The sequence below is a fragment of the Acidovorax sp. SUPP2825 genome, from assembly GCF_030158995.1.
Lineage (GTDB): Bacteria > Pseudomonadota > Gammaproteobacteria > Burkholderiales > Burkholderiaceae_C > Paracidovorax.
Genome location: NZ_BQXK01000026.1, coordinates 1 through 56,302, shown reverse-complemented (window position 1 = coordinate 56,302; position 56,302 = coordinate 1). Strand labels below are relative to the sequence as shown.

Genomic DNA, 56,302 nt, shown 5'->3' with positions numbered 1-56,302 from the left:
GCTGCGCATCAAACAGGCCCGTGTCGTAGATGAAAACGCTTTCGATGCCTTCGGCCCGATCTGTGAAATCCAGGCTCAGATCGAAGTGCGCATGGCCTGCGGTCATGGCCTGAATGCGCACGTGCAACCCGGCGACGCTGCGCTCGCGCTCCATCGCGTCCTGTTGCGTGCACTTGACCTGAAACAACGGATGCACGCCCGGCTGGCGCTCCGGCGCAAGCGCCTCGACCAACATGTCAAACGGCAGGTCGGCATGTTGCTGCGCGTCGAGCACAGCATGCCGCACCTGCTCCAGCAGCTCGCCAAAGCCCATCTGTGGCGCGACATCGACCTGCACCACTTGGAGGTTGAGCAGATAACCGATCAGCCCATGGGTCTCGGCCTTGCCCCGGTTGGCGATGGGCGTCCCCACGCGGATGCGGCGCTGGCCGCTCAGGCGGTACAGCAACAGGTCGAGCAAGGCCGTCATCACCATGAACAGCGAGGCACCACGCGCTCGCGCCATGGCACGCACCGCATCGGACAATTCAATGGGCCAGACGAAACGGTGGCGACCCTCGGCCGCATCCGTTACCGCGCCGCGTACATGGCTCAGGGGCAGTTCCAGCGGCTCATGCGCGCTGCCCAGGCGATCGCGCCAGTAGCGCAGTTGTCGTTCGCGCTCGCCGCCGTCCAGGCGCTGGCGTTCCCAGGCCGCGTAGTCGGTGAACTGTATGGGCAGCGGCGCCAGCGCATGCGGCCGGGCGCCGAGCCTGGCGGCGTAGCACTGGAAAAGCTCGTCCACGAGAATGCGCAACGACCACCCATCCGCCGCAATATGGTGCAGGGACAGCGCCAGCACATGGTGCTGTTCGCCCAGGCGGTACAGGCAGGCGCGCAGCGGCACCTCCCGGTCAAGGGCAAAGGGCGTCTGCGCGAAGTCGGCCAGCGCGTCTGCCAACGCGTCTTCGATCCTGGCCTGCTCGCGCAGATCGACCACTGGAAGTTGCAGCGGCACACCCGCCTGCGGCTGCACGGCCTGCAGCGCCTGACCGTCGCCACCGATCGTGATCAGCGTGCGCAGGATGTCGTGCCGCGCCACCAGGTCACCCAGCGCTGCGCTCAGCGCCGACGCGTCGAGGGGGCCGTCCATTTCCAGACTGCCTGCCAGGTTGTAGGCCGGGCTCTCGGGCGCAAGCTGCCAGGTCAACCAAAGGCTGCGTTGCGCATGGGAAAGCAGCGCGGGGGTGGCCGGGTCCCGGCGCGGAATGTCCTGACCACCACGTGGCGCTGCGCGACCACCGCCGCGCAGGCGGGCATCGAGTTGGGCGCGCTGCTCGGGGCTGAGCCGGGCGCGCAGGGACTGTATATCTTGCGGTGCTGTCATGGCAATCTTACGAATAGAGCGGCGAGGCGGTTGTCGGACTGGGCTCGGCTTCGGCGTCCAGAAACTGGATTTCCTCGATCAACCGGGTTTCAACGAATTCGGCCAGCCGCCGCACCGTAGGCGTGCGCAGCAAGGCCGCAGGATGGATTTCGACGCCATAGGCCTGGCGCACGCGCGCCAGCAGTTGGATCGCCATGAGGGAGTCGCCGCCGAGCTCGAACAGGTTGTCCTCGGCGCCCACAGGAGCCACGCCAAGGAACCCGCTCCAGAGCGCGGCCAGCCCGGTCTCCAGCTCGCCCTCGGGTGCTACGAAGCCGGCCAAACCACCGGGCCGCGCCTGGACGCATGGCGACTCGGCCGCCACTGCCGAGGCCACAGGCAGTGCCTGAGCCAGCAACGCGGCGAGGTCGGCATGGCGGCGCGCTTCGAGGTCTGTGGTGGATACGCAGACATGGGACCGCACCGGGCTGGCCAGGATGTGCTCGAACAGGCGCACGCCCTGCTGCGGCCCGATGCCTACGCCCTCGGGCATGGACGTCTCCGCAGCCATGCCCACACCGCGCCACCCGTCCCAGCCCACAGAAATCAGCGGCCAGCGGGCCCCGCGGCCATGCGCGACGGCCAGGGCATCCAAACAGGCATTCGCAGCCGCGTAGTCGATGCGGCCAAGGCCACCCGCCACGGCGGCCAGCGAAGAGCACAGCAGCATGAAGTCCAGCGGCTGCCCGTCAAGGGCCGCCAGCAAGGCCCGCGTTCCCTGGAGCTTGGGTGCGAGCACCTGCATCACGGCGGGTGCCAGCTTGTCTGCAAGCATGCCTTCGCCAGCCAGACCGGCCGCGTGAATGACGCCATGGATTTCGCCGAACGCGCACCGCACCTGAGCGAACGCGGCGCGCAATTGGGATTCTTCGCCCACATCGGCTTCCACCAGGCAAAGCTCCGCGCTCAGGCCTTCGATGTCCAGCAATTGCTGCAGCCGGGCGCGCAGCGCGGGTGCCGTCTGCGCATCCTGCACCAGCGCCTGCCACTGGCTACGCGCAGGCAGCGGCGAGCGGCCCAGCAACACCAGCCTGGCCTGCCAGTGCTCCGCCAGGTGCCGGGCCAACGCAAGCCCCATGCCGCCCAGGCCACCAGTGATCACATAGCAGCCGCCACGGCGCAGGCGTGGCGCGGGCGTGGAGGAGGTCTGCATCGCGATTCGCTCGTAGCGCTTGGCCCAGCGGTGTGGGCCGCGCAAGGCCACGCAGGCCTGTGCGGGCTCGTTGAACTCCGCGAGAATGCGATGCGCCAGCGCAGTGGCTTCATCAGCCGCACACTCCTGCGCAGGCAACACATCCACGATGCGGCAGGCCATGCCCGGCAGTTCCTGCGGAATCACGAGGCAGGGGCCATGAAGCATGGCCTTGGCAGGCTGCAAGGCCTCGGTGCCTGTCACGTCCTCCAGCCCGTCCGTGACCAGCAGCATCTGCAGCCCATTGGCTGCATGCACCGCAGGAAGGGAGTCCAACGCCTGGGCCAGGGCCAGCGGGGCCAGCAGGCAGCGCTCGGCAGCCTGTGCGTCATCGAACGGGCCCAGGCTCCAAAGGTGGCAGATGCGTGCCACGGGGCCGACCTCGGCCGCAATCTGCTCCAGCGCGCTCATCCAGTCGCCACGCTCGGCCATGCGCAGCGCATGGTGCCCAGCGCCCAGACGCTCGTGGCGCAGGCCGGGCTCGATGCGCACCAGCGGGGCGGACTGGGTGACGGACCAGACTTGCGCCAAGGACTCAGCCAGCGCCGATCCGGACTCGGCCAGCAGCAGCAAGCAGCCACCAGCCTGTGCGACCGCGGCTTGGAAGTTAGGCAAGGCGCGTTGCCAGACCGGGGCATACAGCCAGTCGAGGGGATCGCGTCGGGTCTCCGCCATGGAAGACATCGGGGACGCCGTTGTCTCGTGGCCTCGTCCTGCGGCGGCAACCCAGTGCGATTCACGCTCGAACGGATAGCCAGGCAAAGGCACGCGACGCGCACCCTGCGCGCTGCGCAGGAGTGGCGCCTGGGCCGCTTCCAGGCCCGCTGTCCAGAGCTGGGCCAGGCAGCGCGCTGGCTGGTCGGACTGGAGCTCCTCGCGATTGACTCCGGCCTGCGAGGCCAGCACGGGACGCGCGCCGGCCTGGGGATGGCGCCGGGCCAGGCTGGTGAGACTTTGGCCGGGGCCGACTTCCAGCAGGATGCGGTCGCTTTTTTCCAGCAGCGTGTCCAGCCCCTGGGCGAAGCGCACCGTGCCACGCAGGTGTCGCAACCAATAGCGCGGGTCCTGGGCCTCTTCATCACCGATCCAGCGGCCGCTGAGATTGGAGACGAAGGGAATGGCGGGCCGGCTGAACGCAACCCGGGCCAGCTTCTGAGCGAAGGCGTCAAGCGCGGGATCGAGCAGCGAAGAATGGAAGGCGTGTGACACCTGCAACCTGCGCAGCAGCACGCCTGTGCCTGCCAGTGCCTGCTCGGCTGCCGCAATGGCTTCGGGCCGACCCGAGAGCACGCACAGATCGTCCGCATTGACGGCGGCGAGATCGCAGCCTCGACCCAGCCAGTCCTGCAAGGCAGACTCGGGCAGGCCGACCGCCAGCATGGCGCCAGGCGGCGTGGACTGCAGGATGCGGCCGCGCGCAACGACCAGATCCAGCGCATCGCCGAGCGTGAAAACCCCCGCAATGCAGGCCGCCACGTATTCGCCAATGCTGTGACCCAGCATGGCCTCGGGCTGCAGGCCCCAGGACATCCACAACCGCGCCATGGCGTATTCGACGATGAACAGCGCGGGCTGCGTGGCTTCGGTCCGGGCCAGCGCCCGCGCTGCCTGCTCGTCGGACGCATGCGCCAGCAGCCAGGGCCGCAGGTCCATGCCGGTCTGTCCCCTCACCGTGTCACAGCAGCGGTCCACGATGTCGCGGAACACGGGCTCCTGCGCGTGCAGGCAGCGCGCCATGCCCGCATGCTGTGCACCCTGGCCCGGGAACAGAAAAGCCACGCCGGGCTGCGGCGAAAGCACGCTGCCCTTGAAATGCACCGGGGCCGGCGGACGGCCCAGTGCCTCGATGGCCTGAGGCACGTCCGGAGCCAGCACGGCCAGTCGATGCGCATGGCGCTTGCGGCCCACACGCAGCGTGTGCGCCACATCGGCCAGGGCCAACCCCGGGTGCTGCTCCAGATGCCGGGCCAGTTGGCTGACCGAAGCCTGCAACGCCTGGGGTGTTCGGGCCGATAGCAGCAGCAATTGAGGGGCCTGTTCGACTGCCCCAGGTGGAGAGGCTTGCAGCGTTGCGGGGGCCTCCTCCAGCACCACATGCGCATTGGTACCGCCCATGCCGAAGGAGCTCACGCCTGCACGCCGGGGCAACGGGCCGGCAGGCCAATCCTGCGCCTCGGTCTGGACGCGGAAAGGGCTGGTGGCGAAGTCCACGCGCGGATTGGGTGTAGCGAAGTTCAGACTGGGTGGCAGCGTGCGGTGGCGCAGCGCCATCACGGCCTTGATCAGGCCGGTCACGCCGGCCGCTGCGTCCAGATGACCGACATTGGTCTTGACCGACCCCAGGGCACAGTGGCCAGGCGCGCGCCCTGTCTCGCCAAAGGCTTGAGTCAGGGCTGCGACCTCGATGGGATCGCCCAGCGTCGTGCCCGTGCCATGGGCCTCGATGTAGCCCACGGAAGCCGCATCGACCCCGGCCATGGCCTGGGCCGCGCGTATGGCCTCGGCCTGGCCGTCCACGCTGGGCGCGTTGTAGCCGATCTTGCGTGCGCCGTCGTTGTTCACGGCACTGCCACGGATCACGGCATGGACGGTATCTCCGTCGCGCAGCGCGTCGTCCAGCCGCTTGAGCACGACCACGCCCGCACCGCTGCCCAGCATGGTGCCATCGGCGCGCGCGTCGAAGGCACGGCAGCGGCCGTCCGAGGAAAGGATGGCGCCCGCCTGGTGCAGGTAGCCCGCGCCTTGCAGCAAGTTGAGCCAGACACCGCCGGCCAGGGCCATGTCGCACTCGAAGCCCAGCAGCGACTGGCAGGCCATGTGCACGGCCACCAGCGAGGTGGAGCAGGCCGTCTGCACCGTCACTGCCGGGCCGCGCAGGTTGAGCTTGTAGGCCACGCGCGTGCACAGCGCATCGGCCGCATTGCCGTTGAGCAAGGCGATCAGTTCGGCAATGCCGCCGCTCCACTGTGCACGCCCCAGCAGATGTCGCATGAGGTAGAGATTGGCGCCCGCACCCGCGAACACGCCGGCCGCCACATCCAGCCGCTCGGCGTCGTAGCCCGCGTTCTCCAGGGCCTGCCAGGCGCTCTCGAGGAAGACGCGCTGCTGGGGATCGATCTGACCCGCCTCGCGCGGCGTGTAGCCAAAGAATCCGGCATCGAACCAGTCCATTCCCTCGAAAACCACGCCTGCCTTCACGCAGGCCGGATCGTCCAGCAAGGCCTGGTCCGCTCCATGGGCCCGCAACGCTTCATCGCTGAAAGCGGTCACGGATTCGCGGCCTTCGCGGATATTGCGCCAGAGCGCGTCCACACCGTCCGCACCCGGAAACCGCCCGCCCATGCCGATGATGGCGACTTCCACGCCACTGTAGCTCGCATCCTGAGCACGCATCAATTCACCTCCTCGGTCAGGCCGCGGCGGCCCAGCAATGCCGCGCGACGGCGCTGGGCGCGTTCGTCGGCCTGCAGGTCCTGCGCAGCGCCAGACACAGATCCGACACCGGCGCCACGTTGCGCTTCGATGCGACGCGCCAGCGTGGCCACGGTTGGGTACTGGAACATGTCGATCACCGAGAGACCGCTACCCAACGCATCCTCGATCAGCCGGTGCGCGCGGATCAGCAGCAGCGAATGCCCGCCCAGGTCGAAGAAGCTTTCGTTGGCGCCTACGCGTTCGATTTGCAACAGCTCGCGCCAGATGGCTGCAATGGTTTTGGCCACGCCACCTTCGGGCGCCTCGAACGGCCGCGTGCCGTCGCCATGTGCAAACGTGGGCACCGGCAGCGCCTTGCGGTCCACCTTGCCGTTGCTGTTGAGCGGCAACGTGTCCAGACGCACGAAGAGGGCCGGCACCATGTAGTCGGGCAGGCTGCGTACCAGCTGCGCCTTGAGCGTGCCCGGGTCCTGCAGCGCAGCGCCCTCGCCGGTCAGATAAGCCACAAGCCGACTGCCACCTTCGGTCGGCGCCGCAACCACCACCGCCTCGCGCAGACCTTCGACGGCCAGCAGGGCGGCCTCGATCTCGCCCAGCTCGACACGGAAGCCGCGGATCTTGACCTGGTGGTCCAGGCGGCCCAGGTACTCGATCTCGCCCTGCCCGTTCCAGCGCACCAGGTCCCCCGTGCGGTAGGCACGCTCGCCGGCCTCGGCCGAGGGGCTGGCCACGAAGCGCTCGGCCGTGAGCGCGGGCCGGCCCCAGTAGCCCTGTGCCAGCGCCAGACCGCCCAGCAGCAACTCGCCGGCCACGCCACGCGGCACGGCGTGGAAGCTGGCGTCGACAACGTGCACCTGCACATGGTCCAGCGGCCGTCCGATGGGCACTGCCTGAGGGCCGGGCTCGCGGCAATCGTGGTAGGTGACTTCGATGGCGGCTTCAGTGGGCCCGTAGAGGTTGAGCAGGCGGGCGCCGGGCAGCATGGCCAGCGCACGGTCACGCAGCTCGGCCGGCAGCGCCTCTCCGCTGCAGACGATGTGCCGCAGCCCCGAGCAGGCCTGGGCATGGCCGCTGGACAGAAAGGCCTGCAGCATGGAAGGCACGAAGTGAATGCAGCTGACGGCGTGGCATTCGACCAGGGCCGCAATGCGCGCAGGATCGCGGTGCTCCCCAGGCCCTGCCAGCGCCAGGCGGGCGCCCGTGGACAGCGGCCAGAAGAACTCCCAGAACGAGATGTCGAAGCTGAACGGCGTCTTCTGCAGTACGGTGTCTTGTGCATCCAGCGGGTGGTGTCGCTGGCCCCAGGCCAGGCGGTTGCACAGCGCACGGTGGCGGTTCCCCGCGCCCTTGGGCCGCCCCGTGGAGCCCGAGGTATAGATGACATAGACCAGGTTCTCGCCCTGCATGGCGACCGCAGGGTCATGGGCTGGCTGAGTGGACAGGTCGAGAGCATCCACGGCCAGGCACAGGGGCTGCAACTCACGCGGCAGCCGCACCATCAGGCCCGACTGGATCAACAGCACGCCGATGCCGCTGTCCTCGGCCATGTAGCGCAGGCGCTCGGCCGGGTGCTCGGGGTCCATGGGCACATAAGCGCCACCGGCCTTCATGATCGCCAGCAGGCCGACGACCATCTCCAGCGAGCGCTCCATTGCGATGCCGACCTGGACTTCGGGGCGCACGCCGAGCGCAATCAGGTGGTGTGCCAAACGGTTGGCGCGCGCATTGAGTTCGCCATAGCTCCAGGCGCCGTCCCCGAAGACCAGGGCCGTTGCATCTGGGTCGCGGCGCACCTGCTGCTCGAACTGAGCGTGTACCAGCTCGGGCACGGCATGGCCGCCCTGTCCCGTCTGCCAGGAAACGAGCTGGGCACGTTCTGCATCCGATAGCAAGTCCACCTCGCCCACGGCAACCTCCGGGCCAGAGGCCAAGGCCTCCAGCATGCGCACATAGTGCTGGCCCAGGCGCTCCATGGTGGCGGGAAGAAACAGCTCGGCCGCATAGTCCATGCAGATTCGCACGGCACCGCCCGCGCGCTCGCGGACTTCCAGAGAGAGCTCGAACTGCGCGGCGCCTCCAGGCACTGCGACCGCCTCAGTCACGCAGCCCGTCATGCGCTCGAAGCCGCGCAGATCCTCATGCACATGGTTGAACAGCAGCTGGAACAGCGGCGGGTGCGACAGACTGCGCTGAAGCTGCAGGTCTTCCACCAATTGATCGAAAGGCAGGTCCTGGTGGGCCTGGGCCTCCAGCGTGGCGCGCCGGGCTGCGGCGAGCACCTGGGCCAGCGGGGTACGGCCGTCGATCTCGGCTTGCAGCACCAAGGTGTTGACGAAAAAGCCGATCAAGCCCTGTGTGCCCGCATGCTGGCGGCCCGCCACGGGCACGCCCAACCGCAGCACCGGCTGGCCCGTGTAGCGGTGCAGCACAGCCTGGAACCCTGCAAGCAGCACCATGAACAGGCTGGCGCCAGACTCGGCGGCGCGCATGCGCAGCGCATCCACCAGCGGTGCACGCAGCGCAAAGCCATGCTGGGCGGCCGAGTAGCTGGCCACTGCGGCGCGCGGCCGGTCGCTGGGCAGGGCCAGCACAGGATGATCGCGGCCCAGTTGCCGGCGCCAGTAGGCCAGTTGCCGCTCTCGCACCCCGCCATCCAGCCAGGCCGCATGCCAGGCCGCGTAGTCGGCGTACTGCAATGCAGGGGCCGCAGGCTCGGCGGCGGCCGCAGGATCTCCCAGATGGAGATACTGCTGCGCGAGTTCGTCCAGCAGGTTCTGCATGGACACGCCGTCGGACACGATGTGGTGCATGACTAGCACGAGGCGGTGGTCATGCGGCCCAAGCCGCATCAGCAGCGCGCGCAACAGCGGGCCAAGGCCCAGGTCGAAGGGCCTGGCACGCAGGCGGAGCGCCTCGTCGTCAGCGCGCTGTGGATCGGCGCCCAGGTCCAGCAGGTTGAATTCCAGGCCGCCCGCGTCAAGCACATGCTGTTCGGCAGAGCCATCGGCCGCAGGCCGGAACACAGTGCGCAACGCGTCATGGCGCGCCACCAGGCGCTCCAGGGCCGCGTGCAGCCGTTGCGCATGCAGCAGGCCGCCCAACCGCAGTTCCACCGCCACGTGGTAAGCCGTGCCCGCAGGATCCAGATGCCAGAGAAACCACTGCCGCTGCTGGGCATGGGAGAGGGGCTGCGCCTCGCCGCGGTCGCGCGCCACGGGGCCTGGGCGTGGGTGTGGGTGTGGGCCTGACGTGGTGGTGCGATTGGCGTGGGCAGTCGCCTGATGCAACTCGCGCAATGCAGCCGCGCATTCTGAGAAGCGGGGCCGGTCAAAGAGCAGGCCGGGCGCGAAGTCCACACCCCAATGCGCCGATACGCATGCGGCCAGTTGCGCGGCCGAAAGGGAGTTGCCGCCCAGCAGGAAAAAATGGGGATCGCCCTCAGGCAACTCGGCGCAGCGCAGGGTCTCGCACCAGATCGCTGCCAGAGCAGTCTCGGTTTCGTCGCGCGGCGCGGTGGAGGCCGTTCCGGACGCGTCCGCATCGCCATTCGCATTCGTCGCGGAATCCACTGCCTCCACGAAGGCCCCGTGCTCCCAGACCGCATAGGCGTCCAGGCTGCGCTGCGCCCAACCCTTCTTGCAGGCCTGGCGCTGGAGCTTGCCGCTCGATGTTCTGGGCAGGGCGCCGGGTTCGAGCAGGACCACGACGGCCGGCGCCTCGCCAAAGGCCGTGGCCACGGCTACGGCCAGTGCATCGACCAGGGCCTGACGTGGCACCAGTTTTTGCAAGCCGCGTGAAATCTCGGCCGCCACACCTATGCCCTCACCCGCAGGTCCATCCACCGAAAAGGCCGCCACGCGTCCCTTGCGCACGGCTTCCACCTCGGCCTCGACCACGCGCTCTATGTCCTGCGGATAGAGGTTGTGGCCGCGCACGATGATCAGGTCCTTGATGCGACCTGCCACATGGACCTGGCCGCCGTGCACAAAGCCCAGGTCGCCCGTGCGCAGCCAGCGCTGGCCGGCATGTTCGACAAAGGCCTGTTGCGTCTCCTGCGGCTTGCCCCAGTAGCCCTGGCTGATGCTGGGGCCGCGCGCCCAGATTTCACCCACGCGGCCGGATTCCAGAACCTTCAGGCTGTCGGGGTCGACAATTTCCACGGCATGGCCGGGAACGGCAGGGCCGCAGCCCACGAGCAAGGTCTGGGAAGACTCGGGACCCTCAGCAGCGTTGCCGGCAGGCTCCGCCTTGCCCAGGCCCAGGGCGTCGGTATCGAAGGCCGTGACGGCAGCGCCCGCGCCCCGTGCGCCGCCCGTGATGAACAGGGTGGCTTCGGCCAAGCCGTAGCAGGCATAGGCCGCGTCGGGCCGCAGGCCGCAGGGGGAAAAGCGCTGCGCAAAGGCCGAGACCGTGTCTGCGCGCACGGGCTCGGCGCCCGTATAGGCCAGTCGCCAGCTCGACAGGTCCAGTTGCGCCAGCTGCGATGGCTTGATGCGCTCCAGGCACATCCGGTAGGCGAAGTCGGGGCCGCCGCTGATGGTGGCGCGGTGGCGCGAGATCAGCTCCAGCCAGCGCACCGGGCTTTCAAGAAAGAGGCGCGGCGAAGTCAGCACCAGCGGCAGCCCGCTGTACAGGGGCTGCAGCAGGCCGCCGATCAAGCCCATGTCGTGGTAGAGCGGCGCCCATGAGACAAAGCGATCACCCGCGCCTATTTCCATGCGCTGCTGTATGGCAGCCTCGTTGGCGATCAGGTTGCCGTGGCTGACCATCACGCCCTTGGGCGCCGAGGTCGAGCCCGAGGTGTATTGCAGGAAGGCGATGTCGGCGCCGGTGGGTGCATGGGGGACCCATGCGGGGGCATCAGCGGGGTCTATGCGATCGGCGGCCATGGCGGCGATGCCGGCAAAGCGCGCATCGGCCCCGGGCAGGGCTTCAATGACTTCGGCCGTGCTGATCACGCAGGCGGCGCCAGCGTCGCCGACGATGCCCAAAAGCCGTTCCAGATGCTGTGCGCGCAGTGATTCCAGCGGCGGTACCGGCACGGCAATGACGCCGGCGTAGAAGCAGGCGAGCATGCTGGCGGCATAGTGCTCGTCGTTGTCCATCATCACCAAGGCACGCGCGCCCGCAGGACAACGGTGCTGCAAATGGGCGGCCAGCGCTCGCACGCGGCGCTCGAAGTCGCCATAGCTGTGGTGGCGCTCGACCAGGTGGCCGTCCTGCATGGCGGCCACGGTGAGCCAGATGTCATCGGGCCGCTGTTGCGCCAGCCCCCTCAGATGCTCGACCAGGCTGGCCGGCGCCTGCCCCTCTGCTGCGATTGCACTTTGTCCACTCAGCATGTCAGCTGCCTCCCGGGTTCTCAGAAACGATCCAGATTGCTGCGCGGCTCGGCCATGGCGACGATGACCTTGCGCGGTCCCTTGAAGGGCGAACGCGCATGGGCCACGAGCATGTTGTCCAGCATCAGTACGTCGCCCTGCTCCCAGGGGAAGCTGACGGTCTCGGCGTCGAGTGCGGTGCGCACCTCGGCAAAGATGTCGTCGCTGATCGTCGATCCGTCGGCAAAGAAGGTGTTGCGCGGCAGGTTCTCGATGCCGTAGATTTCTTCCAGCACCTCGCGCTCTTCGGGCTCGCGCGCCGAGATGTGGAACAGGTGCGCCTGGTTGAACCACACCATCTCGCCCGTCACGGGATGGCTTTCCATGGCCTGGCAAAGCTGGCGCGTTCGCAGGCCGTCGTCTTCCTTCCACTCCCAGTCCATGCGCGCATGGCGGCAGAAAGCCTCGACCTCGGCGCGACTTTCGGTGTTGAAGACCTTCTGCCAGGGCACGTCCATTTCGCCGAAATTGCGCACGTAGAGAATGCCGGGCTCGAACAGCTCTCGGATATGCGCCGGAATGCGCCGGTAGACCGCGCGGCTGTCGGCAATCGGCGTCTCTCCGCCCTCGGGCGACGCGGTGACGCAGTGAAACCAGATCTTCATGGGCCACTCGCGCGTATAGGCCTGCTCGTTGTGCAGGGGGATGCTCTGGTGGGCCGGGTACTCGGTGGAGGTGTAGACGCCCGCGCCGCTGGATGCCTCGACCGCGCTGCGTGGCGTGGAGGCAAATTCGTATTTCAGCAACGGATGGCCGAAGGCGGAAGCAAAGCGCTGGAAGGTCTCCACATCGGGCACGGAAAAACCGCGCAACAACACGCCGCCCGTGGTCAGCAGCGCTTCGTCGATGTCGCGGCGCAGCGACTGCAGCGCGGCAAGCAGGTCCTGGCCTCGGTGGGCCGGCGTCATGAGCAGAGGAAGAAGAGATCCGGCGGGTGCCTTGCGCTCGAAGCGCTGAAGGGTTTCGTTCATGTCGATTCCTTGGTACGCCACGCAAGAGCTGCCGCGTAGCCCGGCGGCGCTGGCAGCGCCATTGCTTGAAAACCATTCCACTCGGGGACTTCGCTGGCAATCGCCAGCCGCCCATCCGCTTGGGGACTGATGTCGATGGAGCACAGGTGCTCGGCCACACCGATGCCGATGGCCTTGAGCACGGCCTCCTTGCCCACCCAGCGCTGGTAAAAAGCCGAGAGCACGTCGGGGGCGCGGCGCACGCTGTCGCGCTCCTGAGCCGTGCACACGACGTCCAGCATCACATCCGCATCGAGATCGCTGCGCTGCTGCTCAATGTCCACACCCAAGTGCATGACGCCGCAGGGATCAGCCAGAGCAATCAATGCGTGGTCTCCCGAATGCGAGACGTTGAACACCGGTGCGCACTGCGGCGCCTCATCCACGAAAGGCTTGCCATGGGGCCCCATGGACAGCGGTACTTCGGAAGGACAGCAGCCCAGCCGCCGCCCCAACAGGCAACGCACGGCATTGCGGGTTTGCGCGAAGCGCACCCGGTCGGCCCGCCGCACGTAGCGCCGGGCGCGGCTGCGCTCCTCGGGTGTCAGGTGCTGCAGTGCCTGTTGCGCGTCGGCCTGCAGATCGAGATCCAGGCGAAAGATCTCGATGCCCGCCGGCAGCGCATCAGGCATGGGCGCGAGATGCATGGCTTTCTCCTGCCACCGACCATGCCAAGCGTTGCTGCAGTGCGGACAGCACCCTGGCTTCATGCTGCTTGATGAAGAAATGGCCGCCATCAAACCAGTCGAGCGAGAAGCCCGTTGCCGTCTCGGCGGACCAGGCGTCCATGCGCTCGGCCGCGATGTCATCCTCACGCCCCGCAAAAACATGCAGCGGCATGGGCAGCGGTGGCTCGGCCGCATAGGCAAAGCTTTCGCAGACACGGTAATCGGCCCCGAGCACGTCCAGCGTGATGCGCATGAGCTCCGGACTGGCGAAGACGTCTTCGGGTGTGCCGCCCTGCTTGCGCAGATCGGCGATCAATGCCTCATCGTCGCCCTTGCGCGCAAAGCGCTCCGGATCGCGGCGTGAGGGCGCGGAACTGCCAGAAGCGACCACGGCCAGTGGCAGTTCGCGCCCCGTGGCACGCAGATGGCGCGCCATGCCGAAGGCCAAGAGCGCGCCCATGCTGTGCCCGAACAGGACGAAGCGTCCTTGGATGGCACTGCGCTGCTCGCGGCAAACCAACGCCACCATCTGTGCGAAGTCCTCGACGGCCGGCTCGCCCAAACGACCTCCGCGCCCAGGCAACTCCACGGGAACCAGATGCATCCACTGCGGCAGTTGCCGGCGCCAGCGCAAATACATCGTGGCACTGGCGCCGGCGCAGGGCAGGCACAGCAGGTTCAGGGAGGCAGCCATGCCGGTCAACCGGCAGCAGAATCAGACGTCTCCAGCCGGAGGGAGCCGGCATCCGAGCGAGCACGCTCCTGCTCTTGCATCCATACCCGCAAGGACTTGGGACGCATGTCAGTCCAGGTCCGGTCTACATACTCAAGCACCGTCTTTTTGTCGCCCTTGACACCCTCCACCGCGGTCCAGCCGCCCGGGACGGCTTTCCAATGGGGCCAGATGGAATATTGCTCTTCATGGTTGACCAGCACGATGAAGGTTTCGTCTTCGCGGTCGAAGCAGCTTGTAGACATGAGATCGTCCTTATGCAGTTAAACAGTGATGGAGTCGGCAAGGCCAACGCTTGTCTAACGAGACGATCGGAGATTGCTTTTGTTCATGCCGAGTCAGGCGTCCAAGGCTGACCGGCCTTGTCGCGCTGGAAAATGACCACGCTGCCGGTCGGGCTGTAGCGGGCGCAATTGCGCGTCCCGTCCTCGTCGACCACACCGGGGTGAGGGCTTCTTCGGGGCCTCCCCAGCGACCTTCCTGTCTCTCGGTGGGGAACAGGCATTGACAACCGCGACTCACAAGACCTCATCTGCCCGGCCATCGATGCTGCGAAGGACGGGTTCGGCGTGCAGGCGGTGAGGAACGCATCAGGCTCCCCCGAGCCACCTATCCAAAGAGTTCTCACACCCGCTCATGCACGATGCGGCCGTGTTCACGCATGGCACTCAAACGGCAAGCGACTCCCGCAAACGATCCCCCGCGTAGGCCTGCGCCAGCCGCGCCTTCTCCAGCACCGCGGCCGCACCGAAGAACTCGTGCGCCACGCCTTCGTATTCCCGGCGCTCCACGGGCGTGCCGGCCTTTTGCAGGGCGTCTTCCAGCTTCGCTCCATCGCTGCGCAACGGGTCCACGCGGGCGTTGATGATGGTCACGGGCGGCAAGCCGCGCAGGTCGGCGTCGATGAGGGACAGGCGGGGGTCGGCCAGATCGTCCTCCGTGCGCACCAGGTGGTCGACGAACCACTTCACCATCGCGCGATTCAATGGCTTGGCGATGGCGTTTTCGAGGTACGACTCGGTGTTGAGGCTGGTCTGCGCCACGGGGTACACGCTCAGCACGTGCCGGGGCAACGGCAGGCCGGCGTCCCTGGCCGCAATGGCGGTGGCCACGGCCAGGTTGCCGCCGGCGCTCTCGCCGGCCAGGGCCAGGCGGCGGGCGTCGCCCCCGATGCGGGAGGCAAACTGAGTGAGCCAGCGGTAGCTGGCCAGGGCGTCGTCCCAGGCGGCGGGGAACTTGTGCTCCGGTGCCTGGCGGTAGTCCACCGACACGACGATGGCGTGCGCCTGCTTGGCCAGGCCCCGGGCACCGCCGTCATAGACCTCCTTGTCGGCGATGACCCAGCCGCCACCATGAAAGAACAGCACCACGGGCAGCTCGGCACCCTGGCCGGTGGCGTCTTCCGGTGCATAGACAGTGGCCTGCAGTGGGCCGTGGTCGGTGTCGATGGACAGGGGCGTGGCGCGCACGCCGGGCACCAGCGAGGTGGGGTCGGTGGCGCGGCCCTGCTGGGTCAGCAGGTGTTTCACGGCATCCGCCACGGTGGGCTGGCTGCGGGCTTCCTGCACGCTGAGTTTCTCGATGGCCTTGGGGTGAAGGGCTTCGTGGGCCTTGGCCAGTTCAAGCTGGTCATCGTCGGCACGGATCGCGGCGATGGTGTTGGACAGTGCGTTGACGATAGGGTTGGGCTCGCCGTGCTTTTCGTCGCTCATGGGACATTCCTTCGAGACAGTGAATGGATGAGCGGCCACTCTATGGAGGGCTTGGGCAGTGCCGCGTCAGACGCCACGCCGGGGCAGCGTGCGGCGCACAGTAGGCGCGTTCGACGGCAAGTTTTACGGCAAGGGAAGAGCCACGCGCCGTGCGCCCGGTCACGGGGCGTAGGCAGATCACGCCCGTCACGCGAAGGAATGCGTGAAAAAGAAAGGATCAGTGGACTTGGCTCGTGCCTGCCCCGCCGGCCTCAGCGGAACCCGCCCCGTGTCGGGTCGTGTGGTAACCGCGTGGCGCGCGGGCCTCCTTCCACCCGGTCGGGAGCCACGCGTTGGCGTTGCTCGGCCAGGGCCGTGCGCGCGAGATGCAGGCGCTCGGCCGCCTGGTGCAGGGATTGCCGCAGGGCCACCGCGGCCGATCGAAGCCGGCGCGCACGCTGGATGGGGTCTTCGTCGTCTTGCGTGGACATGCCGATGCCCTGGCAAACGGTGTTCCCGCGGGTGGCGGGGTGGCGTCCGGCAAAAAGTCCGTGGGGCCTGCATGGCCTTCGCTTGCACGCCGATCGGTTCGGACTGCTCCAGGCGACGCGGCTACCCAGGCGGCACCATCCCCTTCAGCCACGACATGAAGCCGGCCGTCCGGTTGCAGTCGCCCCCTCTTTTTGCATGGGATACGGTAAATGACATCGATATTCAGCTTCAACAAGCTGCGGACCGCCATGGGTTCAGCAGGCGCTTCGACCGAACCGGCACCTTCTGCCACACCCGGCACGCCGAGCGGCAAAAGCAAGTCCTCGGGCGGTTTCAACGGGCTGCAGGGCCGCGAGAACCCGGCGCAGAGCGGTGGCATGGCCCCGCGCGGCCGCTCGCCGATGATGCAGGCGTTTTCCAACGCCGCGATGCACGCCCACGGGGCCGTGCACCAGGCATCGCAGGGCATGCAGAACGACGTGCAGAAGCTCAAGAACGGCTATTCGGCGTTCCGCGCCGAGTCCCATGCCGCGTCTCGTCCGAACTTCAGCTATCCGCAACTGGCGGGGGAACATCGCCTGGCACAGGCCGACCATCGGCAACGCGCGCAGGCGGCCTATTCCCAGGCGGCAGGCCATGCCCGCGCGTTTTTCGGGGAAACGGCCCATGGCATGTCGCAAGGAGCGCGCCAGGCGGCGTCCTCCCTGGCATCGACGATGGAACGGTTCGATCCACGCCGGCTGGCCCATCAAGCCAAGCGGTATGGCAACGCAGCCCTGCACCAGGCGACCCAGGTGGCCATGGTGGGCGTGGGCGGCGCGCTGCTCGCAGGCGCGGCCGTGGCCTATGGCGTGGATTTGGCACGGTACAAGGTGGGACAGGTCGCGCAGAGGGTGGACCACGCGGTCCAGTCGGCGGCGTACCGGGTGGACCACGCCATGTACCGAGCGGATCAGGCCATCCAGTCCGGCCTGGACCGTGTGGGCAACGCCCTGCACCGGGCGGAACACAAGATCCACACCATAGGGCCTCGCATCGACCATGCGTTGCAGTCGGCCGCCTATCGGGCTGAGCAAATGGCACAAAGCGCTCTCAACCAGGCGGCCTACCCGTTCCGTGCGGCAGCGCACACCTACCAGTCACTCGCGCATGCGGCATCGGTGTTCAAGCACGACATGGCGAATTTCGACCCTTACCGCATGTCGCACCAATACCAGCGACTCCATTCGTTCAACTCCTGGTGACGATCGCCCTTCGCGCCCTCGCACCTGATCGCCGCCTCGGCCACCTCTTCTCGCAAGACCTGCCATGACCACCGAATACCTCGCCGAAACCCCCGTGACCTCTGACGCATCGCCCCTTGAAACCGCTGGCGACGCACCACCGCCCCCGTTCGACGAACGGGCCCTGCTGGCGCACTATGTGCTGCGCGATTTCGAGCAAGCCGTGGCCAACGTGGAACAGCAGCTGTATGAATCCGAGCCCGCTCCCGATGCGTCGTCGGAGTCTCCTCCCACGCAGGAGGCCCTGGAAGCCTTGGCCGAGGAGCGCAGGGCGCTGGCGCGCGACATCGTGGTCGGCGCATGGCTCAACCGCAACAACCCGGATTGGGACCCGGCGCGGCCGGAAACCCATCGGCCCGATCCGAACGATCCGCTGTTGGCGATTCTTCAATCCGTGCAGGAGCCCGCACCCGCGGACTGACGGCATGGCAGCGTGAAGCCACGCTGCCCGACAGTCGCCGTGCTGCGGATGGCCCGCCATTCAAGCGGCGCACGGCCCGGGGCCGCCATGGCCCTCAGCGCGCAGTGGGCGGCACGGCCTTTTTTCGCAACGCCGCCGCACTGTCGATCTCCCGCAGCAGCCGCACCCCCACCAGCGTGTAGCGCGTGTCCGGGCTGTTCCAGTTGCGGTACGAGCACCGCGCATACAGCGGCCAGGTGTGCCAGGAGCCGCCGCGGCGCACGCGCACGTTGCCCTGCGCGGGGCCCTGCGGATCGTCGCGCGCCGACTCGGCATAGGCAGTGTCGCCGTGCCAGTCTGAAACCCATTCCCACGCATTGCCCACCATGTCGTGCAGGCCGAAGGCGTTGGCGGGGTAGCTGGCCACCGGCGCGGTGAAGGCATGGCCGTCGTGGCCTTGGAGCGCCCGGGCCTGCCAGCGGGGCCAGTAGGGCACGGCGTCCTGGTCGAACGTGTTGGCGTGGCGCACCAGGCCTTCAGGATCGTCGCCGTGCGGATAGCGGGTGCGCGTGCCGGCGCGGCAGGCGTATTCCCACTCAGCCTCGGTCGGCAGGCGGTAGCGGTGGCCTTCGGTGCTGCTGAGCCATGCCGCCAGCGCGTGCGCGTCGTGCCAGGTGATGTTGACCACGGGATGGTCGTCGCCCTGCGCAAAGCCGGGGTTGCGCCAGGAGTAGCGCCGGTCGCGCCCCTCGAAGGCGTCGCCGCGCGCGGTGCTGGCCGGGTCGTAGCCGGGGTTGTAGCCATAGCCGCCCGTGCCGTCTGCGTCGGATTCGGCGCGGTAGCCCGATGCCTCGATGAAGCGGCGGAACTGGCCCACGGTCACCTCAGTCTGGCCCAGGTAGAACGCGCGGCGGATGCGCACGATGTGCACGGGCGCCTCGTCCGCCAGCAGGGTGAAGCGCTGTCGCTCCATGAGCGGGTAGGACGCTGCCAGGGCCTCGGGGGATTCGTCGCTGCCCATGCGAAAGCGGCCGGCCGGGATGCGCACGAAGGGCATGCCGATCGAATTGGTCCAGACCGTGGCGGCGGGCGGCTGCGCACGCGCGAAGGTCGGAACCGCCAGCCCCAGCACCGCCGACAGGGAAGACAGAACACGGAGGGTGGAAGGGCGCATGGCGATTCCCTGAAGGGTCCCGGAGACCGGAAGGGATCAGTGTATGCGGGCGGGGGTGGCCTGCGAAGGGTTCAAGCCAAATTGGCTTCCACGGCATATATCACTATGGCATATTGCTACAAAAATAGTAGCAAATTTTCATCGACTCACCGTGCCCGCTGCCCTTCCACCCCGCCCCGCCCTGCCTGGGCCACGCCACCTGCCTGGCCACCACGCGGTCGGCCAGGTGGACGTCGCGGTTGTCGCGGGAGATGACGTCCAGCAGGTGACCGCCCGAGCCCAGTTCGGTGTAGAAAAGGCGGCGAAAGGTGAGGTCTCGGTCGTCCACCCATCCGTCGGGGATCATCATCGGGGCCCCCTCCACGGCGAGACAGGCACCAGCGCCAGCCGCTTGCACTGCCCGTCCATTCCCATGGTGTGCACCGGCCCGTTCATGCCCTGAAGGCAGCGAGCTGCGGGCGGATGCGGTAGACCTCGGCCTTCTAAACGGGAGCCGGCAGCTTGCTGCGCCATGCCAGCGCCGCCACATAGCCCGGCGGTGCCGCGAGCGCCATGGCCTCCAGCCCGGACCATTGCGGCACGGTGCTTTCAACCGACCACCGGCCGTCCCGGCCGGGATGAATGCCCACGCAACGCAGGTGTTCGGCAATGCCCACGCCGATGGCCTTGAGCACCGCTTCCTTGCCCACCCAGCACTGGTACAGGGCGCGCTGCGGATCGGTCGCCCGGGCCACCGCGACGCGCTCCCGATCGGTCAGAACGGTCTGCGCCAGGGAGTCGATGTCCAGTCCTCCGCGGCACTGCTCGATGTCGATGCCCACAACGCTGACAGCGCCCGGTTCTGCCACGGCGATCAGGGCATGGCCTCCGGAATGCGACACGTTGAACAGCGGCACTTCGCCACTCCTGTCGACAAACGGTTTTCCATGGGCATCCTGCGCCAGCGGCACCTCGGCGGGCCCGCAGTCCAGGCGGTCGGCCAGCAAGCGCCGGGTGGCCGCGCGGGTTTCGGCAAAGCGCCGGCGATCCGCCGCCCGCAGGAACCGGCTGGTGCGCGCCCGCTCTGCCGGACTCAGAACGTCCAGGGGCAATGCGCCATCGCTTTCCAGATCGAAGTCGAGGCAATAGCCCTCGATGCCCGTCGGCAACGGCTCAAGCAAGCGCTGCAGCGGCACGCGCACCCCCCGCTGTGGTCTGCGCCAGGCGGCACACGAACGACGCCAGAAAGGGGCTTTCCTGTGGTCGCGAAGAGAAGTGCCCGCCGTCTAGCCAGCCGCGCGTGCACGCCGCGCTCGACTCTGCCGACCAGGCCTGCATGCTCGACGGATCGATGCGGTCCTGCCGCCCGGCCAACACGTGCCACCGCACGGGTAAAGCGCCTGGCTCGGTGTGGCGAAAGCTCTGGCACACCCGGTAAGCCACCGCGAGCGCATCCAGCGTGAGGCGCAACAGCCCGGCGCTTTTCCAGGCCCCCTCCGGCGTACCGCCTGGATCCCGCAAGTCGGCGATCAGCGCGGCATTGTTGCCTTTGTCCACGAACCGATTCGGTTCACGCATCGAGGAAAGTCTCGTCGTCGCAGTCGAGGCCGCTGGTTGACATGGATACGTCCTTGGGCGGTGGAGAGGAAATGGCCGCACGACGCCGGCAGCCAGACAGACGGATCAGTCCTGCGCCTTGGGCAGGGCTGGCGCCGGGGTGCTCTCCTCCAGGTCGCCCATGGGTGCCGTCAGACCGGCCAGCAGCCAGAGCCGCGCCGCCTTGTCGTACGCCTTGCGGTGCGCCTCGTCGGCCGCCAGCCAATGCATCATCGCCTCGCGGGCAGCCGGGTCGAAATTCTCGCGGTCGTACTCGCGCTGCACCCAATCCCACGCCACGGCCCAATGGGGGTCGGCTTGTGTCATGCCTCAAACTCGCTCGCGCCGCGGCGCATCGGTGGACCAACCGACCGGATGCGGATGCACCGGCCCTGGCTGACGGCCACCTTACCGCAAGTAGGCCTCGCGGGGCAAAGCGCTTTTTCGGAAAGTGCGGAGTTCGATGGCGCCGTGGCGAACGGCTCAATCGTCCGTGAGCAGGTGGTGCAAGGCGGCAATGGCCTGGGTGGCTTCGGCGATCAGCCGGTTGACCAGCCCCAGGGCGCAGCCCAACGAGATGGCGATGTCGCGCTGCGTCATGCCGTCGAGCCGGTACAGCTGGAATGCCACGCGGGTTCTCGTGGGCAGGTCCGCCAGCGCCTTTTCGATCAGGCCCACCAGCTGCCGATCGCGCATCAGGCGGTCGGGCGACCCGGGCCCGGCCACCTCCGGGGCTTCGACATCCATGCCGGAGGCAACGCAGTTGCGCTCCACGGCCTGCCGCCGGCAATGGTCGAGCGCCAGATTGCGCACCACCTGGCAGCAGTAGCCGATGGGCTGGTCGATCTTGCGTTCGCTCGCACCGCCGACGATGCGCAGATAGGCGTCCTGCACGATGTCGTCCGCCAGATCCATCGTGCGAACGATTTTGTGCGCCACGCGCAAGAGCTGCGCCCGGTTGGCCACGAACACCTCTCCGAGCGATGGCCCGGACGAATGCAAAGACATGTACAGCACCTCCCAGTGAACTGAATAAATCGCCATGGTCCGGGGCGGCTGACTGCATTGCCCCTGGCCCGGCGGGTCGCCCGCCTACCGCCCCGTTGCCATCCTGCGCCAAAAGAGCAAGCGGTTATTTCATGAACTATTTCATCGATCATCCATGAAATGTTAATGAGAATGAGAATTATTATTAATTGGTGACAGAAAGAAACCGCGAATCCGCGGTGACTGACCTTACCCATGAAGACGTGCGAGCGCGGAAGATGAAGACAGGGGGGAAGGCGCCGACGCACGCGTCCTGCTGCATGGCCTCGGTCAGAAAATGCTGAGAACCGCCACAGCGGCGCGGGGATCGCCTCCGATCCCCGGCCGTCGGAAGGCGGACGACGCCTTCCGCAGAGCCAGGGCCGGGAGCGCTCATCTCAAATATTTGCTACTGAATTCATAGCAACAACGGCAAACAATCCGCCGGCATGAGCGGCTTTTGACTGCCATGACTGCCAATGGCAGCCAGCGGACCTTCTCCGCCGCTTCGGCCTACCCCTGCGCGCCCTCGTCGTCCCCTTCGTCGTCCGGGGCGGCACGCCGCTCGTGCACGGCCTTCACGGCCGGGCGTGCCAGCACCTCCACATAGAAGGCATCCGCCCCGTCCGCCGCCGCAGCGCCCACGCGATCGATCAGGTCGGCCAGCGGCACGGTTTCCGCAGACTCCTTCGTCAGGCCGAAGCGGCAATCGAAGTCCCAGTAGTTCGATCCGGCGGGCAGTTCGCGCTTGCGTTCGCGGCGCAGGTATTGGCGGATTTCATGCTTGACGCCATCCAGAACACGCTCGCGCTGCTTGTTGGGGGAAATAAGGGTGAAGTTTTTTCGCATGGGCGATGGTAGCCCCAGTGGGCCGCCCGCCATGCCGTGCCACCGCATGGCCGCTATGGCAAAGAAACTTGAATCCGTTGCAGCACCAGCCCCGTACCCCACCACAGGAACACGGCGGAGGCGATCCATGGCATGCAGTGCCGGGCATCGGCCGGCCCCGCTTTCCTGCCTCTCCGGCAACGGCTCCCTGCCGCTGGACCGACATGTGACCTTCGTGCTTCGCACACCACCAGGAACCACCATGATCGACATCCCTGCATCGCCCCTTGAAATCCTGCAACGCCGCTCCGACAAGCTCAAAGAGCGTCGCATGTTCTTTCGCAAGACCGGGGGCTTTGCCGCCGGCATGGCGGGAGGCGCCATCCTCACCGCGTGCGGCGGCGGATCGGGCCCGGCCGTCGGCGCCGACGCGCCCACCGACCCGGAGATTCTCAACTTCGCGCTGAACCTGGAGTACCTGGAGGCGCAGTTCTACCTCTACGCCACGACCGGCGCCGGCCTGCCCGATGCGCAGACCACCGGCACGGGCACGCGCGGCACCGTGATCGGCGGCACCAAGGTGCCCTTCTCCGACCCGGTGGTGGCGGCCTACGCCAAGGAGATCGCCGCCGACGAACTGGCCCATGTGAACTTCCTGCGGGCCGCCCTGGGATCGTCCGCCGTCGCCATGCCGTCGATCGACGTGGGCGGCACCGACCCGAACGGTGCCTTCTCCAAGGCGGCGCAGGCCTCGGGGCTGATCCCGGCCGGGACGGCCTTCAATCCCTACAAGGACGATCTGAGCTTTCTGTTGGGCGCATTCATCTTCGAGGACGTGGGCGTCACGGCCTACAAGGGCGCCGCGCCGCTGATCCAGAACAAGACCTACCTGGAGGCCGCTGCCGGCATCCTGGCCGCAGAGGCCTACCACGCGGGCCTGGTGCGCACGGTGCTGTATTCGAAGGGCATCGATGCCCAGGCGGCGGCGGGCAAGATTTCCGACGCGCGCGACACCCTGGACAACTCCAAGGACCTGGACCAGGGGATCGCGCCCGACGCCAGCGGGGCATCGAACATCGTTCCGCTGGACGCCAACGGCATCGCCTACAGCCGCTCTCCGGACGACGTGCTCAACATCGTCTATCTCACGCCCAACGCGGCCAGCCAGGGCGGGTTCTTCCCGGCCGGTGTGAATGGCAGCCTGCGGCTGAGCAGCGTGTACATGTAGCCGCCCGAAGGCACCGCCGCGGCGTCGTGCCGCCGTGGTCTCGCCCACCCCGCTCATCCTTGCAGGAGTCCTTGCCATGCCATTGCATTCCCATGATCCGGCAAGCCACGCCGAAGTGCCCGCGCATCACACCCTGTCCTGGCGCCAATGGCTGGGGCTGGGCATCGTGGCCGCGGGCCTGGCCATCCTCTCGGCACAGGCCATGGGTGGCCTGGTCAGCGGAGACGACCGGCTGCGCGGCGCCCTGCTGGGCGGGCTGATGGCGGCTGCAGCAACGGCGCTGGGCACGCTGCCCGTGCTGCTGTCGCAGAAGTTCTCGCAACGCACGCACGACACCATGCTCGGCTTCGGCGCCGGTGTCATGCTCGCGGCCAGCGCTTTCTCCCTCGTCATTCCCGCCCTGGCCGCGGCGAAGTCCCAGGGCGCCGGACCGTGGGGGGCAGGCGGCATCGTGGGCGCGGGCATCCTGGGCGGGGCCCTGTTGTTGCTGCTGATCGATCGCGCCGTGCCGCACGAGCATTTCGTGAAAGGGCTGGAAGGCCCGCAGGCCCGCGCCATCAAGCGCGCCTGGCTCTTCGTGCTCGCCATCACGCTGCACAACCTGCCCGAGGGCCTGGCCATCGGGGTCGCCTTCGCCGGCTCGGACGGCGTGGGTGCCAAGGCGCTGGCTGCGGGCATCTCCATCCAGGACGTACCCGAGGGCATGGTGGTGGCGCTGGCCCTGCGCGGCGTGGGCTACGGCCGCTGGATGTCCGCGGGCCTGGGCGTGGTGTCCGGCCTGATCGAGCCGGTGGCGGCCGTCATGGGCGTAGCACTGATCGGCCTGTCGGCCAGCCTGCTTCCCTGGGGGCTCGCTGCGGCCGCAGGCGCCATGCTGTACGTCATCAGCCACGAGATCATTCCGGAATCCCACCGCAAGGGGCACGAGGCCTTCGCCACGGGAGGACTGATGCTGGGCTTCGTGGTGATGATGCTGCTCGATACCGCCCTGGGATGAACGGCCCATCCCGGCCTTGCAACGCTTTCCATCGATGAATCGACCCTGATGTACTTATTGAATTTTCAGTAAATCCTGAAAACTCAGTAAACCTGAAGCACAATCGCGGCATGACACAGATCAAGCCGCTCCCCTCCCTGAATCGACAATTCGTGGCCCATTTCGGCGAAATGGGCAGCCGCTGGGGCATCAACCGCACCGTCGGGCAGATCTACGCCCTGCTCTACCTCTCGCCGCGCCCTGTCAATGCGGATGAAATCGCCGAGACGCTGGAGTTTTCTCGCTCGAACGTGAGCATGGGCCTGAAGGAACTGCAGGCCTGGCGGCTTGTCCAGTTGCGCCACCAGCCAGGTGACCGGCGCGAGTACTTCGAAGCGCTGCAGGACGTGTGGCAGATCTTCCGCACCCTGGCCGAAGAGCGCCGGCGCCGCGAGATCGAGCCCACGCTGTCCATGCTGCGCATGGCCCTGCTGGAAGAGCCCGCGTCCGAGGACGAACGCCATGCGCAGCAGCGCATGCAGGACATGCACGACCTCATCGACCGCCTGATGACCTGGTTCGATGACGTGCAGCGCCTCGCCCCGGAGACCGCGATGCAGCTCATGGGCATGGGCACCGCCGTCACGCGGGTGCTGGAGTTCAAGGACCGGCTCACCGGCAAGGGCGGCACCGGCAAGCAGGGCGGAAAGGACCGGTAGATCGCCATGGACACCTTCATGCTCTCGCGGATCCAGTTCGCGGCCAACATCAGCTTTCACATCCTGTTTCCCACCATCAACATCGCGCTGTGCTGGTTCCTGGTGTACTTCCGGCTGCGCCACCGGGCCGCCGCCGGCACACCGGCCGCGCAGGGCTGGGAGCAGGCCTACTACTTCTGGACCAAGGTCTTCGCGCTGACCTTCGCCCTCGGCGTGGTGTCGGGGGTGACCATGAGCTTTCAGTTCGGCACCAACTGGCCCGGCTTCATGGAGCGGGCCGGCAACATCGCAGGCCCACTGCTGGGCTACGAGGTGTTCACCGCGTTCTTCCTGGAGGCGACGTTCCTGGGCATCATGCTGTTCGGCCGCCAGCACGTGAGCGACCGCGTGCACCTGATCGCCACCCTGCTCGTGGCCGGCGGCACCACCCTGTCGGCCTTCTGGATCCTGAGCCTCAACTCCTGGATGCAGACGCCTGCGGGCTTCGAGATCATCGACGGCAAGTTCCACGCGGTGGACTGGCTGGCCATCGTCTTCAACCCCTCTTTCCCCTACCGCCTGGGCCACAAGCTGCTGGCGTCCACGCTGACCGCCGGTTTCCTGCTGGCCGGCGTGAGCGCCTGGCAGCTGATCCGCGGCACGGCCACGCTCGGCACGCCCTTGGCGCTGCGCGCCGCCCTCGTCGCGGTGGCCGTGGCCATCCCCGCGCAGATCCTGATGGGCGACATGCATGGCCTCAACACCTTGCAGCACCAGCCCGCCAAGATCGCCGCGATCGAAGGCATCTGGCACACCGAGAAGGGCGCACCGCTCACGCTGTTCGGCTGGCCCAACGAGAAGGAGGGCCGCACCGACTACGCCGTGCAGATCCCCAAGGCCGCCAGCCTGATCCTGGCGCACGACAGCGAGGCCGAGCTCAAAGGCCTCGACGAATTCCAAGGCGAGCATCCGCCCGTCGCGCCCGTGTTCTGGAGCTTTCGGGTGATGGTCGGCATGGGCATGCTCATGCTGGCGGTGGCATGGTGGGGCGCTTTCGCGCTGTGGCGCCGCCGCAAGGAGGCCTCGCCCGTGGCATCGCTCCCGCGCGCCCTGCTGTTCACCCTAGTGGCCATGACCTTCTCGGGCTGGGTGGCCACGCTGGCCGGCTGGTATGTGACCGAGATCGGACGCCAACCCTACCTGGTGTACGGCCTGCTGCGCGCCGCCGACACGGTGGCGCAGCACCCACCCTCCACCGTGGCGATGTCGCTCACCGCCTATCTGGCGGTGTATGTCACGCTGCTGGTGAGCTATGTCGCCGTCATCAAGTACATGGCCGAACACGCGGCCATGCCCACGCCGGCAGTCCGCCCGCCGGCGCCGCAAGCCGTTTGAGGTGCCCGCCATGGAAATGACCCTTGCCAATGTTCTGCCCCTCGCCTTCATGGCGGTCATGGGCCTGGCCCTGCTGGCGTACGTGGTGCTGGACGGCTACGACCTGGGGGTGGGCATGCTGCTGCCCTTCGCCACCGATGCCGAAAAAGACACCATGGTCTCCAGCATCGGACCTTTCTGGGATGCCAACGAAACCTGGCTGGTGCTGGGCGTGGGCGTGCTGCTGGTGTGCTTTCCGATGGCCCACGGCGTGGTGCTTTCAGCGCTCTATGCGCCGGCCACCGTGATGCTGCTGGGCCTCATCCTGCGCGGCGTGGCGTTCGACTTCCGAGTGAAGGCGCGCGATGCCCACAAGACCGCCTGGAACCGCACCTTCGCCGCCGGCTCGCTGGTGACCACGCTCGCGCAGGGCTGGATGCTGGGCGCCTACGTGACCGGCTTTGCGGGAGGCCTGTGGCCCACGCTGTTCGCCGCCGGCATTGCCGCCACGCTGCCCGCGGCCTACTGCATGCTGGGTGCCGGCTGGCTGCTCATGAAGACCGAGGGCGACCTGCAGCGCAAGGCGTTGGCGTGGGGCCGCGCGGTGCTGTGGCCCATGGCCCTGGCCTTGGGCGCCATTTCGCTGGCGACGCCCCTGGTCAGCCACACGGTGTTCGAGAAATGGTTCGCGCTGCCTCAGCTCTTCGTGCTGCTGCCCATTCCCCTGGCCTGCGCCGCGGCGCTGTTTGCCATCCACCACGTGCTGCACACCCCGCGCATCGTGAACGCGGGCTACGGCTGGATCGTGTTCGTCGCCACCGTCGCAGTGTTCCTCCTCGCGTTCTTCGGGCTGGCATACAGCCTCTATCCCTACATCGTCATCGACCGCATCACGGTTTGGCAGGCGGCGAGCGCGACCGAGTCGCTCGCAGTGGTGGCCGTCGGCGTGGGCATCGCCCTGCCGGCCATCGTCGCCTACACCATCTTCATGTACCGGGTGTTCTGGGGCAAGGCGAAAGCGCTGACGTACGGGCTTTGAGATCGCTGCCCGGGCACGCCATGCCATGGCAATCAGGGCCATGGCGGCGTGTGCACCTACACCGGCCGGGCAGATTTGGCCGGCCGTTGCGAAGGCGATTGCATTAGCATTCCCGCAACATGAGCAGCAGCGAAAAGCCCCCTGTACCCGGCCCGTGGCAAGCCTACGTGGCCGAAGGCGCCCCCGGCGAAGTGTCCGACCACAAGGACGACATTTTCTTTGCGGCCATCGAAACCACCCGCATGCCCATGCTGGTGACCGATCCTCGACAGCCCGACAACCCCATCGTGTTCTGCAATCGGGCTTTCGTGGCGATGACGGGCTACTCCGTCCAGGAGATCATGGGGCACAACTGCCGATTCCTGCAGGGCCCGGCGACCGACCGCAACACCATTGCCGCCATCCGCGAAGCCATCGAGCAGCGGCGCGAGATTTCGCTGGAACTGCTCAACTACCGCAAGGACGGCTCCTCGTTCTGGAATGCCCTCTTCATCTCCCCGGTCTACAACAGCCGGCGCGAGCTGGTCTATTTCTTCGCCTCGCAGCTGGACGTGAGCCGGCGCCGCGATGCGGAGGAAGCCCTCTCGCAGGCGCAGAAGATGGAGGCCCTGGGCCAGCTCACCGGCGGCATCTCCCACGACTTCAACAACCTGCTTCAAGTGATGTCCGGGCACCTGGACGTCATGCGCGTCAAGAACCGCAACAACCGCCTGGGGCCGCAGGACATCGACCGCTCCATCGACAGCATTCGCAGTGCGGTATCCAAGGCATCGACGCTGACCCAGCAGCTGCTGGCTTTCTCGCGCAAGCAAAAGCTCAAGGGACGGGTGGTCAATCTCAACAGCCTCGTCCGGGGCATGGCCACGCTGGCCGAACGCACGCTGGGCGAAGCCATCGAGATGGAATACGTGCTCGGCGAAGACCTGCCGAACTGCGAGCTGGACACGACGCAGCTCGAAGTGGCTGTGCTCAATCTGTTGCTGAACTCCCGCGATGCCATGCCCAACGGAGGCCGCATCCGCGTGGAGACCCAGGGCATCTACCTGGATGCGCAGGATGGCGACACCTTCTCCGGACTGCAGTCCGGCCACTACGCCACCATCTCCGTGACGGACACCGGCGCCGGCATCCCGCCCGAAGTGGTGTCGCGCGTGATGGACCCCTTCTTCACCACCAAGGAAGAAGGCAAGGGCACGGGCCTGGGCCTGTCGATGGTGTATGGCTTTGCCAAGCAGTCGGGCGGCGCCGTCACCATCTATTCGGAAGTGGGCCTGGGCACCACGGTGCGCATGTATTTCCCTGCAGTGCACGGCCGTCCCCACCCCGACCTGGCCGAATCGCTGGTCCCGAAGAATCGCGGAGGCAATGAAACCATCCTCGTGGTGGACGACCGGGTCGAAGTGGCCGAACTGGCCCAGGCCATGCTGGAGGGGCTGGGCTACACCGTGCACGTGGCGCACAGCGCCCATGCCGCGCTGAAACTGGTGCGGGAGTTGCCGCAGGACGCGCTGCCGGACCTGCTCTTCACCGACGTGGTGATGCCCGGGGGATTGAACGGCTACGAACTCGCGCGGGAGATGCGCAAGACCGTGGCGGGCATCCACATCCTGCTCACCACGGGGTTCGACCGCGACATGGGCAGCCTGGCCAACGTGGCGCCCACGGAGTTCGAGATCCTGAAAAAACCCTATCGGTTGGCGGACCTGGCACGCAGCGTGCGCATGGTGCTGGACGGCGCCACCGGCACCCGGACCTGAAGGCATGAAACCGGGCGCGCGATGCAGTGAAATTTCGCGCCGCCAGCAATCCAACGGCCACAGGCCTGCGTACAGGAAGCAGGCCGCACATTCCGACGCGGCATTCCAGGAGCCGCACATGCCGACAAGCACCGCCAATGCCATTCGATGGGCCGAGCAAGGCATCGTGCCCGACCAGATGGTGCGGTACGGCATTCGCCGGCTTCTGAAAGAACGCCTTCAGGAAATGCGCAGCGGCGATGCCGGAGCCACGGCAGAGCAGACGCAGGCCTTCGTGGATGCCATGCGCAAGGCAGAGCTGGCACCGCTGCCCGACAAGGCCAACGAGCAGCACTACGAGGTGCCGGCCGAATTCTTCGGCGCGGTGCTCGGCCCGCATCGCAAGTACAGCAGCGGCTACTGGGGCGACGGAGCCTCCACCCTGGCGCAGGCGGAAGAAGCCGCGCTCCTGCGAACGTGCGAGCACGCCGGACTGGCCGACGGGCAGCGCATTCTGGAGTTGGGGTGCGGCTGGGGGTCCCTCACGCTGTGGATGGCGCAGCGCTACCCTGCCAGCCGCATCACTGCCGTCTCCAATTCGCACTCGCAGCGCGCCTACATCGATGCAGAGGCGGCCAGGCGCGGTCTGTCCAACGTAAAGGTGGTCACCTGCGATTTCAACCGATTCGACATTGCGGCCCGCTTCGACCGCATCGTTTCGGTGGAGATGTTCGAGCACCTTCGCAACTGGCCGCAGGCCTTCGCCAACGTATCGCGCTGGCTCGCACCCAGGGGCCGGTTCTTCATGCACGTGTTCGCCCACCGTGAGGCGCCCTATCCGTTCGAGGAGCGCGATGCGAGCGACTGGATGAGCAAGCATTTCTTCTCCGGTGGCATGATGCCCAGCGACGATCTGGCCCTGCACTGCCAGGACGATCTGCAGTTGCGGCGGCGCTGGCGCTGGGACGGCACGCACTACGAACGTACGGCCCGCGCCTGGCTGGACAACATGGATCTGCAACACGATGCGCTCATGCCACTGTTCCGCCGCACCTACGGAGAGGACGCCCCGGCATGGTGGAGCCGGTGGCGCCTGTTTTTCCTGTCGGTGGAAGAACTCTTCGGCTTTGACGGCGGGCAGCAGTGGTGGGTGAGCCACTACCTGTTCGACCGACGCGACTGATCGGAACGGCATGAATGCATCGGCTGCCGTCACCTGGGCCCTGTACGGCCTCGCCTGGGCCCTGTCCGCTTCCGTTGCCACATGGCTGGTGAGCCTGGCCCGCAGGGACGCCAGCCTTGCCGACCGCGCGTGGCCCGTGCTCATCGCCGGCTGCGGCGCCGTGTACGGGGCCTTGGCCCCGAGCCTCGGGGCCCGAGGCGTTGCGTTGCTGCTGCTGTCGGGGATCTGGGGACTGCGGCTGTGCGCCTACATCACCGCACGCAATTGGGGGCACGGCGAAGACCACCGCTACCGCGCGATGCGCGAACGCAACCGCCCGAACTTCGCCTTCAAGAGCCTGTACCTCGTGTTCGGCCTGCAGGGCGTGCTGGCCTGGATCGTCTCGGCGCCCTTGCTGGCAGGCCTGGCGGCATCGCCCCGCCCACTGGGCACGATCGATGCGATCGGCATCGCCCTGGCCGGATTCGGCATCTTGTTCGAAGCGGTGGGCGATGCGCAGATGGCGCGCTTCAAATCCGATCCCGCCCATGCGGGGCAGGTCATGGACCGGGGACTGTGGCGGTTCACGCGCCACCCCAACTATTTCGGTGAGGCCTGCGTCTGGTGGGGCCTCTGGCTCTTGGCGCTCGCAGGCACGGGCTGGGCGGGCGTGTGGACCATCGTGTCACCCGCGCTCATGACGGTCCTGCTGCTGCGCGTGTCGGGCGTGGCGCTGCTGGAAAAAGACATCGCCGAGCGGCGCCCGGCCTACCGCGAGTACATGCTGCGCACCAATGCCTTCATTCCGGGACCACCGCGCACCGGAGGCCCCCGATGACCGGCCGCCTTGCATCCTGCGGCCGGCAAACCGCCTGGTGCGTTGCCGCCGCCTTGCTGTGGACCGCCACGGCCATGCCTGCGGCCGCAGCGATGCCGGCGGCAAACGAGTGGAATTTCCAGGTGGCCCTGGATGGCACGCCGATCGGCGAACACCGCTTTCGACTGTCGGCGCCTGCGGCCCAGGAGCGTGTGCTGACCAGCGAAGCACGCTTTGCCGTCAAGCTGCTCGGCCTGGTGGTCTATCGCTACCGGCACGATGCCCGTGAACTTTGGCGAGATGGATGCCTTGAATCCATCACCGCGGAGACGCAGGACGACGGCAAGGTCAACAAAGTGGACCTGCGCTTTCCCGCACCGGGCAGCACCACTCCGCCCGCCGAAGGCATGCCCGCGTGTACCTTGAGTTTTGCCTACTGGAACCCGGCCATCCGCAGCCAGACGCAGTTGCTCAATGCCCAGACCGGCAAGATCGATGCCGTGCAAGTGGTGCGGCAGGGCGAAGGCACACTCGACGTGCGGGGCGAAACCGTGGCGGCAGTGCGCTGGCGCATCACCGGGCTGCCGCACCCGATTGACCTCTGGTATGCCGCCGACGGCGCGTGGATCGGCCTCGATTCCACCGTGGGCAGCGGCCGCCGACTCAGCTACCGATTGAAATAACCGCCCCCCAGGAGAACACCCATGATGATCCGCCCCCTTGCCGTCGCCTATGCCTCCACGGCCCTGGTCTTCCTGGCGCTCGACGCCGTATGGCTCTCCACCATGGCTGACCGCCTTTACCGCCCCGCCATCGGGCACCTCATGCAGGACAAGTTTTCGGTGGCGCCCGCGGCGTTGTTCTATCTGATCTACGTCGCCGGCGTGGTCGTGATGGCGGTGTTGCCTGCGGTAGAACAGCGCAGCTGGGCATCGGCCCTGGGCATGGGCGCCCTGCTGGGGCTGATCGCCTATGCCACCTACGACCTGACCAACCAGGCCACCCTGAAAGACTGGCCGTGGAGCGTGACGATCGCCGACATGTGCTGGGGCGCGTTCGTCACGGGCGCAGCCGCCACGGCAGCGTGCCTGGCCACCCTGCGCTGGGGCGGTCCGCTGCGCTGATTGGTTGTCGCCACGCGCCCTTCGACAAGGGCGTGCATCCGGCTCACATGCCGGCGAGCGCGCCGACCCATCGCGCGATGGCGCCATCGAAAACCACCCGGCCCTCGATACCTGCCAGGCAGATGCATTCGCCGCCCGGCTCCACCACCGGCTGATGGTGCACCTGCCCATCGGCGCCGTCGAAATCTCCCGGCCCGAACCGCGCACGCCCATCGTGGAAGGCGCCATGCAGCACCTGGGTCCATTCCACCTCGCTGTGCGTATGCTGCGGCAAACGCTTGCCCGCACCGATGCGCAGGAGCAGCACGTTGGCCTGGGCATCGTCCGGCAGGGTCACGCGGCTCCAGCGCATGCCGGGGCCCAGCCAGCGCCAGGGGGAGACCTGGCAGGCATCGAGCGCATCGGGCCAGAAGGCGCCTTCCGGCCAGGACGCCGGGCGTGTCGATGACCGCCGGCCAGGGACAGGGCGATGTGCAGCGCCGTCGATGGCGGCCAGGGTGCGCGCCAGGGCATCGGGCTGCAACGTGGCCGGGGCGATGCCGTCCAGCATGGCACCGCCGACCATTTCGAGTGTGCACAAGCGCTCGCGGCAGTGCGGGCACATGGCCACATGCGCCTGGATCAGCAGCGAGGCGGCCGCGGGCAGGTGCCCGGCGGCCTGGGCCAGCAGCACGTCGTCGGCAGGATGGTGTTGGATCGTCATGGCTCAAGGTGGCCGAGCAAGCGGCGCAAATGGTTCATCGCCAGGCGGACCCGCGATTTCACGGTGCCCAGCGGAATGCCCAGATCCTGCGCGATCCGGGCGTGGGGATGCTCTTCGAAGAAAGACAGCCGTAGCACTTGAGCCTGCTCAGGCGCCAGCTGCTGCAGGGCATGCCGCACGTCGCTCTCCTGTTGCGCGGCGTAGCAGTGTTCTTCAGGCGCAGGCGCCGTGTCGGGCAGCTGCTCGCCCTGGCCTTCGTCCTGTTCCAGCGCCAGATTGGATCGGCGCCGAAAGTGGTCCACCCGCAGGTTGCGCGCAATCGTGAACACCCAGGTGGAAACTCCGGCATGCGCCGGGTCGAACAGGTGCGCCTTACGCCAGACACTGACCAGTGCCTCCTGAGCCAGGTCCTCCGCCACGCTCTCCGGGGTTCCGAGGCGCATGAGGTAAGCCTTCACGCGCGGAGCGAAGTGCTTGAACAGCGCCGCGAACGCCTGCCGGTCGCCCTGGGCGGCCACCGCCTGGACCAGGGCGCTCAACGCGTCTCCCGTCGGATGGGCTCCATGGGTGGGTGGCTGGGTCACGATCGACAAATAAGGAGGCCAGGATTTTCGAGGCCTGGAAGGCCGCTCTGCGGGCTGGCGGACGGTGGTCATGCTGCTCATACGCAACACCCGGCGGATTAGATCACGCCCATCTGGTGGAATCCAAACGCGTGGTCACTGCGTATACCGACACAATACTCCGCGAGGAGACTTCGAGGATGGACGCAATGACAATCCACGCGGCGCCTGCGCCCGCATCGCCCGCCAAGGCCGCCCCGACGGGGCGGCCGCTGGACGTGGCCGTGATCGGCAGCGGCATTTCCGGCCTGTCGGCCGCGTGGCTGCTCGCCCAACGGCACCAGGTCACGCTGTTCGAGGCCGACCAGCGGCCCGGCGGCCACAGCCACACCGTCCACGTGCCCGGGCCGGAGGGCGACATCGCCGTGGACACGGGGTTCATCGTCTACAACGAATCGGCCTATCCCAACCTGACGGCGCTGTTCGCGCACCTGCAGGTGGCCACGCTGGCCACCGACATGTCCTTCGGCGTGAGCCTGGAAGGCGGCGCACTCGAATACAGCGGCACCGGCTTCGGCGGCGTGTTCGCCCAGCGCAGCAATCTGCTGAGCCCCCGTTTCTGGTCGATGCTGCGCGATCTGGTGCGCTTTTACCGCCGGGCGCCCACCGATGTCCGCCAACTGGGCGACCTCTCGCTCGATGCCTACCTCGACCAGCACGGCTATGGCCGGGCGTTCCGCGAGGACCACCTCTATCCCATGGCCGCCGCCATCTGGTCCACGCCCGCGGCGCGCATCGGCGAGTACCCCGTCCAGGCATTCGTGCGCTTTTGCGAAAACCACCACCTGCTGAACCTCGGGCACCGCCCGGCCTGGCGCACCGTGCAAGGCGGCAGCCAGCGCTACGTGCAGAAGATCACGGAGGTTCTCGGGCAGGGGCTGCGGCTGGACAGCGCGGCCATCGAAGTGCGGCGCACCACCGAGGGCGCCTACGTGCGCACGGGCGATGCGCAGGAATCGCGGCGTTTCGACCAGGTGGTCATCGCCACCCATGCCGACCAGGCCCTGCGCCTGCTGCCGGATGCGAGCCAGGCAGAGACCGACCTGCTCGGCGCCTTCGGCTACAGCCGCAACCGGGCCGTGCTGCACAACGACCCGGCCCTCATGCCCCGGCGCCGCGCGGTGTGGTCCAGCTGGAACTACGCCGCCGAGCGCGAACGCAGCGAGGCCCTGAGCGTGACCTACTGGATGAACCGCCTGCAGCACATTCCGGACGCCACCCCGCTGTTCCTCACGCTCAACCCCACGCAGGAGCCGCACCCCCGCCACCTGCTGCACACGCAGACCTACGAGCACCCGATCTTCAACGGCGCCGCCATGCAGGCCCAGCGATCGCTCTGGTCGCTGCAGGGCCAGCGGCGCACCTGGTTCTGCGGTGCCTACTTCGGCTCCGGCTTCCACGAAGACGGGCTGCAGGCCGGCCTTGCCGTGGCGGAGGCCCTGGGCGGCGTGCGCCGACCCTGGAGCGTGGACGACGAATCCGGCCGCATCCACCTGCCCGCGGCCTCTGCGCACGCAGCGGCACGCCCGGGAGCCGCGCGGTGACGGGCCAGTCAGCGCTCTATACCGGCCGCGTGATGCACCAGCGGCTCAGCCCGGCGCGGCACCGGCTGCAGTACCGCGTCTTTTCGCTGCTGATCGATCTGGACGAACTGGCAGGGCTCGACCGCCGCCTGCGGTTGTTCTCCGTCAACCGCTTCAACCTGTTCAGCCTGCACGAGAAGGACTACGGCGGCGCCGAGGGCCTGCCGATGCGCCAGCATGTGGAGCAGCAACTGGCCCGGGCGGGACTGGCGCCCGACGGCCGCATCCAGCTGCTGACCATGCCCCGCATCCTGGGCTACGCCTTCAATCCGCTGACCGTGTACTTCTGCCACCGGTCCGACGGCGCGCTCCAGGCCCTGCTCTACGAGGTGAACAACACCTTCGGCGAGCGCCACAGCTACCTCATTGCGGTCCCCGAAGCCGAGCAGCACGCCACCCGCATCCGGCAGTCGTGCGACAAGGAATTCCATGTGTCGCCCTTTCTGGGGCTGTCGATGCGCTATGCCTTCGACATCGCCCTGCCCGCGGCGCAGCGCGACCACCTGGGCGTGGGCATCACGGCCAGCGATGCGAACGGACCCGTGCTGGTCGCCCGCTTCCATGCGCGCCGCCGGCCGCTCGACGACCGCGCCCTCGCCCGCACCTTCCTCACCCACCCGCTGCTCACGCTGAAAGTGATGGGCGCCATCCACTGGGAAGCCCTGAAACTCTGGATCAAAAGGGTGCCGCTGCACACCAAGCCGCCCGCGCCGGCCCTGCCCGTGACCATCATCAAAACCAAAGACCTATGACCCTCCCCACCCCCTCCACCGGACTTCCGACGGACGGCACGCATGCGGTCGCGTCGATGCCCCGCCGGGCCACCTGGCGGTCGCGGCCCCTGCAGCGCGTGCTGCGCCGCCTGCTGACCAACGTGCGCTGCGGCACCCTGACCGTGGAACTGCCCGGCGGTGAACGCGCCGAGGGCCGAGGCACCGAGCCCGGGCCCCACGGCACCCTCGTGCTGCACCGCTGGCGCCCGCTGTGGCGCCTGGCCGTGGGCGGCGACCTGGGCCTGGCGGAGAGCTACCGCCAGGGTGAATGGTCCAGCCCCGACTTGGCCGCCCTGCTGGAGCTGGGCGTGCGCAACGAGGCCGGCTGGGGCCGCGCGCTGCAGGCCAGCCTGCCGGCGCGGCTGCTGGCGCGGCTGTTCCACCTGCGCCGCGCCAACACCCGCCGGGGCAGCCGCCAGAACATCTCGTTCCACTACGACATGGGCAACGATTTCTATGCCCAGTGGCTGGACCCGGACATGCTTTATTCCAGCGCCATCTACGGCACGGGCCAGGAATCGCTGGAGCAGGCCCAGCAGGCCAAGCTGGCCCGCATCGCCACCCTGCTGGCGCCCCGGGCCGGCGAACGCGTGCTGGAGATCGGCTGCGGCTGGGGCGCCCTGGCCATTGCCCTGGCCCGCGACACCGGCGCATCGGTGACCGGCCTCACCCTGTCGTCCGAGCAGTTGCGCCACGCCCGCCAGCGCGTGCATGACGAGGCGCTCACCGAGCACATCGATCTGCGGCTGCAGGACTACCGCGACGTCGAAGGCCAGTTCGACCACATCGTCTCCATCGAAATGCTGGAGGCCGTGGGCGAGCGCTACTGGCCGGCCTATTTCGAAACGCTCAAAGAGCGGCTGCGCCCCGGCGGCCGGGCCGTGGTGCAGGTCATCACCATCGCGGACGCGCAGTTCGAACAGTACCGCAGCACCACCGACTTCATCCAGCGCTACATCTTTCCGGGCGGCATGCTGCCCTCGCCCTCCCGGCTGCGGCAAGCGCTGGCGAACGCGGGCCTGGCACTGCAGGCCGCGGAAACCTTCGGCCCCAGCTATGCGACCACCCTGGCCGAATGGCGCCACCGCTTCCTGAGCGCCTGGCCCACGATCGAGCCGCTGGGCTTCGATGCGCCGTTCCGGCGGCTGTGGGAGTACTACCTGTGCTATTGCGAAGCCGGCTTCAGCACCGGCCGGGTGGACGTGGGCCTGTACACCATCGTCCATGCGACGCCGGGCGCCCCGGACACGCCTGGCGCATCGCACCGTCCCGGGTAAACCGCACGCGCCCAGCGCCCCACACGGCGGGGTGCGTGCCAGAATCTCGCCATGCTTGCCCACACGGCTTATTCGGCCCATGCCGCCCTCGTTCCCCGCCGCTCCGACGACACCACGATGGGAACGCTCTACCGCGCCGCGATCGGCCCGGTCAATGCCGATTACTACCTGCCCGCCTTCGAGCGGCTCGACACCGCGGGTCGCCCGCTGCCGCGCTGGAACTGGGCCGCGGCCCTGTGCACGCTGAACTGGCTGGTGTTCCGCCAGCTCTGGGGGGCCGCCCTCGTCTATGTGGCGGCCCTCGAAGGCGTGGCGTTGCTGGTGTTCGCGCTGGGCCAGTACGTGGTGCAGTGGCCGCTGCCAGTGCTGTCGGGCGTGCTGCTCGCTCTCCTGCTGGCCGCCACGGTGGTGCCCGGGCTCTACGGCGACGCCATCTTCCACGCCGAGGTGCGCAAGCGCATCACCAAGGCGCTCTCTGCCTCGGCCACCTTGCCCCAGGCGGGCGAATGGCTCGCCCGCCGCGCGGCGACCCGGCGCCGGCTGGGGTGGATCGCCGCGGCCAACGTGGCGCTGGCGGTGGCTGCGCTGGCCCTGTACCTGCTGCTGCCTGCCGGGGCTTCCTTGACAGGCCCATCCGCCGGCAGCCCCCCTGCGGCAGCGCCCACGCCCGCCGCATCGGCCGTGCCGGCGACCGCCATCGGGGTGGCACCTGCCGCCAGGCCAGCGGCATCGAATGGGGCCAGCGGTGCCGTGCTGGCCGAAACGCCGGCCACGGCCCCGCTCCCCGCCCCCGCCCCCGCTTCCACCGAACCACCCGCAGCCGGGGCCAGTGCGCCCGCCGCGCCCGTCCCTGTGGCTTCGCTGCCGGCGAAAGCACAAGCCCCGCAAGCCACTCCGCGCGCGCCAGCGGCCTCTTCCGCAACCGCCCCGGCCATAGCGGTTTCGGCATCCGCCGTCGCCTCCCAGGTCCCGGCAGAACCCACGCGGGCCACGGCGCCCAGCGCATCCTCCCCCGTAGAGCCGCCCGCCGCCCGGCCCGCTCCATCCGCGGCCTCCGTACCGGCCGCCATGCCAGCGCAGGCGGCAGCCGCATCGGCACCAGCGTCGGCACCGGCCACGGCGGCCTCGAAAGCCGCACCCGCCAGCCGCGCGGCTGCCGAACCGGCCAAACCGCGCGCCTCCGCGCCCAAGCCAGCCGCGGCTCGGACGGTAACGGCCCCGGACAAAACCTCCACCCCAGCTGCGAGTGCAGCCAGCGCGACCGCCGCGCCCGACCGCCGCCTGTACATCAACGTCGGCCTCTTTGCCGAACCCGCCAATGCGCGCCGCGCCCATGCCCGGCTGCGGGAGGCCGGCTTGCCGGCCACGTCGCAGCCCGTCACCACCTCGGGCGGGCAGAAGCTGCGGCGCGTGCGGGTGGGGCCGTTCGCCTCCGCGTCGCAAGCCAACGCGGCGGCGGCCAAGGTACGCGACCTGGGCCTGGATGCTTCCGCGGCGGCGCTCCCTGCGCCAGCGCGGAATTGACCCTTCGGCCCCCTGGCCGCGGGGACGGCGCGGGGACCGCTGCCGCGTTACCACTGGTGACCCTTCCGCCAGCACCCTGCGCTAAGGTGTGCTCCTTTCATTCACCAACGACATCGCTCTCCACCATGTCCCAACGCTCCCTGACGGCCCTCGCCCTCACCGCCGCCGCCCTGCTGGCCGCCGGCTGCACCACCAACGCCCCCTGGGGCAGCGCCACGCCAGGCACCACCAGCAGCACGGGCGCGCCCGCGGGCGGCATTTGCAGCGGCCCGCCCGCACAGGTGGTGGTGGGCCAGAACAGCACGGCCAAGGTGGTGGAAGACGCCCGGGTGCGCTCCGGCGCGCAGATGGCCCGCGTGCTGCGCCCCGACCAGATCGTGACCAAGGAATTCGACGCCACGCGGCTGAACCTGCAGGTGGACGCCAACGGCCGCATCGTCGCGGCGCGCTGCGGCTGACGACCGGCACCCGGTGGGCTCGGCCGGTGGTGGCGGTCCAGGCGCCGGAGCGCTCGCCCGTCAGTCGGCCAGAAAGAGCGCCTGCAGGTCGCTCAGGAAATCGAAGCCCCGCTCGGTGGGGCGCACGCGCGCCATGTCGCGCTCGATCAGACCCTTGCGCTCGGCCTCGTCCAGCGCCTTGGCAATCGCGGTCAACGGCAGGCCCGTGCGCGCCATGAAGTCCTGCAGCGCAAACCCCTCGCGCAGGCGCAACGCGTTGAGCATGTATTCGAACGGCAGGTCGGCCCGGCGCACCTCGTCGTCCTGCGCCACCGCATGGCCTGCCAGCGCGTGGTCCATGTACCGTCCGGGGTCCCGAAAGCGCACCTGCCGCACCACGCGGTGCGCGAAGCTGATCTTGCTGTGCGCGCCCGCGCCGATGCCCAGGTAGTCGCCGAACTGCCAGTAGTTGGTGTTGTGGAAGCAGCCGTGGCCCTCGCGTGCATAGGCCGAGATTTCATAGCGCTGCAGCCCGGCCTGCGCCGTCATCTCGGTGATGCGGTCCAGCATGGCGTAGGCCTGGTCGTCCTCGGGCACCACGGGCGGAAACTTGGCGAACACCGTGTTGGGCTCGATGGTCAGGTGGTAGATCGAGATGTGCGGCGGCCCCAGCGCCAGCGCGGTGCGCATGTCCTGCTCCAGATCGGCGAGCGTCTGGCCCGGCAGGGCGTACATGATGTCGAGGTTGAAGGTCTCGAACGATTGCGCAGCCTCTTCCACCGCGGCCATGGCCTGGGCACCGTCGTGCACCCGCCCCAGCGCCTTCAGGAAACGGTCGTCGAAGCTCTGCACGCCGATCGACAGCCGCGTCACCCCGGCCGCGCGGTACGCCCGAAAGCGGTCTTTCTCGAACGTGCCGGGATTGGCCTCCATCGTGATCTCGCAGTCCGCCTCCAGGCGCAGCCGCGCGCGCAGGCCGCCGATCAACTGGTCGATGGCGGCGGGCGAGAACAGGCTGGGTGTGCCACCGCCGATGAAGATGCTGTGCACCGTCCGGCCCCAGATCAGCGGCAGCGCCGCCTCCAGGTCGGCCATCAAGGCGTCCAGGTAGCGCTGCTCGGGCAAGGCCTGCGCACCGCCACCATCGCGGTACTCATGCGAGTTGAAATCGCAGTAGGGGCATTTTTTCAGACACCAGGGCAGGTGCACGTACAGCGACAGCGGCGGCAGGCTGCCCAGCTGCAGCACGCCGGGCCGCATGGAGTGCTGCACGTCGCGCACGGGCGCCGGCGCGGCCTCCGCCGAGGCCTCGGGAACGATGGGAATGGAAAGGGACACGGCCAGGAATCTCCGAAAGGCGCCAGCGCCTCAGAACCAGCGCTCGCGCATCAGCGCCAGCATCTGCTGCGCCGACCGGCCCCGGTGGCTGTGAGCGTTCTTCACCTCCGTCGGCAGCTCGGCGAAGGTCTTGCCGAACTCGGGGACGACCATGATCGGATCGAACCCGAAGCCCTGGCTGCCACGCGGCTCGCGCGCGATCTCGCCCACGACCCGGCCCACGGCGATGAGCGGCTCCGGGTCCTCGGGCGTGCGCACCGCCACGAGGGTGCTCACCATCGCCGCGCGGCGCTGGTCGATGCCCTGCATCTGCTCCAGCAGCGCGCGCACGTTGTTCGCGTCGCCCTTGTCGTAGCCGAATCGGGTCGCGTAATAGGCCGTGTCCACGCCCGGCAATCCGTCGAAGGCATCGACACACAGGCCGGCGTCATCGGCCAGCGCCGGCAGTCCGGTGTGCTGGGCGGCAAAGCGCGCCTTGGCCAGCGCGTTCTCCACGAAGGTCCGAAAGGGCTCGGCCGCCTCGCCGACGCCCAGGTCCGCCTGGCGCACGAGCACCACGCCGAGCGGCGCCAGCAGCGTCTGCAGTTCGGCCAGCTTGCCCTGGTTGTTGGATGCGAGTACGAGTTTCATGGTCAAAATGGCTTCCAGCGCATATTCATCTAGGGCATGCCGCTACAAATTCAATAGCAAATGCGTTTTCCATCGGTGCAAAGGGGGAGCCGGTCAGGCACAGCCAAGGCCGCATTCGCTATCGCTATCCGTTGCGCAGCGCCTGCTGCTGCAGCGCCACCAGTTCGGCCACGCCCTTTTCGGCCAGCGACAACAGGCGGTCCATCTCCTGGCGGGTGAACGCCACGCCTTCGGCCGTGCCCTGCACCTCCACGAAGTGGCCGGCGCCGGTCATCACCACGTTCATGTCGGTGTCGCAGGCCACGTCTTCCACGTACTCCAGATCGAGCAGCGGCGTGCCTTCCACGATGCCGACCGAAATGGCTGCCAGCGGGGCCGTGATGGGCGATTCGGCCAGCTTGCCGCGCGCGATCAGATGGGCCACCGCATCCTGCGCCGCGACCCAGGCACCCGTGATGGCCGCCGTGCGCGTGCCGCCATCGGCCTGGATGACGTCGCAGTCGAGCTGCAGGGTGCGCTCGCCCAGGCGCTGGAGATCGAACACGGCCCGCAGGCTGCGGCCGATCAGGCGCTGGATCTCCTGCGTGCGGCCATTCTGCTTGCCGCGGGCCGCCTCGCGGTCGCTGCGGGTGTGGGTGGACCGGGGCAGCATGCCGTACTCGGCCGTCACCCAGCCCTCGCCGCTGCCGCGCTTGTGGGGCGGCACGCGCTCTTCCACCGACGCGGTGCACAGCACCTTGGTGTTGCCGAACTCGATGAGCACCGAGCCTTCGGCGTGCATGGTGTAGCGGCGGGTGATGCGCACCGGGCGCAACTGGTCGGCGGCACGGCCGCCCGGACGGGTGAAAGAGGTCATGGAATGGGGTCCGGTAGGAAACGAAAACAGGGCGGCGAAAACAACACGGTCACCCGGCAGGCGCTGCGTCCGGCCGAGCGCCGGGCGGAGCGAGCGTTCAGGCCTTGCGGGCCGCCGAGCGGCGGATGGCCTCGTTGATCTCGGCGATGGAACGTTCGATGGCCTCGTCGTCCAGGTCGTCGTCCACCATGTCGAGCGGACCGGCCTGGATCGTGGAGGAAAACCCGTCGTCGCTGATGCTGTCGGTCGAAATGCCCTGGGTGGATTCGAACGCGTCCGGCGTCTCCCACTCCAGCGCCACCACGGTCACGTTGTCGCTGGTGTCGCCGGCCTTGCGCAACGCGTCTTCGACCATGTCGGGCACCGACTGCGAGACCGGCAGGCGGCTCAGCTGGCGGGCGATGGTCTCGTCGTCCAGCGTGCCCCACAGGCCGTCGGAGCACAGCAGGATGCGGTCGCCCTGCTCCAGGGCCACCGGGCCGGTGATGTCGTAGATGGGCTTGGTCGGCGATCCCAGGCAGGTGAACAGCACATTGCGGTTCACCCGCTCAATGCCCTGCAGCGGCATGTTGCGCAGCTCCAGGTACGAATGGTCGCGCGTGCGCGTGAACAGTTCGCCCCCGCGCACCATGTACAGGCGCGAGTCGCCGCAGTGGATCCAGCTGGCGGACCCTTCCTGCACCACCGCCACGACCAGCGTGGTGCGAGGCGTGTCCAGCATGCCGCGGTCGGCCGCGTAGCGAAGGATCTGGTGGTGTGCGGCCAGCAGCGCGTCGGCCAGAAATCCGTGCACGTCTTCCAGCGTGGGCTTGGCGTGCCGCTGGAACGCGGCGGACACCGTCTGCAGCGCCAGTTGCGCCGCCACTTCGCCCTCCGGATGGCCGCCCATGCCGTCCGCCAGGACGAACAGGCTGGACTCCCGCGTGTAGCAGTAGCCCATGCGGTCTTCATTGGTTTCGCGGCCGCCCCGACGGCTGACCTGGAAGACGGAGAATTTCATTTCGGCTTCGCCCCCATTCGCGTGGCCTCGCCCACCTTCTGCACATTCTTCTTGGTATCGGACACCAGCGTATCGAGCTGCAGCCGCATCTTCTCGCCCACGGACAGCTTGGTATAGCGCCGCTCGCCCTCGCGGCTCAGTTCCTTTTGCAAGGCGAACACCGACTGGGGCCGCGATAACGGATCGAGCGCCATGCACCATTCGACCACCTCGATCAGGTTGTCGGAGTAAACGCCGCGCAGCTTGGTCAGCGCCAGCGACAGGCGGTCCTTGTCGGAGCGCTGCGGCGCCTCGTTGGGCGGGAATCCCTGCATGCAGGCATAGATGCAGGCGCCGATCGCGTAGATGTCGGTCCAGGGCCCCATCGACGAATCGCGGCGGTACATCTCGGGCGCTGCGAAGCCGGGCGTGTACATCGGGCGGATGAAGTTGCCCTCCTTCGAGAGCACCTCGCGCGCCGCGCCGAAGTCGATCATCACCGCCTTGTTGTCGTCAGTGATGAAGATGTTGGCCGGCTTGATATCGAGGTGAAGCATCTTGTGCTGGTGCACGATGCGCAGGCCGCGCAGCACCTCGTCGAACAGCGAGCGGATCGTGGACTCGCGGAACACCTTCTGGGTCTTGAGGTCGCGCGCGGTGATGATGAAGTCCTGCAGGGTGGCCCCTTCCAGGTAGTTCATCACCATGTAGACGGTTTCGTTTTCCCGAAAGAAATTGAGCACGCTCACCACCGAGGCGTGCGAGATCTGCGCCAGGGCCCGGCCTTCCTCGAAGAAACTCTTGAGGCCCAGGCGGTACAGCGACAGCTTTTCGGGAGGCACCTTGGGCAGCAACTCGCCCGGGCCGCGGGTGGCCAGGGAAGACGGCAGATATTCCTTGATGGCGACCTGCTGGCCGTCGGGATCGATGGCCAGATACACCACGCCGAAGCCGCCGGAGGAGAGCCGGCGCACCACGCGGTAGCCACCAATCGTGGTGTCGGGCGGCAGGGGGGCCGGCTTGATTTTTGACATATTTTGCGAAGAAACCTCGGGCACGAATCGGAACCCGGATAATCGCCGGATCGCAAGCAACCACCGAAAAGTCCAATGGCAGTTTACAGCATGACCGGATACGCCAGCGCACAGCAAAGTGCATCCGCGGGAGGGGGCGAAACCGATGGCCGCACCCGCCGCCTGGGGCTGGAGATCCGGTCCGTCAACAGCCGTTTCCTGGATCTGTCGTTCCGCCTGCCCGACGAGCTGCGCGCCCAGGAGCCGGTGCTGCGCAGCCTGCTTACCGCCCGCCTCAAGCGGGGCAAGGTCGAAGTCCGCGCCTCCATCGAGAACGAAGACACCACCGCCCTGCCCGACCCGGCGCCCCGCCTGCTGCAGCGGCTGAACTCCGCGCAGGACGCCGTTCGTGCCTGGCTGCCCGACGCGGCCCCCTTGAGCGTCGCCGACGCCCTGCGCCTGTGCGCGAATGCCGGCTCCGCCCAGGACGACTGGAGCGATGCCGTCCCCGCCCTGGCCGAAAAAGCGCTGAAAGACCTCGTCCAAGCCCGGGAACGCGAAGGCAAGCGCCTGTCGGCCATGCTGCAGGACCGGCTCGAACAACTGCGTGCCCTGGCCCACCAGGCCACGCCGCTGGTTCCCAAGCTGGTGGAGCAGCAGCGCCAGCGTTTCATGGAACGCTGGAAGGAGGCCATGGCCCTGGCCGACAACGCCACGCTGCCCGAGGCCGCCCAGGACCGCGCCCTGACCGAGGCCACCGCCTTCGCCATCCGCATCGACGTCGCGGAAGAGATCACCCGGCTGGATTCGCACCTGGACGAGATCGAACGCCTGCTCAAGAAAGGCGGCGAAGTGGGCAAACGCCTGGACTTTCTCATCCAGGAACTGCACCGCGAAGCCAACACGCTCGGCTCCAAGTCCGCCGCGATGGAACTCACGCGCATCAGCGTGGACATGAAGGTCCTGATCGAGCAAATGCGCGAGCAGGTCCAGAACATCGAGTGAGTGATAATCCTTTTTTGATAGCAGCCAGCACCTATCCCGCATGGACTACCCTGGAAATCTATTCGTAGTGGCAGCGCCCAGCGGCGCGGGCAAATCGAGCCTGGTCAAGGCATTGCTGGAGCTGGACTCCCATGTGCAGCCGTCGGTCTCGCACACCACCCGGGCACCGCGTGGGCAGGAAAAGCACGGCCGCGAATACTTCTTCACCTCGGAGCAGGAATTCGACGCCATGGTCGCCTCCGACGGCTTCGTGGAGTGGGCCCACGTGCACGGCCGCCGCTATGGCACATCCCGCAAGGCCATCGAGGAGCGCATCGCGCAAGGCGCCGACGTGGTTCTGGAAATCGACTTCCAGGGCGCGATCCAGGTCAAACAGGCCTTTGCGAATGCCGTCCTCATCTTCATCCTCCCCCCCAGTTGGGAAGAACTGAGATCCCGCCTGGAACGCCGCGGGGAAGACGCTCCGGACGTGATCGAGATCCGGTTGAAGAATGCCGCCCAGGAAATGGAACAGGCATACAAATTCGACTTCGTTATAATCAACGAACTCTTTGAGCGTGCGCTTTTCGACCTGAAAACCATCGTCCACGCTCAGCGGCTGAAGTATGCGGCGCAACGCCGTGCACGGGCCGACACGTTCGAATCCCTCAATATCACCTGATCCTTCTGGAGAAGACGCATGGCCCGCATTACTGTTGAAGACTGCCTCGAGCACATCCCCAACCGCTTTCAACTCGTGCTGGCAGCCACGTACCGCGCACGCATGCTGAGCCAAGGCCATGCCCCCAAGATCGAAAGCCGCAACAAACCTGCGGTGACCGCCTTGCGCGAAATCGCCGAAGGCAAGGTCGGTCTGGAGATGCTGAAAAAGGTTCCGGGCTGACGCGCCCAGGTCTGCATCTGCAGCCCAATAGCACCGCTTTGCGGTGCTTTTTTTTGGCCAAAAACCCCGATCTCCCCAGCAAGCTACATTAAAGGGATGAATGCGGTCTTGAATAAACCATCTGCCCAAGACCCGCGCCCCGGCGAAAGCGGGGCGGCGGGCGGTACGTCCGCAGCAGCCGCCAACGCAGCAGCGGCCAGTTTTGCGGCCCTCACGGAGAACCTCGGCTACCTCGACGCAGCCAGCATCGAACAGGTGAGGCAGGCCTACCGCTTCGCCGACGAAGCCCACCTGGGGCAGTTGCGCAACAGCGGCGAGCCCTACATCACCCACCCCATCGCAGTGGCGGCCCAGTGCGCCACCTGGAAGCTGGATGGACAGGCGCTGATGGCGGCACTGCTGCACGACGCCATGGAAGATTGCGGCGTCACCAAGTCCGATCTCATCGATCGCTTCGGCCTGCCGGTGGCCGAATTGGTGGATGGCCTCACCAAGCTCGACAAGCTGCAGTTCAACACCCGCGAAGAGAACCAGGCCGAGTCCTTCCGCAAGATGCTGTTGGCAATGGCCCGCGATGTACGGGTCATTCTGATCAAGCTGGCCGACCGCACGCACAACATGCGCACGCTCTCGGACATGCCGCGCAGCAAATGGGGCCGCATTTCTTCTGAAACCCTCGAGATCTATGCCCCCATCGCCCACCGGCTCGGGCTGAACCAGACCTACCGGGAGCTGCAGGATCTGTCATTCCGGCATCTCCATCCCTGGCGCTACGCGACCCTGTCCAAGGCGGTGAACAAATCGCGCAACCGCCGGCGCGATATCGTGCAGCGGGTTCAAACCGAGGTCGACACCGCGTTTTCGAAGCTGGGCATGAAAGCCCGCCTCGCAGGCCGCGAGAAAACGCTCTATGCCATCTACCAGAAGATGGACACCAAGCACCTGAGCTTTGCCCAGGTGACCGACATCTACGGCTTTCGCGTGATCGTGCCGACCGTGGTCGATTGCTACACGGCATTGGGCGTGCTGCATCAGATGTACAAGCCTGTTCCTGGGCGATTCAAGGACCACATTGCCATCGCCAAGCTCAACGGCTACCAGTCGCTGCACACCACCTTGGTTGGACCTTCCGGAGTCAACATCGAATTCCAGATGCGCACCGAGGAAATGCACGTGGTGGCGGAAGCCGGCGTGGCCGCCCATTGGTTGTACAAAGCACAGGACGCCGACGGATCGGCCGCGGAGCGCCTTGGCACCAAGTGGCTCCAGTCGCTGCTCGACATTCAGAACGAAACGCGGGATGCCGCGGAGTTCTGGGACCATGTGAAGGTCGACCTGTTCCCCGATGCGGTCTATGTCTTCACCCCAAAGAGCCAGATCATGGCACTGCCACGGGGCGCCACGGTGGTCGATTTCGCCTATGCCATCCACAGCAATGTGGGTGACCGCACCACGGCCGCCAAGATCAACAACGAGCAGGTCCCCCTGCGGACCGAGCTCAAGAACGGCGATGTGGTGGAGATCATCACGGCGCCGGTGTCCACGCCCAATCCCGCCTGGCTGGGCTTCGTGCGCACGGGCCGCGCACGCTCGAAGATTCGCCACTACCTCAAAACGCTGGCACATACCGAATCAGCGGGACTGGGCGAAAAGCTTTTGACCCAGGCCCTGAGGGCCGAGGGGCTGGAACGCCTGCCGACCGAGTCGGAGAACCAGGCACTGTGGGACAAGCTGCTCCGCTTCACAGGCAATCGAACACGCAATGAACTCATGACCGACATCGGCCTGGGCAAACGCATTGCGGGCATCGTGGCGAAACGCCTCATGGTGCTGATGACGGAACATGGACACCGACCCGATGCCCTGTTGCTGACCCGTGAAAGGTATTCTTCCCACGAAACCCTGTCCCAAGGTGGCGTGACTTTGGACGGCAGCGAGAACGCATCCGTTCAGTACGCGAACTGCTGCCGGCCTGTGCCGGGAGACCCCATCGTCGGCTACCTGGGGCGCGGTGAAGGGCTGGTGGTTCACAACGCCCAATGCAGCGTGGCAAAAAAGCTTCAGCACAAGGACAGCGAACGTTTTATCGCCGTGGACTGGGCCGATGAGCCCACACGCATGTTTGAAACCGGCATCGTGGTGACCGTGGCCAACGGCAAGGGCGTCCTGGCACGCATCGCCGCCGAACTGGCGAGCTCCGAAGCGGACATCGTTCACGTCGACATGGACGATGAAGCCGCCATGGACACGACCGATTTGCGTTTTGTCATCGCCGCACGAGACCAGTCACACGTCGAGGCCTCCTTGCGCAATTTGCGCCGAACGCCCGCAGTGCTTCGCGCCTTCCGCGTGCTGCCCCAGGGGTGAGGCAGGCACCTTGCTCCCTATGCCACCGGTTGGGGATAGTAGCGGACGTCCAAAACCTCCAGCGTCCGCGTGCCACCTGGCGTGGCCAACTGAACCTGATCCCCTTCGCGGGCCTTCAGTAAGGCCCGAGCCACCGGCGACACCCAACTGACTTGCGCCAGCCCCGTCTCGACTTCGTCGATTCCCAGGATCGTGATGGTGCGCTCGACGCCTTCATCGTCCGCATAGTGGACCGTGGCACCAAAGAACACCTGATCACTTCCGGCGTGAATGGCGGGATCGACCACCTCGGCAATTTCGAGTCGTTTGGTCAGGAACCGAATCCTGCGATCAATTTCGCGCAGGCGTTTCTTGCCGTAAAGGTAGTCCCCGTTCTCCGAACGGTCCCCATTGCTTGCAGCCCAATGAACCACTTCAACGATCCTGGGCCGCTCGTTGTCGATGAGATCCAGCAGTTCATCGCGCAGCCTGGCGTAGCCGGAAGGGGTGATGTAGTTCTTGCCACCCGCCGGAAGGGGTGCTGGGGAAAAATCTTCGTCATCGGACTGATCCGATTCTTTGGTGAATGCCTTGCTCATGGGTGCATTTTGATGCAGAGAGCATTCGAATCCCCAACGGAAAAAGCCCTAGAACATCACTGTTCTAGGGCTTACCGTTTGGTGCGGCTGGCAGGAATCGAACCCACGACCCCTTGGTTCGTAGTTTTAGGATTCCTGCTAAGTCGTTGATTTTGCTGCATGCGAAGCCATCCGTTCCGCTTTATTTTGCGCTGTTGTGTACAGGTCTTTCGCGTCCTGTCCCCCTAGTTTCCCCCCTGTTACCGTGGAATCCGTGATCCGGTCTCACCTGAAACAACCCAGCATACATACGCTGTATGCATGCACAGCATTTTGGACACACGAGATACAGGCAGGCCTGCAAGAATTGCCTGTCGCACGAGCTTAGTGTGTAAAAGGATAGGTCAAACCCCATATCGAAACTTGCGGGTTGGCTCAGCAGTACTGATAACCTTCAGCCGTCAATAACGGAACAACAAGGGAATCACAATGGAATTTCGGCCCATGACGCTGGAAGAGTTCGAGGCCACACTTGCGAAGTGGACATCCGAAGCAGAGCAGCACGACTGTTTTCCAGATGAAGTTAAGCAAAAGATGGCGTGGATCTGGGACTCCCTGCAAAAAAAGAGCGATTCCCAGATGCGTGTCATTGCCTATGGCGTCTTTGCACCCGATGAAAAAATTGCTATTGCCGTGTGCGAACTTGTTCTGTCGCACAAAGGACAGCTAGGAGGCAAGTGGTTGAAGCTGTTGAAGCTCACAATGTCTCCAGAAGTGGAAACTCTGAGTCTTAACGGTGACGCTACTGCCATCAATAACACAGTTGAGGCTTACAGGGTTGCAACACTAGGATCATTTAGCGTTCGTTTAGAGCATGACGCTGATACACTCAAGATCTACGGAAGAAGCGACGAACATCTTCGTTTTCTGATGGTTTTGCTCGCGGCGATCCAAAAGGATCAGATGGCTCATCTGAGACCATCTAAGCAAGGAAGATGGCTCGTTCTTGAGCCACCCCGTTAACAGAGGAGTTCCAATGAACCACACCAACACACATGCGGCCAACTTCATCAATAGGATGAATTCCGAGGCGCAAGCATTGCGACAACTCGCTCAGGCTTTTGATGAAGCTGTTGAAATTTTCGGAAAACGCGAGCTTGCTTCTGCTCTGTGTTCGACCACGGAAATGGCCAGCCAGCAGTAAGAGCCAGGACCCAACAAAAAGCCCGCTTCGGCGGGCTTTTTTGCGTCCGTACCAGTTGCAATGTTGAAAAGTAGAACTGTACGGCAAGCTCTGTAGCACGATCCCAGCCATGAGACATCAACACTGCACGCCGGCCCAAGAAGCGTAGGTACGTCTGCCAACTGAAGGCGAAGTGGGAGGCCAGCAGCAGGTTCCACACCCATCACAGCTTAAGCCGCACTCACTTTCCCAACGCTGCAGCCCTGCACTCCCAGTAATGACCCGCTACCTCTACTAACTTGGCTGAGGTGGCCCCGAAGCTGTCATCTGACAGCCGAGTCAGTTCCGGACAGCTGGCTACCACGAGCGGGCTCGGCCCGGCTAGTAAGGGCCTCGTTGATGAGGCGCAGCCCATCAGCGCCATGGCGGCAATCGCGATACTCCACGCGGGTTTGAATTTCACGGTCCAACTCCTGACGAATGGTGATGTTGCGCGGCTTGATCTTGGCGATCTCGCCGGCGGCGGCCAACTGCGCAGCGTCGCGCACCTGGGTGACGATGGCGTCCTCACGAGAGCGCTTGGCAAACTCGCGATCCTCCCCCAGGCCCGTGCCGTACCACGTGCCGCTGGCAAAGGCCAACGTCATGCCCAGCAGGGCGAGCAAGACGGGATTCATGACCAACCCTCCCGGCGAACCTTTATGCGTTGCCACACGATGTAGCCGCACAGGCCCACGACAGCCAGCAGCAAGACGGGCAAAAGCCAAGCGCCCAGCGAATCTGCACTGGTCTTGATGTCGTTGATCGTGCGCGCAGTTTCTGCCACGGTTGCCACTGCTGCCGTTCCACCTGCAGCCACGCCCGCCCGGTTGATGGTGCTCGCAGTCATCCGGGACTCGGAATCGACATGTTGCGGCAGTTCAACCGGTTCCTCAGTCGATTTCAAGGTGCCACCTGAAACAGGCTTCAGATACAACTGCGACTCCGCCAGGCGCCGGACCTCCAGCCCAGCAGAAACCTTGCCACGGGATTTGTTCCACAGCCGAAAGGCGCGCGCTGCCGCCTGGAAGTCGCCGCGGTTATGCGCGGCCAGCACGGTGGAACGCAGAAAGCCGGCAGTGCCGATGTTGTAAGCCAACACCACCATGGCCGCGAGCTGGTTTTCGTTTGGCTCGACTGAACAGCCACCGAGCACCGCGTCCGCGCGCTCCTGCAGTTCGATCGCCAAGCGGGTATCCGCTTCGGCCATCGACATCGTGTCGCCCTGCTGCACTCCCAGCGTAAAACCCCACCCTATGGTCCAGGGCGCGCCGCTGAGGTGTTGGATGTCATCGGGGATCGGAATCGGTGCCGCGAGGAAGCGGCGCCACAGATTGCGCGATCGCAGCGCCTCGCCCAGGGGTGAGTAGGGGTCAGGGTAGGCATGCCCCACGAACGTCTCGCGCTCGTGCAGCAGTTGAACTCCCGCTTGATTGATGGGATAGCTGCTCATGTTGATCTCTCCGGTCAGTGATTGCAGACGAAAAAATGCCCGCCGGTGTGGCCACGGGCGGGCGGGGGAAAGCCTGTCGGCTTAGATTTCGATGGTCAACAAAGGCAGGTCGGGCGCGGCACCAGTGATCGCACCACCCTGCACGAAAACACTGGCACCAACGACCATTGCGAGCGGGTTGCGCACACTCAGAACGCCTGCTCCTGTGAGTTGGACCTGGGCGGTTTTGTCGTCAGCAACAACGGACAGCACCTTGCCGGTGAAAACGCGCTCCGGGGGCAACAGCTCCTGCAGGCGGCGGAACAGGTTGAGCGTGGTCATACGGCGCGCTCCACGGCGAGCGACTGGCGCACGGTCGGCAGTCCGGCAGTGACCGTGATACCGCGCACCAAACCGCGCCACGTCTCATCCGGCTCTACGACTTCCACGAGGTAGCCGGGGAGGATCAACCCCGGGTGCGTGCCACCTGTCAGCAGGGGGACTGTGATCGATTGACGGCGCGTAATTGCGGCCGATGCCAGCACGGTACTCCCGCGCTGGCGAGCCGCGGTCTCATGCGTGATCAAGGGGTCCGTCACCTGAGGCGCCAGCACATCGCCGGCAGAACCCGCACGCACCACTCGCCCCATCACGCCCCCGGTGGTCTCGCCGACCACATACACCGCGTTGTAGGCAGTCGCGGCCACGTGCTGCAGCGTATCGGTCGTGATGATCTGTCCAGGCATGCGCACGTTCGGAGTCGCAGCAGGCCACGCCCAAGGCAAGTGCGGGTAGCGGGGGGCGAATTGCAGGGTCGCATCCGTCCGATGGCTGCGCAGAGCCGCCCCTGCGGCCTCGGCAATCCGCAGCGCAGCGGAAAGCGGCGTGCCCTGATGGCTCCATGCGCCGGGAGGCACAAGCCAGTCACTGATGCCCCAGTCGATATTCACACCCGTGAACTCCAGCGCCTGGGCCACCAGCTGCTGCGCCGTCATTGGAAGACTGTTGCTCCAAATGGCACTGGGCATGTGCGGCGCGCCCAGCAGCGCAGTCGCACTGCTACCGCGCACCTGTACACCCATATCGCCGAACTTCCGCGAGCGCTCCGGAGGGTCAATGACGAATACCCAGGCAATTCCGTCGATCGTCACTCGCACGCGAGGCGGTAAACCATTCACAGGCTGCAGTTGATCCATCAGGTGCAGGGGACCGCTGCCGGTCATGCTCCAGCCGTAGCCGTCGTCATCTGCATTGATCGTGATGCCTTGCAACTGCACTCGCTCAAGGCTTGGCAGCAGGACGGCATCGATGGTGTGGACTGTCATGTAGACCCTTAAAAGTGGGATGACGTATTGCGGTTCGCCGGGCTCTGGATCCGTGCCATGTCCCTCGCACAGGAACACCAGGTGAGCCGGCACACCGTGGTCGGCGAGCGCATCGAACACCAGGTGCACCGGCACCTCGGGCACGTAGCACGGATCTGGCTGGGGCGGCCGTGTGGGCGTGGACACCCCCGGCCGGGGCACCCAGGCCTCTTGGTAATGGTTGCGCCAGGCGCGCGATCGCGCCACCGCGATGCCCATGCCGTCGGTCACCACGGCCGACACCCGCAGTCCCTCCTGCCAGTGCTGGGCGATCACACGGCGCACCGGCAGCGCCTCCTGAAACCGCTGCGCCCGACTCATGGAGCGGCGTGCAGCGTCCTGCCAGTGCTGGGCAATCGCATGGCGCAGCGGCAGCGCCTCCTCGAACCCTTGGCGCACGCCAGGCCCGGAGAGCCTGGCCGCTTGCTGCCAGCCCTGCCGGACTGCAACGCTCAGCATGGCGGCGGCCTCGTAGCGCGCCAGGATCGCCGCACCCAGGGCGCCCGCGTCCTGCCAGTGCTCGCGGATGGCCGCCTGCAGGGGCAGCGCCGCCTGGTAGCGCTCGCGCGCCGGCATGCCGCGTCGCACCGCATCCTGCCAGCGCTGGGCGACCGTGCCCACCACCGGCCGGGTCACATTGACGTCGTACTGGGCCGCGGCCACCAGCCGCAAGCCGGTGATCTGCCCTGCGGCGAAGGCACGGACCCCCGAGCGCAACAGGATCGGCGCGCGCAGGCCCGTGATCGATCCGGCCGCTTGCAGCTCGACAGCATCGCCCGGGCCGTCGCCGCCGTCGTCGCCGAAGACGATCTCGACAGGCGACCCGGCCGGGTTGGCCGCCTGGCCGAAGATCAGATCCAGATCGCCCGCCATGCCCGCCCTTACGTCAGCGCCGAGGCGGCCAGCACCACCAGCCCGCCGGCCAGCAGCAGCGGGCTGTCGTCGCCCTCGGGCGTGGTGCCGCCGACCACGCGGAAGTCGCCCCCGTGGTCGGCATCCGTCACGCTGCCTTCGCTCACCACGATGCCCGAGGCGCCGATCCACACGCCCCAGCGCGGCACGCCCGCGACCATCACCAGCGCCCCGCCGGCGTCATCGGCATGCCACACCAGGGCGCCGTTGACGATGGAGGCGCAGGGCTTGGCGAGCACGATCTCCGCCTGGGGCGTGCCACCCGCTGCCCCGGCAATCGTCGTCGGCCGGGCGGTGGTGTGCAGCCGCACCCGGGACCGGCCGCTGCCGGCGTCCGCGCGCGCGATCGTGGCCTCCAGCTGCGCGAGCGCGACCTCGGGGCCGATGCGCCAGGTGCTCATGGTTGCGCCTCCAGCCGGTTGGCCGCGACGGGCCGGTAGTTGCCGGCCTGATCCTCCGCCAGCACCAGCCACTGGTGGGCCATGTCGATGCCCTCGAACTCAAACGCGCCCGTAGCGGCATCGCTCCACGCCTCGCGCGCCAGCAGCTTGTCGCGCTGGCGCAGCAGCACCACGCGCGCCCGGGTGGGCAGATTGGTGACGCCCTTGACCTTGGTGGTGCCCCAGATTCGAGCGCGTCCGCCGAACTCCATATCGCGCGCGATCCGCTCGATGGCGGAGGCCTGCAGGCGAGTGATCGCCCCCTGCACCGCGCCAATGGACGCCAGTGGCAGCTGTGCCTGTGCCTTGGGCGGATAGCTCGCCCCGACGCCCACACCCGATGGCGGCGTGAAATCCGCGGTGTAGCGGGCTGCGCCGCTGGTGATGCGCACGAAGTCGATCAGGCCCGCCAGTTGCGAGCTGCCCCGAAACGCATCGTAGGCGCCGATGTAGCAGGGCCGATCACCGTCGATGGCCGTCGAATCCGCCGTCTCGTACACCTTGGTGCCGCCTTGGAAGATGCGCAGCACGCCGGACGAGCGCGCCACTGCGACGTGCACGAGCGCATTGGGCGCAATGCTGGCCGAACCCGACAACCAGGCCAGGCCGTTGGACCACTGCACCACGCCGTTGTTGAGCCGGACCACGTTGCTGTACCGCTCCTGCAGCGCATGCCGCATGCACACCAGTGCGCGATCGCCCCCCTGGCCGTCCCATTGCACGTACAGCTCCACGCAGAAGTCCCCTCCGCCGAAGGCAAACCGATTGCTCGACGGCGTGGAGATGAAGCACTCCGTGGCCCCGTTGAGCGACAGCGCTCCGCTGCCGCCTGCACCCCCGGATGCCACCACCGCCGCGCCACCGGAAGCGGTCCAAGCGCCGCCTGCGGGAGCGCCATCGGTCAGGTTGCCATCAAACAGGAGCAACGCCACCACCTTGTCGGCCAGCGGGTCGCTTTGCGATGGCAACGGGGACAGCTCCTGCGCACCGGGCCAGGCCAGTACATAGGTGCCCACCGTGGACCAGCTCGCGCCGTCGCTGGACGATTGCAACGTGTACACACGCACCCACTGCGCAGCCGATGCCGCACCGCCGAACCGGACATTGACCGCGTCCACCGCGGAGCCGGCATCCCAGACCAGCGCAAAGCCGGCGGACTGGATCTGCGCCTGGGCCCAGCCCGTGGTGTCGGTGAGATCGCCATCCGTGAGGCTGGCCAGCGTGCCCGACACGGGCGCATGGCTGGCCGACAGCGTTGCACTGATGGCGCCCGAGGCGCCCCACAGGGCGGCCTGGGTGAGCGCCAGGCCCGCGGCCCCATCCGTGCGCAGGCCGACGACGCGCCAGTAACGTGCTGCCATTGCCTTACTCCCAGGGGCCAGTGACGTCGACAAAGGCCGTACCGGCCAGCGCCAGCCCGGCGCCAGGCGCGCCGCAGCGCAGCGCCATCAGCACGCGGCCGGCGAATGCTCCCTCGCCCGCGATCAGGTCGCCGCTGAGAAACGCCTCGCCCATCACCTGGGCGGCGTGATACACGCCCGGCAGACGGCCCCGCAGTGCCGTGCCTGCCGCCAGTTCGACGGGCGCCAGGCGCAGCCCGAAATCCACCGGCGATGGGTACGCATACCCGTTGCCGTTGTATGCGCCCGTGCCGCTGTAGCCCTGGCCCAGGTTGTGGGCCGCAACCTTTTTGCACGCGATCGAGCCGCCCAGGGCGGTGGCTGCGCGCGCCAGGTAGGCGTCGCCGCTGCCAGGTGCGCCGGCGTGCCCGTAGCCCAGACAGCCGCCGAGGGGGGCGGGAGTGGTCACCACGTCCGCGGTCAAGCCGCCGAAGATCGCGCAGCCGTAGGCATCGCCGCTGCGGTAGGACAGGAGGTCCCCGAACGCAAACAGACCGCCGTGCGTGATGCCATCGACCGGCGCGATCCACAGCAGCA

At 67.1% G+C, this 56,302-nt stretch carries 53 protein-coding genes and 1 pseudogene (1 of these 54 cut by a window edge); 23 read left to right on the top strand and 31 right to left on the bottom strand.

The window, feature by feature from the left end; all coding sequences use genetic code 11:
* The 9 genes from AVAK2825_RS22820 to AVAK2825_RS22780 all read right to left on the bottom strand — a co-directional run.
* Positions 1-1,366 carry the 5' end (the start) of a non-ribosomal peptide synthetase gene (locus tag AVAK2825_RS22820; RefSeq protein ID WP_284402713.1) on the bottom strand. The gene continues 5,162 nt to the left of window position 1, outside the view, so only the first 1,366 of its 6,528 coding nucleotides appear in the window; it begins with the start codon at positions 1,364-1,366; its stop codon lies beyond the left edge, outside the window.
* A 7-nt stretch (positions 1,367-1,373) separates the two neighbouring features.
* Positions 1,374-5,990 carry a type I polyketide synthase gene (locus tag AVAK2825_RS22815; RefSeq protein ID WP_284402712.1) on the bottom strand — a complete coding sequence of 1,539 codons (4,617 nt, stop codon included), beginning with the start codon at positions 5,988-5,990 and terminating at the stop codon, positions 1,374-1,376.
* Entirely contained in the window at positions 5,990-11,374 is a 5,385-nt protein-coding gene (locus tag AVAK2825_RS22810) for a non-ribosomal peptide synthetase (RefSeq protein WP_284402711.1), read from the bottom strand. Before AVAK2825_RS22810 ends, AVAK2825_RS22815 begins: the two co-directional genes overlap by 1 nt.
* A 20-nt stretch (positions 11,375-11,394) precedes the next feature.
* A complete protein-coding gene (locus AVAK2825_RS22805) occupies positions 11,395-12,384 on the bottom strand; it encodes a TauD/TfdA family dioxygenase (protein ID WP_284402710.1) in 990 nt (329 codons plus the stop codon).
* Positions 12,381-13,070 (bottom strand): 4'-phosphopantetheinyl transferase family protein, encoded by a 690-nt coding sequence (locus AVAK2825_RS22800; RefSeq protein ID WP_284402709.1) that lies wholly within the window; start codon positions 13,068-13,070, stop codon positions 12,381-12,383. The genes AVAK2825_RS22805 and AVAK2825_RS22800 overlap by 4 nt, the downstream gene beginning before the upstream one ends.
* Positions 13,048-13,785 carry a thioesterase II family protein gene (locus AVAK2825_RS22795; protein WP_284402708.1) on the bottom strand — a complete coding sequence of 246 codons (738 nt, stop codon included), beginning with the start codon at positions 13,783-13,785 and terminating at the stop codon, positions 13,048-13,050. The genes AVAK2825_RS22800 and AVAK2825_RS22795 overlap by 23 nt, the downstream gene beginning before the upstream one ends.
* 5 nt (positions 13,786-13,790) lie before the next feature.
* Complete coding sequence (locus AVAK2825_RS22790) at positions 13,791-14,069, bottom strand: MbtH family protein (RefSeq protein WP_272564786.1); 279 nt, start codon at positions 14,067-14,069, stop codon at positions 13,791-13,793.
* A 423-nt stretch (positions 14,070-14,492) separates the two neighbouring features.
* Entirely contained in the window at positions 14,493-15,536 is a 1,044-nt protein-coding gene (locus AVAK2825_RS22785) for an alpha/beta hydrolase (protein WP_284402707.1), read from the bottom strand.
* A gap of 251 nt (positions 15,537-15,787) precedes the next feature.
* Positions 15,788-16,006, bottom strand: coding sequence for a hypothetical protein (locus AVAK2825_RS22780; protein ID WP_284402706.1), 219 nt, complete (start codon positions 16,004-16,006; stop codon positions 15,788-15,790).
* Positions 16,007-16,216: 210 nt separating this feature from the next.
* Here AVAK2825_RS22780 and AVAK2825_RS22775 point away from each other — a divergent pair, with 210 nt between their 5' ends.
* Complete coding sequence (locus AVAK2825_RS22775) at positions 16,217-17,251, top strand: hypothetical protein (protein ID WP_284402704.1); 1,035 nt, start codon at positions 16,217-16,219, stop codon at positions 17,249-17,251.
* A 64-nt stretch (positions 17,252-17,315) separates the two neighbouring features.
* Positions 17,316-17,711: a hypothetical protein gene (locus AVAK2825_RS22770; RefSeq protein ID WP_284402703.1), complete on the top strand. Its 396-nt coding sequence runs from the start codon at positions 17,316-17,318 to the stop codon at positions 17,709-17,711.
* 94 nt (positions 17,712-17,805) lie between these two features.
* Here AVAK2825_RS22770 and AVAK2825_RS22765 read toward each other — a convergent pair whose 3' ends face one another.
* From AVAK2825_RS22765 to AVAK2825_RS22735, 7 genes are all read right to left on the bottom strand, one after another.
* A complete protein-coding gene (locus AVAK2825_RS22765; protein WP_284402702.1) occupies positions 17,806-18,864 on the bottom strand; it encodes a formylglycine-generating enzyme family protein in 1,059 nt (352 codons plus the stop codon).
* 103 nt (positions 18,865-18,967) lie between these two features.
* Positions 18,968-19,213 (bottom strand): hypothetical protein, encoded by a 246-nt coding sequence (locus AVAK2825_RS22760; RefSeq protein WP_284402701.1) that lies wholly within the window; start codon positions 19,211-19,213, stop codon positions 18,968-18,970.
* A gap of 133 nt (positions 19,214-19,346) precedes the next feature.
* Positions 19,347-20,039, bottom strand: a complete 693-nt coding sequence (locus AVAK2825_RS22755; RefSeq protein WP_284402700.1) for a 4'-phosphopantetheinyl transferase family protein — start codon at positions 20,037-20,039, stop codon at positions 19,347-19,349.
* On the bottom strand, positions 20,017-20,421 hold the full coding sequence (locus tag AVAK2825_RS22750; RefSeq protein WP_284402699.1) for a thioesterase II family protein: 405 nt from the start codon (positions 20,419-20,421) through the stop codon (positions 20,017-20,019). Before AVAK2825_RS22750 ends, AVAK2825_RS22755 begins: the two co-directional genes overlap by 23 nt.
* Before the next feature lie 105 nt (positions 20,422-20,526).
* Positions 20,527-20,766, bottom strand: coding sequence for a DUF4880 domain-containing protein (locus AVAK2825_RS22745; protein ID WP_284402698.1), 240 nt, complete (start codon positions 20,764-20,766; stop codon positions 20,527-20,529).
* 156 nt (positions 20,767-20,922) lie between these two features.
* Entirely contained in the window at positions 20,923-21,447 is a 525-nt protein-coding gene (locus AVAK2825_RS22740) for a sigma-70 family RNA polymerase sigma factor (protein ID WP_284402697.1), read from the bottom strand.
* A 531-nt stretch (positions 21,448-21,978) separates the two neighbouring features.
* Positions 21,979-22,314: a DUF6172 family protein gene (locus AVAK2825_RS22735; RefSeq protein WP_272564798.1), complete on the bottom strand. Its 336-nt coding sequence runs from the start codon at positions 22,312-22,314 to the stop codon at positions 21,979-21,981.
* A 241-nt stretch (positions 22,315-22,555) separates the two neighbouring features.
* On the opposite strand from AVAK2825_RS22735, the gene AVAK2825_RS22730 reads away from it, so the two are divergent.
* The 10 genes from AVAK2825_RS22730 to AVAK2825_RS22685 all read left to right on the top strand — a co-directional run bounded on the left by AVAK2825_RS22730 (position 22,556) and on the right by AVAK2825_RS22685 (position 32,447).
* Positions 22,556-23,521, top strand: coding sequence for a ferritin-like domain-containing protein (locus AVAK2825_RS22730; RefSeq protein ID WP_272564799.1), 966 nt, complete (start codon positions 22,556-22,558; stop codon positions 23,519-23,521).
* Positions 23,522-23,597: 76 nt separating this feature from the next.
* Positions 23,598-24,518 carry a ZIP family metal transporter gene (locus AVAK2825_RS22725; RefSeq protein WP_284402696.1) on the top strand — a complete coding sequence of 307 codons (921 nt, stop codon included), beginning with the start codon at positions 23,598-23,600 and terminating at the stop codon, positions 24,516-24,518.
* A gap of 110 nt (positions 24,519-24,628) precedes the next feature.
* Positions 24,629-25,216: a GbsR/MarR family transcriptional regulator gene (locus AVAK2825_RS22720; protein WP_284402695.1), complete on the top strand. Its 588-nt coding sequence runs from the start codon at positions 24,629-24,631 to the stop codon at positions 25,214-25,216.
* 6 nt (positions 25,217-25,222) lie between these two features.
* Positions 25,223-26,590 carry a cytochrome ubiquinol oxidase subunit I gene (locus tag AVAK2825_RS22715; protein WP_284402694.1) on the top strand — a complete coding sequence of 456 codons (1,368 nt, stop codon included), beginning with the start codon at positions 25,223-25,225 and terminating at the stop codon, positions 26,588-26,590.
* 16 nt (positions 26,591-26,606) lie between these two features.
* The gene (locus AVAK2825_RS22710) at positions 26,607-27,608 is read left to right on the top strand and encodes a cytochrome d ubiquinol oxidase subunit II (protein WP_502870597.1); all 1,002 of its coding nucleotides are present in this window, start codon (positions 26,607-26,609) and stop codon (positions 27,606-27,608) included.
* 119 nt (positions 27,609-27,727) lie between these two features.
* On the top strand, positions 27,728-29,365 hold the full coding sequence (locus AVAK2825_RS22705; protein ID WP_284402692.1) for a histidine kinase famiy protein: 1,638 nt from the start codon (positions 27,728-27,730) through the stop codon (positions 29,363-29,365).
* A gap of 118 nt (positions 29,366-29,483) precedes the next feature.
* Entirely contained in the window at positions 29,484-30,527 is a 1,044-nt protein-coding gene (locus AVAK2825_RS22700) for an SAM-dependent methyltransferase (RefSeq protein WP_284402691.1), read from the top strand.
* Between the two features lie 10 nt (positions 30,528-30,537).
* On the top strand, positions 30,538-31,344 hold the full coding sequence (locus tag AVAK2825_RS22695) for a DUF1295 domain-containing protein (protein ID WP_284402690.1): 807 nt from the start codon (positions 30,538-30,540) through the stop codon (positions 31,342-31,344).
* Positions 31,341-32,006: a DUF6134 family protein gene (locus tag AVAK2825_RS22690; RefSeq protein ID WP_284402689.1), complete on the top strand. Its 666-nt coding sequence runs from the start codon at positions 31,341-31,343 to the stop codon at positions 32,004-32,006. Before AVAK2825_RS22695 ends, AVAK2825_RS22690 begins: the two co-directional genes overlap by 4 nt.
* 21 nt (positions 32,007-32,027) lie before the next feature.
* Positions 32,028-32,447, top strand: coding sequence for a DUF2177 family protein (locus AVAK2825_RS22685; RefSeq protein ID WP_272564809.1), 420 nt, complete (start codon positions 32,028-32,030; stop codon positions 32,445-32,447).
* Between the two features lie 43 nt (positions 32,448-32,490).
* Here the strand turns inward: AVAK2825_RS22685 and AVAK2825_RS22680 are convergent, their stop codons facing one another.
* Both AVAK2825_RS22680 and AVAK2825_RS22675 read right to left on the bottom strand, forming a co-directional pair.
* Positions 32,491-33,150: a ChrR family anti-sigma-E factor gene (locus AVAK2825_RS22680; protein WP_284402688.1), complete on the bottom strand. Its 660-nt coding sequence runs from the start codon at positions 33,148-33,150 to the stop codon at positions 32,491-32,493.
* Positions 33,147-33,689 carry a sigma-70 family RNA polymerase sigma factor gene (locus AVAK2825_RS22675; RefSeq protein ID WP_284402687.1) on the bottom strand — a complete coding sequence of 181 codons (543 nt, stop codon included), beginning with the start codon at positions 33,687-33,689 and terminating at the stop codon, positions 33,147-33,149. Before AVAK2825_RS22675 ends, AVAK2825_RS22680 begins: the two co-directional genes overlap by 4 nt.
* Before the next feature lie 233 nt (positions 33,690-33,922).
* Between AVAK2825_RS22675 and AVAK2825_RS22670 the strand changes: the two genes are divergently transcribed.
* From AVAK2825_RS22670 to AVAK2825_RS22650, 5 genes are all read left to right on the top strand, one after another.
* The gene (locus AVAK2825_RS22670; protein WP_284402686.1) at positions 33,923-35,317 is read left to right on the top strand and encodes an NAD(P)/FAD-dependent oxidoreductase; all 1,395 of its coding nucleotides are present in this window, start codon (positions 33,923-33,925) and stop codon (positions 35,315-35,317) included.
* Positions 35,314-36,108 carry a DUF1365 domain-containing protein gene (locus AVAK2825_RS22665; RefSeq protein WP_284402685.1) on the top strand — a complete coding sequence of 265 codons (795 nt, stop codon included), beginning with the start codon at positions 35,314-35,316 and terminating at the stop codon, positions 36,106-36,108. The genes AVAK2825_RS22670 and AVAK2825_RS22665 overlap by 4 nt, the downstream gene beginning before the upstream one ends.
* The gene (locus tag AVAK2825_RS22660) at positions 36,105-37,406 is read left to right on the top strand and encodes an SAM-dependent methyltransferase (protein WP_284402684.1); all 1,302 of its coding nucleotides are present in this window, start codon (positions 36,105-36,107) and stop codon (positions 37,404-37,406) included. The genes AVAK2825_RS22665 and AVAK2825_RS22660 overlap by 4 nt, the downstream gene beginning before the upstream one ends.
* A gap of 51 nt (positions 37,407-37,457) precedes the next feature.
* Complete coding sequence (locus tag AVAK2825_RS22655; RefSeq protein WP_284402683.1) at positions 37,458-38,930, top strand: SPOR domain-containing protein; 1,473 nt, start codon at positions 37,458-37,460, stop codon at positions 38,928-38,930.
* A gap of 125 nt (positions 38,931-39,055) precedes the next feature.
* A complete protein-coding gene (locus tag AVAK2825_RS22650) occupies positions 39,056-39,388 on the top strand; it encodes an I78 family peptidase inhibitor (RefSeq protein WP_284402682.1) in 333 nt (110 codons plus the stop codon).
* Positions 39,389-39,448: 60 nt separating this feature from the next.
* Here AVAK2825_RS22650 and hemW read toward each other — a convergent pair whose 3' ends face one another.
* The 5 genes from hemW to AVAK2825_RS22625 all read right to left on the bottom strand — a co-directional run bounded on the left by hemW (position 39,449) and on the right by AVAK2825_RS22625 (position 44,204).
* Positions 39,449-40,705, bottom strand: a complete 1,257-nt coding sequence (gene hemW / locus AVAK2825_RS22645) for a radical SAM family heme chaperone HemW (protein ID WP_284402681.1) — start codon at positions 40,703-40,705, stop codon at positions 39,449-39,451.
* 30 nt (positions 40,706-40,735) lie between these two features.
* Entirely contained in the window at positions 40,736-41,335 is a 600-nt protein-coding gene (gene rdgB / locus AVAK2825_RS22640; protein WP_272564818.1) for an RdgB/HAM1 family non-canonical purine NTP pyrophosphatase, read from the bottom strand.
* A 124-nt stretch (positions 41,336-41,459) separates the two neighbouring features.
* Positions 41,460-42,191 (bottom strand): ribonuclease PH, encoded by a 732-nt coding sequence (gene rph, locus AVAK2825_RS22635; protein ID WP_272564819.1) that lies wholly within the window; start codon positions 42,189-42,191, stop codon positions 41,460-41,462.
* Positions 42,192-42,288: 97 nt separating this feature from the next.
* On the bottom strand, positions 42,289-43,191 hold the full coding sequence (locus tag AVAK2825_RS22630) for a PP2C family protein-serine/threonine phosphatase (RefSeq protein WP_272564820.1): 903 nt from the start codon (positions 43,189-43,191) through the stop codon (positions 42,289-42,291).
* Positions 43,188-44,204 carry a serine/threonine protein kinase gene (locus AVAK2825_RS22625; RefSeq protein WP_272548837.1) on the bottom strand — a complete coding sequence of 339 codons (1,017 nt, stop codon included), beginning with the start codon at positions 44,202-44,204 and terminating at the stop codon, positions 43,188-43,190. Before AVAK2825_RS22625 ends, AVAK2825_RS22630 begins: the two co-directional genes overlap by 4 nt.
* Positions 44,205-44,294: 90 nt before the next feature.
* Here AVAK2825_RS22625 and AVAK2825_RS22620 point away from each other — a divergent pair, with 90 nt between their 5' ends.
* The 4 genes from AVAK2825_RS22620 (at position 44,295) to AVAK2825_RS22605 (ending at position 48,438) form a co-directional block, all read left to right on the top strand.
* Entirely contained in the window at positions 44,295-45,188 is an 894-nt protein-coding gene (locus AVAK2825_RS22620) for a YicC/YloC family endoribonuclease (RefSeq protein WP_284402715.1), read from the top strand.
* Between the two features lie 40 nt (positions 45,189-45,228).
* Complete coding sequence (gmk, locus tag AVAK2825_RS22615) at positions 45,229-45,849, top strand: guanylate kinase (protein WP_272564821.1); 621 nt, start codon at positions 45,229-45,231, stop codon at positions 45,847-45,849.
* An 18-nt stretch (positions 45,850-45,867) separates the two neighbouring features.
* Complete coding sequence (rpoZ, locus tag AVAK2825_RS22610) at positions 45,868-46,071, top strand: DNA-directed RNA polymerase subunit omega (RefSeq protein ID WP_272564822.1); 204 nt, start codon at positions 45,868-45,870, stop codon at positions 46,069-46,071.
* A gap of 96 nt (positions 46,072-46,167) precedes the next feature.
* Positions 46,168-48,438, top strand: coding sequence for a RelA/SpoT family protein (locus AVAK2825_RS22605; protein WP_284402680.1), 2,271 nt, complete (start codon positions 46,168-46,170; stop codon positions 48,436-48,438).
* A 17-nt stretch (positions 48,439-48,455) separates the two neighbouring features.
* On the opposite strand, the gene greB is transcribed toward AVAK2825_RS22605, so the two are convergent.
* Positions 48,456-49,016 carry a transcription elongation factor GreB gene (gene greB / locus AVAK2825_RS22600; RefSeq protein WP_284402679.1) on the bottom strand — a complete coding sequence of 187 codons (561 nt, stop codon included), beginning with the start codon at positions 49,014-49,016 and terminating at the stop codon, positions 48,456-48,458.
* Between the two features lie 483 nt (positions 49,017-49,499).
* Between greB and AVAK2825_RS22595 the strand changes: the two genes are divergently transcribed.
* Positions 49,500-50,018 (top strand): hypothetical protein, encoded by a 519-nt coding sequence (locus AVAK2825_RS22595; protein WP_284402678.1) that lies wholly within the window; start codon positions 49,500-49,502, stop codon positions 50,016-50,018.
* A 13-nt stretch (positions 50,019-50,031) separates the two neighbouring features.
* Positions 50,032-50,199: a hypothetical protein gene (locus AVAK2825_RS22590; RefSeq protein WP_284402677.1), complete on the top strand. Its 168-nt coding sequence runs from the start codon at positions 50,032-50,034 to the stop codon at positions 50,197-50,199.
* Positions 50,200-50,501: 302 nt separating this feature from the next.
* Here the strand turns inward: AVAK2825_RS22590 and AVAK2825_RS22585 are convergent, their stop codons facing one another.
* The 7 genes and pseudogenes from AVAK2825_RS22585 to AVAK2825_RS22555 all read right to left on the bottom strand — a co-directional run.
* The gene (locus AVAK2825_RS22585; RefSeq protein ID WP_284402676.1) at positions 50,502-50,855 is read right to left on the bottom strand and encodes a hypothetical protein; all 354 of its coding nucleotides are present in this window, start codon (positions 50,853-50,855) and stop codon (positions 50,502-50,504) included.
* Positions 50,852-51,670: a lysozyme gene (locus AVAK2825_RS22580; RefSeq protein ID WP_284402675.1), complete on the bottom strand. Its 819-nt coding sequence runs from the start codon at positions 51,668-51,670 to the stop codon at positions 50,852-50,854. Before AVAK2825_RS22580 ends, AVAK2825_RS22585 begins: the two co-directional genes overlap by 4 nt.
* A gap of 81 nt (positions 51,671-51,751) precedes the next feature.
* Complete coding sequence (locus tag AVAK2825_RS22575; protein ID WP_284402674.1) at positions 51,752-51,991, bottom strand: hypothetical protein; 240 nt, start codon at positions 51,989-51,991, stop codon at positions 51,752-51,754.
* Positions 51,988-53,886, bottom strand: coding sequence for a hypothetical protein (locus tag AVAK2825_RS22570; protein WP_284402673.1), 1,899 nt, complete (start codon positions 53,884-53,886; stop codon positions 51,988-51,990). Before AVAK2825_RS22570 ends, AVAK2825_RS22575 begins: the two co-directional genes overlap by 4 nt.
* Positions 53,887-53,894: 8 nt before the next feature.
* The gene (locus tag AVAK2825_RS22565; protein ID WP_284402672.1) at positions 53,895-54,326 is read right to left on the bottom strand and encodes a hypothetical protein; all 432 of its coding nucleotides are present in this window, start codon (positions 54,324-54,326) and stop codon (positions 53,895-53,897) included.
* Positions 54,323-55,726 carry a LamG-like jellyroll fold domain-containing protein gene (locus AVAK2825_RS22560; RefSeq protein WP_284402671.1) on the bottom strand — a complete coding sequence of 468 codons (1,404 nt, stop codon included), beginning with the start codon at positions 55,724-55,726 and terminating at the stop codon, positions 54,323-54,325. Before AVAK2825_RS22560 ends, AVAK2825_RS22565 begins: the two co-directional genes overlap by 4 nt.
* A 4-nt stretch (positions 55,727-55,730) precedes the next feature.
* A pseudogene (locus AVAK2825_RS22555) lies at positions 55,731-56,302 on the bottom strand (hypothetical protein); the annotation flags it as partial.

Coding starts and splice junctions, on each gene's coding strand:
- AVAK2825_RS22745 (WP_284402698.1), bottom strand. CDS start 20,766: ATGACACAAGCCGACCCCCATTGGGCCGTGGCGTGGGATTGGGTGCAG.
- AVAK2825_RS22605 (WP_284402680.1), top strand. CDS start 46,168: ATGAATGCGGTCTTGAATAAACCATCTGCCCAAGACCCGCGCCCCGGC.
- AVAK2825_RS22705 (WP_284402692.1), top strand. CDS start 27,728: ATGAGCAGCAGCGAAAAGCCCCCTGTACCCGGCCCGTGGCAAGCCTAC.
- gmk (WP_272564821.1), top strand. CDS start 45,229: ATGGACTACCCTGGAAATCTATTCGTAGTGGCAGCGCCCAGCGGCGCG.
- AVAK2825_RS22620 (WP_284402715.1), top strand. CDS start 44,295: ATGACCGGATACGCCAGCGCACAGCAAAGTGCATCCGCGGGAGGGGGC.
- AVAK2825_RS22700 (WP_284402691.1), top strand. CDS start 29,484: ATGCCGACAAGCACCGCCAATGCCATTCGATGGGCCGAGCAAGGCATC.
- AVAK2825_RS22775 (WP_284402704.1), top strand. CDS start 16,217: ATGACATCGATATTCAGCTTCAACAAGCTGCGGACCGCCATGGGTTCA.
- AVAK2825_RS22815 (WP_284402712.1), bottom strand. CDS start 5,990: ATGCGTGCTCAGGATGCGAGCTACAGTGGCGTGGAAGTCGCCATCATC.
- AVAK2825_RS22685 (WP_272564809.1), top strand. CDS start 32,028: ATGATGATCCGCCCCCTTGCCGTCGCCTATGCCTCCACGGCCCTGGTC.
- AVAK2825_RS22805 (WP_284402710.1), bottom strand. CDS start 12,384: ATGAACGAAACCCTTCAGCGCTTCGAGCGCAAGGCACCCGCCGGATCT.
- AVAK2825_RS22810 (WP_284402711.1), bottom strand. CDS start 11,374: ATGCTGAGTGGACAAAGTGCAATCGCAGCAGAGGGGCAGGCGCCGGCC.
- AVAK2825_RS22560 (WP_284402671.1), bottom strand. CDS start 55,726: ATGGCAGCACGTTACTGGCGCGTCGTCGGCCTGCGCACGGATGGGGCC.
- AVAK2825_RS22780 (WP_284402706.1), bottom strand. CDS start 16,006: ATGTCCACGCAAGACGACGAAGACCCCATCCAGCGTGCGCGCCGGCTT.
- AVAK2825_RS22760 (WP_284402701.1), bottom strand. CDS start 19,213: ATGATGATCCCCGACGGATGGGTGGACGACCGAGACCTCACCTTTCGC.
- AVAK2825_RS22595 (WP_284402678.1), top strand. CDS start 49,500: ATGACGCTGGAAGAGTTCGAGGCCACACTTGCGAAGTGGACATCCGAA.
- AVAK2825_RS22735 (WP_272564798.1), bottom strand. CDS start 22,314: ATGCGAAAAAACTTCACCCTTATTTCCCCCAACAAGCAGCGCGAGCGT.
- AVAK2825_RS22650 (WP_284402682.1), top strand. CDS start 39,056: ATGTCCCAACGCTCCCTGACGGCCCTCGCCCTCACCGCCGCCGCCCTG.
- AVAK2825_RS22720 (WP_284402695.1), top strand. CDS start 24,629: ATGACACAGATCAAGCCGCTCCCCTCCCTGAATCGACAATTCGTGGCC.
- AVAK2825_RS22585 (WP_284402676.1), bottom strand. CDS start 50,855: ATGAATCCCGTCTTGCTCGCCCTGCTGGGCATGACGTTGGCCTTTGCC.
- AVAK2825_RS22670 (WP_284402686.1), top strand. CDS start 33,923: ATGACAATCCACGCGGCGCCTGCGCCCGCATCGCCCGCCAAGGCCGCC.
- AVAK2825_RS22785 (WP_284402707.1), bottom strand. CDS start 15,536: ATGAGCGACGAAAAGCACGGCGAGCCCAACCCTATCGTCAACGCACTG.
- AVAK2825_RS22690 (WP_284402689.1), top strand. CDS start 31,341: ATGACCGGCCGCCTTGCATCCTGCGGCCGGCAAACCGCCTGGTGCGTT.
- AVAK2825_RS22625 (WP_272548837.1), bottom strand. CDS start 44,204: ATGTCAAAAATCAAGCCGGCCCCCCTGCCGCCCGACACCACGATTGGT.
- AVAK2825_RS22740 (WP_284402697.1), bottom strand. CDS start 21,447: ATGTCTTTGCATTCGTCCGGGCCATCGCTCGGAGAGGTGTTCGTGGCC.
- AVAK2825_RS22725 (WP_284402696.1), top strand. CDS start 23,598: ATGCCATTGCATTCCCATGATCCGGCAAGCCACGCCGAAGTGCCCGCG.
- AVAK2825_RS22770 (WP_284402703.1), top strand. CDS start 17,316: ATGACCACCGAATACCTCGCCGAAACCCCCGTGACCTCTGACGCATCG.
- AVAK2825_RS22660 (WP_284402684.1), top strand. CDS start 36,105: ATGACCCTCCCCACCCCCTCCACCGGACTTCCGACGGACGGCACGCAT.
- AVAK2825_RS22800 (WP_284402709.1), bottom strand. CDS start 13,070: ATGCATCTCGCGCCCATGCCTGATGCGCTGCCGGCGGGCATCGAGATC.
- rpoZ (WP_272564822.1), top strand. CDS start 45,868: ATGGCCCGCATTACTGTTGAAGACTGCCTCGAGCACATCCCCAACCGC.
- AVAK2825_RS22565 (WP_284402672.1), bottom strand. CDS start 54,326: ATGAGCACCTGGCGCATCGGCCCCGAGGTCGCGCTCGCGCAGCTGGAG.
- AVAK2825_RS22580 (WP_284402675.1), bottom strand. CDS start 51,670: ATGAGCAGCTATCCCATCAATCAAGCGGGAGTTCAACTGCTGCACGAG.
- AVAK2825_RS22710 (WP_502870597.1), top strand. CDS start 26,607: ATGACCCTTGCCAATGTTCTGCCCCTCGCCTTCATGGCGGTCATGGGC.
- AVAK2825_RS22750 (WP_284402699.1), bottom strand. CDS start 20,421: ATGCGTGAACCGAATCGGTTCGTGGACAAAGGCAACAATGCCGCGCTG.
- rph (WP_272564819.1), bottom strand. CDS start 42,191: ATGACCTCTTTCACCCGTCCGGGCGGCCGTGCCGCCGACCAGTTGCGC.
- AVAK2825_RS22695 (WP_284402690.1), top strand. CDS start 30,538: ATGAATGCATCGGCTGCCGTCACCTGGGCCCTGTACGGCCTCGCCTGG.
- rdgB (WP_272564818.1), bottom strand. CDS start 41,335: ATGAAACTCGTACTCGCATCCAACAACCAGGGCAAGCTGGCCGAACTG.
- AVAK2825_RS22795 (WP_284402708.1), bottom strand. CDS start 13,785: ATGGCTGCCTCCCTGAACCTGCTGTGCCTGCCCTGCGCCGGCGCCAGT.
- AVAK2825_RS22655 (WP_284402683.1), top strand. CDS start 37,458: ATGCTTGCCCACACGGCTTATTCGGCCCATGCCGCCCTCGTTCCCCGC.
- AVAK2825_RS22570 (WP_284402673.1), bottom strand. CDS start 53,886: ATGGCGGGCGATCTGGATCTGATCTTCGGCCAGGCGGCCAACCCGGCC.
- AVAK2825_RS22590 (WP_284402677.1), top strand. CDS start 50,032: ATGAACCACACCAACACACATGCGGCCAACTTCATCAATAGGATGAAT.
- AVAK2825_RS22730 (WP_272564799.1), top strand. CDS start 22,556: ATGATCGACATCCCTGCATCGCCCCTTGAAATCCTGCAACGCCGCTCC.
- AVAK2825_RS22575 (WP_284402674.1), bottom strand. CDS start 51,991: ATGACCACGCTCAACCTGTTCCGCCGCCTGCAGGAGCTGTTGCCCCCG.
- AVAK2825_RS22630 (WP_272564820.1), bottom strand. CDS start 43,191: ATGAAATTCTCCGTCTTCCAGGTCAGCCGTCGGGGCGGCCGCGAAACC.
- AVAK2825_RS22790 (WP_272564786.1), bottom strand. CDS start 14,069: ATGTCTACAAGCTGCTTCGACCGCGAAGACGAAACCTTCATCGTGCTG.
- greB (WP_284402679.1), bottom strand. CDS start 49,016: ATGAGCAAGGCATTCACCAAAGAATCGGATCAGTCCGATGACGAAGAT.
- AVAK2825_RS22715 (WP_284402694.1), top strand. CDS start 25,223: ATGGACACCTTCATGCTCTCGCGGATCCAGTTCGCGGCCAACATCAGC.
- AVAK2825_RS22765 (WP_284402702.1), bottom strand. CDS start 18,864: ATGCGCCCTTCCACCCTCCGTGTTCTGTCTTCCCTGTCGGCGGTGCTG.
- AVAK2825_RS22680 (WP_284402688.1), bottom strand. CDS start 33,150: ATGACGATCCAACACCATCCTGCCGACGACGTGCTGCTGGCCCAGGCC.